Origin of the sequence: Maritalea myrionectae DSM 19524 (genome assembly GCF_000423365.1) — a bacterium.
In the GTDB taxonomy this organism is placed as follows: Bacteria; Pseudomonadota; Alphaproteobacteria; order Rhizobiales; family Devosiaceae; genus Maritalea; species Maritalea myrionectae.
Genome location: NZ_AUHV01000003.1, coordinates 282,789 through 337,252, shown reverse-complemented (window position 1 = coordinate 337,252; position 54,464 = coordinate 282,789). Strand labels below are relative to the sequence as shown.

The 54,464-nt window shown below is 52.7% G+C and carries 61 protein-coding genes, 1 tRNA gene and 1 pseudogene (1 of these 63 only partly in view); 32 read left to right on the top strand and 31 right to left on the bottom strand.

The window, feature by feature from the left end:
- Window positions 1–83 precede the first annotated feature (83 nt).
- Window positions 84–1,352 (top strand): serine hydrolase domain-containing protein, encoded by a 1,269-nt coding sequence (locus G549_RS0107640; protein WP_027834534.1) that lies wholly within the window; start codon window positions 84–86, stop codon window positions 1,350–1,352.
- Here G549_RS0107640 and yddG read toward each other — a convergent pair.
- Genes yddG through G549_RS0107625 form a run of 3 tightly spaced genes read right to left on the bottom strand, consistent with a single transcriptional unit; the run spans window position 1,327 to window position 3,363 of the window.
- The gene (gene yddG / locus G549_RS19470; protein WP_036221701.1) at window positions 1,327–2,238 is read right to left on the bottom strand and encodes an aromatic amino acid exporter YddG; all 912 of its coding nucleotides are present in this window, start codon (window positions 2,236–2,238) and stop codon (window positions 1,327–1,329) included. The two genes, G549_RS0107640 and yddG, sit on opposite strands and share 26 nt — an antisense overlap.
- Window positions 2,238–2,834: a glutathione S-transferase N-terminal domain-containing protein gene (locus G549_RS0107630; RefSeq protein WP_027834533.1), complete on the bottom strand. Its 597-nt coding sequence runs from the start codon at window positions 2,832–2,834 to the stop codon at window positions 2,238–2,240. The genes yddG and G549_RS0107630 overlap by 1 nt, the downstream gene beginning before the upstream one ends.
- Window positions 2,835–2,862: 28 nt before the next feature.
- Complete coding sequence (locus G549_RS0107625; RefSeq protein WP_210162410.1) at window positions 2,863–3,363, bottom strand: GNAT family N-acetyltransferase; 501 nt, start codon at window positions 3,361–3,363, stop codon at window positions 2,863–2,865.
- Between the two features lie 154 nt (window positions 3,364–3,517).
- Between G549_RS0107625 and G549_RS0107620 the strand changes: the two genes are divergently transcribed.
- Entirely contained in the window at window positions 3,518–4,498 is a 981-nt protein-coding gene (locus tag G549_RS0107620; protein WP_027834531.1) for a zinc transporter ZntB, read from the top strand.
- 214 nt (window positions 4,499–4,712) lie between these two features.
- Window positions 4,713–5,066, top strand: a complete 354-nt coding sequence (locus G549_RS0107615; protein WP_156905511.1) for a hypothetical protein — start codon at window positions 4,713–4,715, stop codon at window positions 5,064–5,066.
- A 205-nt stretch (window positions 5,067–5,271) separates the two neighbouring features.
- On the opposite strand, the gene G549_RS0107610 is transcribed toward G549_RS0107615, so the two are convergent.
- Window positions 5,272–5,709, bottom strand: a complete 438-nt coding sequence (locus G549_RS0107610) for a hypothetical protein (RefSeq protein WP_027834529.1) — start codon at window positions 5,707–5,709, stop codon at window positions 5,272–5,274.
- Between the two features lie 210 nt (window positions 5,710–5,919).
- Window positions 5,920–6,879 (bottom strand): GAF domain-containing protein, encoded by a 960-nt coding sequence (locus G549_RS0107605; RefSeq protein WP_027834528.1) that lies wholly within the window; start codon window positions 6,877–6,879, stop codon window positions 5,920–5,922.
- A 219-nt stretch (window positions 6,880–7,098) separates the two neighbouring features.
- Between G549_RS0107605 and adh the strand changes: the two genes are divergently transcribed.
- The 3 genes from adh (at window position 7,099) to G549_RS0107590 (ending at window position 10,237) form a co-directional block, all read left to right on the top strand.
- The gene (adh, locus tag G549_RS0107600) at window positions 7,099–8,616 is read left to right on the top strand and encodes an aldehyde dehydrogenase (RefSeq protein ID WP_027834527.1); all 1,518 of its coding nucleotides are present in this window, start codon (window positions 7,099–7,101) and stop codon (window positions 8,614–8,616) included.
- Between the two features lie 49 nt (window positions 8,617–8,665).
- Complete coding sequence (locus G549_RS0107595) at window positions 8,666–9,001, top strand: DUF779 domain-containing protein (protein WP_027834526.1); 336 nt, start codon at window positions 8,666–8,668, stop codon at window positions 8,999–9,001.
- 147 nt (window positions 9,002–9,148) lie between these two features.
- Window positions 9,149–10,237, top strand: coding sequence for an endonuclease/exonuclease/phosphatase family protein (locus tag G549_RS0107590; protein ID WP_027834525.1), 1,089 nt, complete (start codon window positions 9,149–9,151; stop codon window positions 10,235–10,237).
- A gap of 18 nt (window positions 10,238–10,255) precedes the next feature.
- Here the strand turns inward: G549_RS0107590 and G549_RS0107585 are convergent, their stop codons facing one another.
- The 3 genes from G549_RS0107585 to G549_RS0107570 all read right to left on the bottom strand — a co-directional run bounded on the left by G549_RS0107585 (window position 10,256) and on the right by G549_RS0107570 (window position 13,770).
- On the bottom strand, window positions 10,256–10,648 hold the full coding sequence (locus tag G549_RS0107585) for a GFA family protein (protein WP_027834524.1): 393 nt from the start codon (window positions 10,646–10,648) through the stop codon (window positions 10,256–10,258).
- A gap of 200 nt (window positions 10,649–10,848) precedes the next feature.
- Complete coding sequence (locus G549_RS0107575; protein ID WP_027834523.1) at window positions 10,849–11,619, bottom strand: MBL fold metallo-hydrolase; 771 nt, start codon at window positions 11,617–11,619, stop codon at window positions 10,849–10,851.
- A gap of 171 nt (window positions 11,620–11,790) precedes the next feature.
- A complete protein-coding gene (locus G549_RS0107570; RefSeq protein WP_027834522.1) occupies window positions 11,791–13,770 on the bottom strand; it encodes a bifunctional 2',3'-cyclic-nucleotide 2'-phosphodiesterase/3'-nucleotidase in 1,980 nt (659 codons plus the stop codon).
- 206 nt (window positions 13,771–13,976) lie between these two features.
- On the opposite strand from G549_RS0107570, the gene ypfJ reads away from it, so the two are divergent.
- A complete protein-coding gene (ypfJ, locus tag G549_RS0107565) occupies window positions 13,977–14,888 on the top strand; it encodes a KPN_02809 family neutral zinc metallopeptidase (RefSeq protein WP_027834521.1) in 912 nt (303 codons plus the stop codon).
- A 92-nt stretch (window positions 14,889–14,980) separates the two neighbouring features.
- A complete protein-coding gene (locus tag G549_RS0107560; protein WP_027834520.1) occupies window positions 14,981–16,147 on the top strand; it encodes an acyltransferase family protein in 1,167 nt (388 codons plus the stop codon).
- 41 nt (window positions 16,148–16,188) lie between these two features.
- Here the strand turns inward: G549_RS0107560 and carA are convergent, their stop codons facing one another.
- Window positions 16,189–17,376 carry a glutamine-hydrolyzing carbamoyl-phosphate synthase small subunit gene (carA, locus tag G549_RS0107555; RefSeq protein WP_027834519.1) on the bottom strand — a complete coding sequence of 396 codons (1,188 nt, stop codon included), beginning with the start codon at window positions 17,374–17,376 and terminating at the stop codon, window positions 16,189–16,191.
- A gap of 261 nt (window positions 17,377–17,637) precedes the next feature.
- On the opposite strand from carA, the gene G549_RS0107550 reads away from it, so the two are divergent.
- The 5 genes from G549_RS0107550 to rpoD all read left to right on the top strand — a co-directional run bounded on the left by G549_RS0107550 (window position 17,638) and on the right by rpoD (window position 24,025).
- The gene (locus G549_RS0107550; RefSeq protein ID WP_027834518.1) at window positions 17,638–18,090 is read left to right on the top strand and encodes a GatB/YqeY domain-containing protein; all 453 of its coding nucleotides are present in this window, start codon (window positions 17,638–17,640) and stop codon (window positions 18,088–18,090) included.
- 2 nt (window positions 18,091–18,092) lie between these two features.
- Window positions 18,093–18,614 carry a GNAT family N-acetyltransferase gene (locus G549_RS21265; RefSeq protein ID WP_051213536.1) on the top strand — a complete coding sequence of 174 codons (522 nt, stop codon included), beginning with the start codon at window positions 18,093–18,095 and terminating at the stop codon, window positions 18,612–18,614.
- Between the two features lie 106 nt (window positions 18,615–18,720).
- Entirely contained in the window at window positions 18,721–19,917 is a 1,197-nt protein-coding gene (locus G549_RS21260; protein WP_027834517.1) for a hypothetical protein, read from the top strand.
- A gap of 9 nt (window positions 19,918–19,926) precedes the next feature.
- Window positions 19,927–21,855 carry a DNA primase gene (dnaG, locus tag G549_RS0107535; RefSeq protein WP_027834516.1) on the top strand — a complete coding sequence of 643 codons (1,929 nt, stop codon included), beginning with the start codon at window positions 19,927–19,929 and terminating at the stop codon, window positions 21,853–21,855.
- Window positions 21,856–22,039: 184 nt separating this feature from the next.
- Window positions 22,040–24,025 (top strand): RNA polymerase sigma factor RpoD, encoded by a 1,986-nt coding sequence (gene rpoD / locus G549_RS0107530; RefSeq protein ID WP_027834515.1) that lies wholly within the window; start codon window positions 22,040–22,042, stop codon window positions 24,023–24,025.
- Window positions 24,026–24,123: 98 nt separating this feature from the next.
- Here the strand turns inward: rpoD and G549_RS0107525 are convergent, their stop codons facing one another.
- A complete protein-coding gene (locus tag G549_RS0107525; RefSeq protein ID WP_027834514.1) occupies window positions 24,124–24,588 on the bottom strand; it encodes a DUF2269 family protein in 465 nt (154 codons plus the stop codon).
- A 41-nt stretch (window positions 24,589–24,629) separates the two neighbouring features.
- On the opposite strand from G549_RS0107525, the gene G549_RS0107520 reads away from it, so the two are divergent.
- The 3 genes from G549_RS0107520 to G549_RS0107510 are packed head-to-tail and all read left to right on the top strand — an operon-like array spanning window position 24,630 to window position 26,784.
- Window positions 24,630–25,247 (top strand): DUF4166 domain-containing protein, encoded by a 618-nt coding sequence (locus tag G549_RS0107520; protein WP_027834513.1) that lies wholly within the window; start codon window positions 24,630–24,632, stop codon window positions 25,245–25,247.
- Window positions 25,237–26,358, top strand: coding sequence for a saccharopine dehydrogenase family protein (locus G549_RS0107515; protein WP_156905510.1), 1,122 nt, complete (start codon window positions 25,237–25,239; stop codon window positions 26,356–26,358). The genes G549_RS0107520 and G549_RS0107515 overlap by 11 nt, the downstream gene beginning before the upstream one ends.
- 54 nt (window positions 26,359–26,412) lie before the next feature.
- Window positions 26,413–26,784: a GFA family protein gene (locus G549_RS0107510; protein WP_027834511.1), complete on the top strand. Its 372-nt coding sequence runs from the start codon at window positions 26,413–26,415 to the stop codon at window positions 26,782–26,784.
- Between the two features lie 19 nt (window positions 26,785–26,803).
- Here G549_RS0107510 and G549_RS19455 read toward each other — a convergent pair whose 3' ends face one another.
- Window positions 26,804–27,319: a GNAT family N-acetyltransferase gene (locus G549_RS19455; RefSeq protein ID WP_051213534.1), complete on the bottom strand. Its 516-nt coding sequence runs from the start codon at window positions 27,317–27,319 to the stop codon at window positions 26,804–26,806.
- Between the two features lie 87 nt (window positions 27,320–27,406).
- Between G549_RS19455 and G549_RS19450 the strand changes: the two genes are divergently transcribed.
- The gene (locus G549_RS19450; RefSeq protein WP_051213533.1) at window positions 27,407–27,838 is read left to right on the top strand and encodes a MarR family winged helix-turn-helix transcriptional regulator; all 432 of its coding nucleotides are present in this window, start codon (window positions 27,407–27,409) and stop codon (window positions 27,836–27,838) included.
- Window positions 27,839–27,897: 59 nt separating this feature from the next.
- Window positions 27,898–28,320, top strand: coding sequence for a hypothetical protein (locus tag G549_RS0107495; RefSeq protein WP_027834510.1), 423 nt, complete (start codon window positions 27,898–27,900; stop codon window positions 28,318–28,320).
- 37 nt (window positions 28,321–28,357) lie between these two features.
- Here G549_RS0107495 and G549_RS0107490 read toward each other — a convergent pair whose 3' ends face one another.
- Window positions 28,358–28,987 (bottom strand): NAD(P)-dependent oxidoreductase, encoded by a 630-nt coding sequence (locus G549_RS0107490; protein WP_027834509.1) that lies wholly within the window; start codon window positions 28,985–28,987, stop codon window positions 28,358–28,360.
- Window positions 28,988–29,068: 81 nt separating this feature from the next.
- Here G549_RS0107490 and G549_RS0107485 point away from each other — a divergent pair, with 81 nt between their 5' ends.
- Window positions 29,069–29,659 (top strand): TetR/AcrR family transcriptional regulator, encoded by a 591-nt coding sequence (locus G549_RS0107485; protein ID WP_027834508.1) that lies wholly within the window; start codon window positions 29,069–29,071, stop codon window positions 29,657–29,659.
- Here G549_RS0107485 and G549_RS0107480 read toward each other — a convergent pair.
- A complete protein-coding gene (locus tag G549_RS0107480) occupies window positions 29,656–30,015 on the bottom strand; it encodes a winged helix-turn-helix transcriptional regulator (RefSeq protein WP_027834507.1) in 360 nt (119 codons plus the stop codon). The two genes, G549_RS0107485 and G549_RS0107480, sit on opposite strands and share 4 nt — an antisense overlap.
- A 128-nt stretch (window positions 30,016–30,143) precedes the next feature.
- Here G549_RS0107480 and G549_RS19445 point away from each other — a divergent pair, with 128 nt between their 5' ends.
- From G549_RS19445 to G549_RS0107465, 3 genes are all read left to right on the top strand, one after another.
- The gene (locus G549_RS19445; protein WP_169449625.1) at window positions 30,144–30,857 is read left to right on the top strand and encodes an MBL fold metallo-hydrolase; all 714 of its coding nucleotides are present in this window, start codon (window positions 30,144–30,146) and stop codon (window positions 30,855–30,857) included.
- Between the two features lie 494 nt (window positions 30,858–31,351).
- Window positions 31,352–31,654 carry an HlyU family transcriptional regulator gene (locus G549_RS0107470; RefSeq protein ID WP_027834506.1) on the top strand — a complete coding sequence of 101 codons (303 nt, stop codon included), beginning with the start codon at window positions 31,352–31,354 and terminating at the stop codon, window positions 31,652–31,654.
- Entirely contained in the window at window positions 31,647–31,856 is a 210-nt protein-coding gene (locus G549_RS0107465; protein ID WP_027834505.1) for a hypothetical protein, read from the top strand. The genes G549_RS0107470 and G549_RS0107465 overlap by 8 nt, the downstream gene beginning before the upstream one ends.
- Here the strand turns inward: G549_RS0107465 and G549_RS0107460 are convergent.
- Together G549_RS0107460 and G549_RS0107455 are read right to left on the bottom strand one after the other, a co-directional pair.
- Complete coding sequence (locus tag G549_RS0107460; RefSeq protein ID WP_027834504.1) at window positions 31,839–33,290, bottom strand: MFS transporter; 1,452 nt, start codon at window positions 33,288–33,290, stop codon at window positions 31,839–31,841. The two genes, G549_RS0107465 and G549_RS0107460, sit on opposite strands and share 18 nt — an antisense overlap.
- Window positions 33,291–33,298: 8 nt before the next feature.
- Window positions 33,299–34,738, bottom strand: a complete 1,440-nt coding sequence (locus G549_RS0107455; protein ID WP_027834503.1) for an MFS transporter — start codon at window positions 34,736–34,738, stop codon at window positions 33,299–33,301.
- Window positions 34,739–34,838: 100 nt separating this feature from the next.
- On the opposite strand from G549_RS0107455, the gene G549_RS0107450 reads away from it, so the two are divergent.
- The 4 genes from G549_RS0107450 (at window position 34,839) to G549_RS19440 (ending at window position 38,258) form a co-directional block, all read left to right on the top strand.
- Window positions 34,839–35,474 carry a helix-turn-helix transcriptional regulator gene (locus G549_RS0107450; RefSeq protein WP_036221688.1) on the top strand — a complete coding sequence of 212 codons (636 nt, stop codon included), beginning with the start codon at window positions 34,839–34,841 and terminating at the stop codon, window positions 35,472–35,474.
- Window positions 35,475–35,548: 74 nt separating this feature from the next.
- Complete coding sequence (locus G549_RS0107445; protein ID WP_027834501.1) at window positions 35,549–36,952, top strand: RimK family alpha-L-glutamate ligase; 1,404 nt, start codon at window positions 35,549–35,551, stop codon at window positions 36,950–36,952.
- 4 nt (window positions 36,953–36,956) lie between these two features.
- Window positions 36,957–37,433, top strand: a complete 477-nt coding sequence (locus tag G549_RS21255; RefSeq protein WP_051213532.1) for an ankyrin repeat domain-containing protein — start codon at window positions 36,957–36,959, stop codon at window positions 37,431–37,433.
- A complete protein-coding gene (locus tag G549_RS19440) occupies window positions 37,434–38,258 on the top strand; it encodes a sulfite exporter TauE/SafE family protein (RefSeq protein ID WP_051213531.1) in 825 nt (274 codons plus the stop codon).
- A 38-nt stretch (window positions 38,259–38,296) separates the two neighbouring features.
- Here G549_RS19440 and G549_RS0107425 read toward each other — a convergent pair whose 3' ends face one another.
- From G549_RS0107425 to G549_RS0107415, 3 genes are all read right to left on the bottom strand, one after another.
- Window positions 38,297–39,040 (bottom strand): SIMPL domain-containing protein, encoded by a 744-nt coding sequence (locus G549_RS0107425; RefSeq protein WP_027834500.1) that lies wholly within the window; start codon window positions 39,038–39,040, stop codon window positions 38,297–38,299.
- 74 nt (window positions 39,041–39,114) lie between these two features.
- Window positions 39,115–39,555, bottom strand: a complete 441-nt coding sequence (locus G549_RS19435; protein WP_084634081.1) for a c-type cytochrome — start codon at window positions 39,553–39,555, stop codon at window positions 39,115–39,117.
- A gap of 91 nt (window positions 39,556–39,646) precedes the next feature.
- Window positions 39,647–39,979, bottom strand: coding sequence for an ArsR/SmtB family transcription factor (locus G549_RS0107415; RefSeq protein ID WP_027834499.1), 333 nt, complete (start codon window positions 39,977–39,979; stop codon window positions 39,647–39,649).
- A gap of 274 nt (window positions 39,980–40,253) precedes the next feature.
- On the opposite strand from G549_RS0107415, the gene G549_RS0107410 reads away from it, so the two are divergent.
- Both G549_RS0107410 and G549_RS0107405 read left to right on the top strand, forming a co-directional pair.
- Window positions 40,254–40,330: transfer RNA gene (locus tag G549_RS0107410), tRNA-Ile, on the top strand.
- A 158-nt stretch (window positions 40,331–40,488) separates the two neighbouring features.
- Entirely contained in the window at window positions 40,489–41,112 is a 624-nt protein-coding gene (locus G549_RS0107405; RefSeq protein WP_343251106.1) for a YdeI/OmpD-associated family protein, read from the top strand.
- Here the strand turns inward: G549_RS0107405 and G549_RS0107400 are convergent.
- From G549_RS0107400 to G549_RS0107385, 4 genes are all read right to left on the bottom strand, one after another.
- Complete coding sequence (locus G549_RS0107400) at window positions 41,109–41,939, bottom strand: GNAT family N-acetyltransferase (protein WP_027834497.1); 831 nt, start codon at window positions 41,937–41,939, stop codon at window positions 41,109–41,111. The genes G549_RS0107405 and G549_RS0107400 overlap by 4 nt on opposite strands.
- Window positions 41,939–43,117, bottom strand: coding sequence for an MFS transporter (locus G549_RS0107395; protein WP_027834496.1), 1,179 nt, complete (start codon window positions 43,115–43,117; stop codon window positions 41,939–41,941). The genes G549_RS0107400 and G549_RS0107395 overlap by 1 nt, the downstream gene beginning before the upstream one ends.
- 71 nt (window positions 43,118–43,188) lie before the next feature.
- Complete coding sequence (locus G549_RS0107390) at window positions 43,189–44,145, bottom strand: NAD(P)-dependent alcohol dehydrogenase (protein WP_027834495.1); 957 nt, start codon at window positions 44,143–44,145, stop codon at window positions 43,189–43,191.
- A gap of 196 nt (window positions 44,146–44,341) precedes the next feature.
- Entirely contained in the window at window positions 44,342–44,917 is a 576-nt protein-coding gene (locus G549_RS0107385; RefSeq protein ID WP_169449624.1) for a hypothetical protein, read from the bottom strand.
- 82 nt (window positions 44,918–44,999) lie between these two features.
- Here G549_RS0107385 and G549_RS0107380 point away from each other — a divergent pair, with 82 nt between their 5' ends.
- Entirely contained in the window at window positions 45,000–45,518 is a 519-nt protein-coding gene (locus G549_RS0107380; protein ID WP_169449623.1) for a Crp/Fnr family transcriptional regulator, read from the top strand.
- 274 nt (window positions 45,519–45,792) lie between these two features.
- Here G549_RS0107380 and G549_RS0107370 read toward each other — a convergent pair whose 3' ends face one another.
- Window positions 45,793–47,613 carry a putative bifunctional diguanylate cyclase/phosphodiesterase gene (locus G549_RS0107370; RefSeq protein ID WP_169449622.1) on the bottom strand — a complete coding sequence of 607 codons (1,821 nt, stop codon included), beginning with the start codon at window positions 47,611–47,613 and terminating at the stop codon, window positions 45,793–45,795.
- Between the two features lie 436 nt (window positions 47,614–48,049).
- Window positions 48,050–48,250, bottom strand: coding sequence for a heavy-metal-associated domain-containing protein (locus G549_RS0107365; protein WP_027834490.1), 201 nt, complete (start codon window positions 48,248–48,250; stop codon window positions 48,050–48,052).
- Between the two features lie 236 nt (window positions 48,251–48,486).
- Here G549_RS0107365 and G549_RS21800 point away from each other — a divergent pair, with 236 nt between their 5' ends.
- Window positions 48,487–48,741 (top strand): hypothetical protein, encoded by a 255-nt coding sequence (locus G549_RS21800; protein ID WP_156905509.1) that lies wholly within the window; start codon window positions 48,487–48,489, stop codon window positions 48,739–48,741.
- 17 nt (window positions 48,742–48,758) lie between these two features.
- Here the strand turns inward: G549_RS21800 and G549_RS21250 are convergent, their stop codons facing one another.
- The 7 genes from G549_RS21250 to G549_RS0107325 all read right to left on the bottom strand — a co-directional run bounded on the left by G549_RS21250 (window position 48,759) and on the right by G549_RS0107325 (window position 52,833).
- Window positions 48,759–49,373: a TetR/AcrR family transcriptional regulator gene (locus tag G549_RS21250; protein WP_169449621.1), complete on the bottom strand. Its 615-nt coding sequence runs from the start codon at window positions 49,371–49,373 to the stop codon at window positions 48,759–48,761.
- Between the two features lie 71 nt (window positions 49,374–49,444).
- Window positions 49,445–49,762, bottom strand: a complete 318-nt coding sequence (locus G549_RS0107350; protein WP_036221681.1) for a DUF1801 domain-containing protein — start codon at window positions 49,760–49,762, stop codon at window positions 49,445–49,447.
- Window positions 49,763–49,766: 4 nt separating this feature from the next.
- On the bottom strand, window positions 49,767–50,225 hold the full coding sequence (locus G549_RS0107345; protein ID WP_246778356.1) for a VOC family protein: 459 nt from the start codon (window positions 50,223–50,225) through the stop codon (window positions 49,767–49,769).
- 16 nt (window positions 50,226–50,241) lie between these two features.
- On the bottom strand, window positions 50,242–51,021 hold the full coding sequence (locus G549_RS0107340) for a helix-turn-helix transcriptional regulator (RefSeq protein WP_027834486.1): 780 nt from the start codon (window positions 51,019–51,021) through the stop codon (window positions 50,242–50,244).
- Between the two features lie 8 nt (window positions 51,022–51,029).
- Window positions 51,030–51,485, bottom strand: a complete 456-nt coding sequence (locus tag G549_RS0107335; protein ID WP_027834485.1) for an Lrp/AsnC family transcriptional regulator — start codon at window positions 51,483–51,485, stop codon at window positions 51,030–51,032.
- A 77-nt stretch (window positions 51,486–51,562) separates the two neighbouring features.
- On the bottom strand, window positions 51,563–51,970 hold the full coding sequence (locus G549_RS19425) for a MerR family transcriptional regulator (protein WP_051213528.1): 408 nt from the start codon (window positions 51,968–51,970) through the stop codon (window positions 51,563–51,565).
- Between the two features lie 98 nt (window positions 51,971–52,068).
- Complete coding sequence (locus tag G549_RS0107325; protein WP_027834484.1) at window positions 52,069–52,833, bottom strand: SDR family NAD(P)-dependent oxidoreductase; 765 nt, start codon at window positions 52,831–52,833, stop codon at window positions 52,069–52,071.
- Between the two features lie 304 nt (window positions 52,834–53,137).
- On the opposite strand from G549_RS0107325, the gene G549_RS0107320 reads away from it, so the two are divergent.
- On the top strand, window positions 53,138–54,346 hold the full coding sequence (locus G549_RS0107320; RefSeq protein ID WP_027834483.1) for a methionine gamma-lyase: 1,209 nt from the start codon (window positions 53,138–53,140) through the stop codon (window positions 54,344–54,346).
- Between the two features lie 23 nt (window positions 54,347–54,369).
- Window positions 54,370–54,464: pseudogene (locus G549_RS19420) on the top strand (1-deoxy-D-xylulose-5-phosphate synthase N-terminal domain-containing protein) (it continues 2,293 nt past the right edge of the window).

Below are 54,464 nucleotides of genomic sequence, written 5' to 3'. Positions count from 1 at the left end.
GTGCCTCTATGCGTGCGTAAGTGTGGCACTGAGGGCAATTCACACCTTCAATCCTTGATAAAACAAATTTCGCGCCCATTTCCTTGGAAACAGACCAACCAGAGGCGGGACATAAAATGCGCTGGCAGCATATTGCGATATCAATCCTTGTGATTCTGATTTTGGCCATTGGCGCGTTTGTGCTGCGCTATCCCGTTATGCCGCCGCAATTAGATTTGCCGGAACAGGCATCATCCTACGAGGAGATCGGCGAAAAGCTGCAACAAGCTGTTGAGCAAAATGCGCCGCCGGGCATTGCTGTCTCGGTGATTGATCGTGAGGGCATTCAATATGCCGCCGAATATGGCGTGGCCGATGTGGCGAGTGGCCGCGAGATCACACGACAATCTGTGTTTCAGTGGTGGTCGCTGACCAAGCTTTTTACCATGGTCGCCATTGTGGAACTGGAAGAGCAGGGCAAGCTTTCACTTGATGATCGGGTGCAACAATATGTGCCGTTTTTCGAGCTGGAAGATAAAGCCGCTTCCCAAAGCATCACCATCAAGCAGCTCCTGTCCCATTCGTCTGGCCTAAAAGATGTTGGCCCCGCTATTTTGGGCTGGGTTCATTTTGATGGCGACCCGCATCCTAACCAAACAAAGTTTTTAGCCGAAAAACTGCCAGAGCATAATGGGATGTTGGCGGCGCCGGGGGCGGAAGGGCATTATTCCAATATGGGATATTTGGTGCTTGCCGCCGTGATTGAAAAAGCCGCTGGCGTGCCGTACGAGCAATATGTGACCGAAGCGATATTGGAGCCGTTGGGCATGGACCGGACCGGCTTTGCCTATTCAGATCTTATGGCGGAAGATGAAGCCATCGGCACCCATCCGCGCGATTTTATGAGCCTGTTGGCGGGGCAATTTGTGGATATGGATCGTGCTATTCGATCGCATGATGCCGGCATGATGAGTTTCAATCACGTCTATAGCGACCAAAAGGGGGCGACAGGCTTGATTGGCCCAATCGAAGATTTGGAAAAGTTTTTGCGCCTGTTGTTGAACGGCGGGGTCCATGATGGCCAGCGGTTGATCACGGCACAGAATGTGGATCGGATGGTACAGCCGATTGTGGCGGCAGCGTCTAGCCCTGTGCCCGACAGCGAAGGTGTTGAGTTTGGTTTGAGCTTTTATCTGAAAGACACAGAGCAGGGCAAAGTCGCCATTCACGGCGGTGGGGGCATGGGCCATGTGGCCATGATCCGCCTTTATCCAGATGCGGGCAAAGCGGTTATTGCCCTCGCCAACAGCACCTATTTGGGGCGCACCATGGGGGATGAACTGGCGGCTAAGTTGGGGGCGATTGCACGTTAGGCGGTTGCGGCAATGGCTTTTTGCGTCGGATCATATCCTTGGACGCGATTAACGCGCCCACGGTGATGAGCACACATGCGGCGCCAATGGCCCACGAAAATTCGCCCATGCCGAAGCCGATCAGGATGAGCGTTGACAGGAGCGGGGCAAGATATGCGCCTGCGCCGAGCAATTGGATATCGCCTTTTTTCATGCCCAAGTCCCATGTGTAAAAGGCAATGCCCAAGGGGCCTAGGCCAAGACCGAGCACGGCCAGCCATTGCCCAAAATCGGCGGGCCACACCGTTTGCTCCCAAATCAAATGGCAAAAGAATGACAGGACCGCCGTGGCCGCGCAAAAGCCAGTGACGGCATTTGTGGGCACGTGCGCAACCCGTCGTGACAACACAGAATAGCTTGACCATGTGAGCGCGCCACATATGCCGATCGCATAGCCAAAGGCATATCGCGGGTCGACTTCGATGCCGCGGCCTTTGGTGACGATAAGCACTGCGCCGCCGAGACCCAACAACGCCCCCAAGACGTGATGCGGTTTAAGCTTTTCGCCTGGCAACAGCGCCGAAAACAGGACGATCAGCAAAGGCCATAAATAGTTGATCAAGCCAGCATCCACCGGCGGGGCGTTGCGCAAGGACGTGAAATAGAAGAAATGGTAGCCGAACAGGCCACCAATGCCGAGCAGCCATACCAAGACAGGTTGTTTCATCTGCTTTATGGCGTTTGGGTTTTTGACCCATCTGGTGGCACCAACCAAGGCGCCAATCGCAAAAGCCATGGCACACAGTTGGAAGGGCGGCACACGCCCGCTGGCGGCCGTAAAGAGTGCCAGAAACGACCAATTCAAGATGGATGTTGCGCCAATGAGTGTGGCCTGATTGCGAGTCATTATTTCGGTTGTGTCGCCTGCATGGATGGGCGCTGCGCAAACGCTTCATACCATTCATTCAAATAGGGATAGGGCGCAAGCCAATCATGCTTGCCCAAACGGAAATGCAAATAGCCGATGGCGCAGGCCAGCGCGATTTGCGCTGTCGACAGATCGCCTTCAATCTTGTCCAGCTCGTTTTGGGCCTGCGAGAGCGCGCGATCAATGGCGCAGCCCCAGCGTTGCTGCCATTGCTCGGAGTGCTGCTCTTCGGGCTTTCGCAAATCAATGACAATATTTAACGCGCTATCCAAAAGCCCATCGAACAGTGCTTCATGTCGCCGCATGGCCCAATGGGCATTGCCGTCCTTCGGCATCAGGCGCGGGCCTTCGCCGATTTCATCAAAATAGGCGCAGATCACCGGGCTATCGAACAGGGTTTTGTTTTCGCCATAGATGAGGCAAGGAATTTTGCCCAGCGGATTGAGATGATTTAGCTTTTCGGGCTCGTCCAACGGGCTGACATGCAGCTCTTCAATGCCTTGAATGCCTTTCTCAAGTGCGGTAACGCGGCATTTGCGGGCGTAGGGGGATGCATGTGAGATCAAGAGTTTCATAACAGCAAGCCTTTGGAGAAATTCCGTTTCAGAGCGACAATTTAAAGCCTTCATGGGAGCGGTCAAAGCCCAAACGTTCATAAAAGCGGTGGGCTTCAGGACGATTTTTTGAGGAGGTCAGCTGCACCATGCCCGCGCCTTTCGATTTGGCGAAGGCAATCGCCCACTCGATCATTTCGCCGCCCAGGCCTTGGCCACGCCGGTCCGCGCGAATATGGACGCCTTCCAATTGCGCCCGCAGGCGACCGCGCCCCGCCAAACCTTGCAGCAAATTGATCTGCATGCAGCCGATTTTCTCACCATCCAGTTCGGCGATGAAGAACATGTTGTTCGGGTCTTGCTCGATCAAATCAAAAGCACGCTGATAGTCATCATTATCGGCCTCGTCCGCATCATCAATATTCACCCGCCCCGGCGCGTTGCCGCCGATCGATAGGGCCAAAATGGTCGCGATGTCGTCGCGGGTAGCGGGGCGAATGGTGAGATTGGACATGATGAGACCTGAGGGAATGCGGAGAGTTTGAGTCACGGAAATAGATAAATCACAGCACTGGTGTGCGCAATTAAAACTTGGGCTTAGCGTGATGAACGCGCGCAATATCTGTGGCCCGCCACGAACTGAAATTTGCGCTTTGGGATAAGAATGTCATTTCAAATGACGCATTAGTTGTTATTCTTGCGCCATGACAACTGATCAAAATTTCGCATTTGCGTATGACATATTCAAAGATGGCACATCGAAGAAACTTGATGTAAATGCCACCTCCGCAGCAGATAAGGCATCATCGGCGCAGGGCTTCAAATGGGTTCATGTGCAGGGCAATATCGACCAGCTTCGGTCTGTCTTGAATGAGCAAGATCTGGACCCGCTTGTTGTGAATGCGCTTTCAGCAGAAGAGACGCGGCCGCGGTGCACGCCCAGCGAGAAGGGTGCCATTCTGATTTTGCGGGGTGTAAATCTGAACGAGGGTGCGGAACCTGAAGACATGATTTCCATCCGCATTTGGGTTGAGCAAAACCGCGTGATCAGTTGTGGCATTCGGCGCCTTAAAGCGATTGACGATGTGGTGGATATGATCACCAGCGGGCGGGCGCCGAAAACTTCGGGAGATTTGGTGGCCGTTTTCGCGCTGCGGCTTGCTGATCGGGTGGAGCCGGTCGTGGCTGAGCTCAATGAGCAAGTTGATGGGGTGGAAGAGAACCTCGCGGATGCAGAAATGCCAGCGGTGCGCCGCCATCTAGCCGAAATCAGGCGCTCTTCAATTATATTGCGCCGGTATATGTTTCCTCAGCGTGATGCGTTGACGACATTTGAATTGGAAGGCTTTAGCTGGATTTCCAAATTGACGCTCAGTCATTTGCGGGAAGCGGTGGAGCGGGTAACTCGTGTGTGTGAGGAATTGGATTCAATTCGCGATCGGGCGCAAATCATCCACGATCAAATCTTGGATGAACGGGCCGAATTTATGAACAAGCAAATGCTGGTCCTGACCATTGTGGCGGCGTTCTTTCTGCCTGTCGGTTTTTTGACTGGGCTGTTGGGCATGAATGTTGGTGGCGTGCCACTTATGGACAACCCTTTCGGTTTTGCCGTGGTTTGTGGGTTTATTTTGTTTGTGTTCGGGATCGAATATTTGATCTTTAAAAAGTTGAAGTTATTTTGAGGTCTCAAACTGTCTCAGAGTTGAGACTCGGTGCTGTGGATAAACGGTTTGTTCGATAACGGGTTGTTCCGAACCTGAACCGACACCGCTAGCTCTCGGACAGTTCGCCGATACTATGAACATATTTTGCGCATTACATTGGATTGGCTTCGAATCGCAATTTTTCGGCCTTGAGGTGCGAAACTGGGGTTCGAAAACCAAAAAGGCACTAGATATGAAAAAACATTTGGTTGTTTCTATGCTTTTATTGGCTTCTGTCTTCGGTTTGGCGACTGACACGCAGGCGGGTGAGACGTTTTTGCTGCTCGAAGACACAGAGGATTTACCGCCTCCCTATAAACAATGGTGGTATGCAACGCCTGCCGATTACAGCGCGTATAATGAAACCTATGAGGTATTCATACGCGGCGACGGAAAGCATGGAGATTTTTTTGGCATTCTTCAGGTTGATTGCCTAAATCCAAAGAACTCCGAATGGCTTGCTACTGGCGGGTTTCTGAATGCTGAAAGGGTTCCGGCTCAAGCAATTACCACACTACGCTCACAGTTATGCGATGATGGTGTTTGAAGCTTTTTGCGAGGTGAAATAGCGGCGAAATTTAAGCGCCGCCTAGTTGCTATTCAGCCCCAGCTTTTGCATGCGGCGGTACATGGTGGCGCGGGCTGATGTCTAGGTCTTTGGCGGCGATGGAAACATTGCCAATGGTGCGGGCGAGTGCGCGGCGGAATTTTGACTTTCCGGCACTTTTCAAATTGGGGTGTAGTGAGCACCTTTATTTGGTGTCGGAACCATCGGTGATCACTTCTCTTATGATAAATTTGCTTCCGAAGGGAACATTGCCGACATAGAGCTCACTGCCGTTCGAGAAATTCTTGCCGAACGCATATCGTCCCTTTTTGTCGAAAACTATATAAAGAAAAGTCGTCATAGTTGAGCCGATGGTGAACGCGAAGCAAATAAAAAAACCGAAACCAGACATCATAGCTAGAAAATCTTCTTCCAATTCAAGCAAGACGAGAGTGGCCAGCGCAAATATCAAAAGCAATGCCGTGGAGATGACAACCCTAGCCTTAGTGGCGTAGGTCTCATTTCTGAGTTGTTCTGGCGTTTTGTTCATTTTCGGGTTGGTCGGGGTGACTTCGTATAGCCACTTTATCTGCCAGATAGTTAGAGCGACAAAGCCGAATGCTAGTAGAACTAAGATTTCCATGAGTATAGGTTTCAGAGCAATTTCTGTTGAGTTTAGTGTTTAACTTATCTCTCTTTTGACCAAAAATGGAAGCTGCGAATTTTTAGGCTTCATTCTGTCTCAGAATTGAGACTCGGCGCTGTGGAAAAAAGTTTTCTGGCGCAGAGTTGAGACAAATCAGCAAGCAAAAGGCGCAGAAATGATCTGCGCCATTTTTGTGTGCAGCCCCGCTTAGTTCGACGAGATACCCAGCTTCTGCATGCGGCGGTACATGGTGGCGCGGCTGATGCCTAGGTCTTTGGCGGCGAGGGAGACGTTGCCTTTGGTGCGGGCGAGGGCGCGGCGGAATTCTGACTTTTCGGCGCTTTGCAGATTGGTTCGGGCCTCGCCTGTTTGCACAATATCACTGATGGGCGTTGGGTCGGCCAGCATGGCCTGATCGACGCCGAAGGCGCGGCGGGCGTGGCGGTTGGCACCGATGACGAGATCGTCTTGATCGACAGCGAACAGAGCGGTGGCGTTCAAATCCTCGGTGGGGGCAATGATGACCCGTGCATCGTTATAAGTGGCGCGGAAATAGTCTTGCTCGATGCGCTGGGCGGTGTCGGCCACCACCTTGCCGAACACATGGGCGATGCCGCTGGTCATGTCGTTGCGGCAACTGGAAATGTCGAGTACGGCGATCATTTTGCCTTCATTATCAAAGACTGGCGCGCCCATGCAGCTCATCATGGTGTTTTGACTTTTGAAATGCTGGTCGCGGTGGATGACCACCGGGCGTTGCTCTGCCGCGCAGGTGCCAATGCCATTGGTGCCTTGGTTGGCTTCGCTCCAAATAGCGCCTTTGGTGAGGCCCCATTGGTTGAACATCATATCGTCGCCCGCTTGCGAATGGGCGTTGAGAATAACCCCATCCATATCGGACAGTACGACGCAGCAGCCGGATTGGCTGACGGTTTGGAATAGCTTTTCGAGGGTGGGGCGGGCCACATGCATCAGAAAATCGAGTTGGCCAAGCGCTTCGCCCAGCTCGGTGCTGGATACTTGTTCGGCGCGTAGTTTCTGCTCTGGCGTTAGGCCATAATGCAGCATGGAACGTCGCCAGGATGCGGCCAAACTAGACTGAGTTGCACTGCGATCTTTTTCGACAATTGAACGGACATAATCCGCATGCGAACGCGTGGTTGCCATTATCAAAGTCCTCCCAGCTAAAAGATTAGCAGAAGAGATTGCGCTGCAATAGGGGGGTAAATCCGCTCTGGGGGTGTGGAAGGCGATTTGCGACCCAATCTGTCGCGAAAGTGAGACAGGTTGAGACGGTGCGATGTTGTGGATGGGCTGACCTTGGTTAGTGCCCCATGCATGGTGATCTTCACCCCTTTTGGGAGAAAGGGATTTGAGGAGGATAGAATGAACAAGATTGATATTACCAAATCTGCATCGCGCATCTACAAAGCGAAATATGGCAACTTCATCAATGGTGAATTTGTGGAGCCGAAATCTGGCAAATATTTCGAAAACACCTCGCCGGTGAATGGCCAAGTGCTGTGCGAAGTGGCGCGCTCGAATGAAGCGGATATTGAAGCGGCGCTGGATGCAGCGCATGCGGCGAAAGATGCCTGGGGCCGCACCAGCCAGGCAGAGCGGGCGGTGATGCTCAACAAGATTGCGGACATTATGGAAGCCAATCTGGACCTGTTGGCGGAAGCCGAGACATGGGACAATGGCAAGCCGATCCGCGAAACAACCGCCGCTGATTTGCCGTTGGCGATTGACCATTTCCGCTATTTTGGTGGGGTGATCCGGGCGCAGGAAGGCTCGATTGCCGAAATCGACAATGACACGATTGCCTATCACTTCCATGAGCCATTGGGCGTTGTGGGGCAGATCATTCCGTGGAACTTCCCGATTTTGATGGCGACGTGGAAACTGGCCCCGGCATTGGCTGCGGGCAACTGCGTGGTGCTAAAGCCAGCGGAGCAAACCCCGGCCTCCATCATGGTGTTGCTGGAATTGATCGCGGATGTGTTGCCGAAGGGCGTGCTGAACGTGGTGAACGGGTTCGGCCTTGAAGCGGGCAAGCCTTTGGCGTCCAGCAAGCGGATTGCCAAAATCGCCTTTACTGGCGAGACCACAACAGGCCGCCTGATCATGCAATATGCCAGCCAGAACATCATTCCAGTGACGCTGGAATTGGGCGGCAAGTCTCCGAACATTTTCTTTAAAGATGTCACCCGCGAGGATGATGATTATTTCGACAAGGCGATTGAAGGCTTTGTGATGTTTGCGCTGAACCAGGGCGAAGTGTGCACCTGCCCAAGCCGTGCACTGATCCATGAAGACATTTATGATGAATTTATGGAGCGGGCTTTGAAGCGGGTGAACGCGATTGTGCAGGGTAACCCACTGGATTCAGCCACGATGATTGGCGCGCAGGCGTCATCAGAGCAGCTTGAGAAAATCTTGTCTTATCTCGATATTGGCCGTCAGGAAGGCGCGGAAGTGCTTGCCGGTGGCGGGCAGGCGCATTTGGGCGGTGATCTGGAGAACGGCTATTACGTTCAGCCGACCGTGTTTAAAGGCGATAACAAGATGCGCATTTTCCAAGAAGAGATTTTTGGACCTGTTGTGTCTGTGACCACCTTTAAGGACAATGATGAGGCGCTTTCCATTGCCAATGACACGCTTTATGGCCTGGGTGCTGGCGTGTGGAGCCGCGATGCGAACACTTGCTATCGCTTTGGTCGCGCCATTCAGGCCGGTCGCGTGTGGACCAACTGCTACCATGCTTACCCAGCCCATGCGGCGTTTGGTGGCTATAAGCAATCTGGCATTGGCCGTGAGAACCATTTGAAAATGCTGGATCATTATCAGCAAACCAAAAATATGCTGGTGAGCTATGCGCCACAAAAGCTTGGTTTCTTTTGATCGAACGGTGCGGGGCTGAGCGATCAGCCCCATTCCTTGAGGGGGCAACATGACACAGCAAAAGGTTACCGCGACGGATGCGGCGCTTGAATTGATTGAAGAGATCAAGCGCGATCACGGCCCGATCATGTTTCATCAATCCGGCGGCTGTTGCGACGGTTCTTCGCCCATGTGCTATGCGCAGGGGGATCTGATGATCAGCGATGATGATGTGCTGTTGGGTGAGATTGGCGGTGCGCCCTTCTATATTGGCGGCGATCAATTTGAGGCGTGGAAGCACACCAATTTGATCATCGACGTGGTGCCCGGACGTGGCGGCATGTTTTCCCTCGACAATGGACGCGAGAAACGCTTTCTCACGCGTTCAGAAATTTGCTCGCTTTAGTTTCACTCTCTCCTTCCTAGGGTTTGAGCAGCATGGTCCGGTGCGTACCCCCGCATCGGACCATATTTATCCCCGTCATTTTTCTGGTAAGATGCGCCCCTATTTTAGTGCGCGTTTTTTATTTTTACTTTGGCAGGGAGGGATCTCATGGCGGAGATTAAATTTGCCGTATGGAATATGGAGTGGCTGAATAATCTTTTCACCGGTGGCAGCAATGGCGCACCGAGCGTTTTTAAAGATGATGCTGATTTCGCGGATCGCAACAAGAAGGTGACCATTGCCGAACGCAAGGCCGATATTGCGTTGGCGTTGCAGCATATCAATGCCGATTTGATGGTAATTGTGGAGGGGCCGAACAAAACTGAAGAATTGCAGCTTTTGTTTGATGAGCTGGCCCCCGGCGATTGGCAATGTTTTATCCAGACGTCGAAATCAATCAACGGGCCGGGCCGCACGGATGTGTGGAGTTCGTCGCAATGTGTGGGCATTGCGGTGCGCGTTGATGGCAACAAGTTTGATGCGCCAACGCCGATGCGCATTTTTGACAGCATGGATGAGAATAGCGGCGCAATTTTTGAGGCGAGCGAGCCGTTCTGGATGGATGTGGGCACCGATAAAATCCCCGAATGGTTTCGGTTTGAGCGGCGTCCCGTCTATGCTGAAATCAAGTTGGTGGATGGCAAAATCTTTCGCGTGGTGGGGCTGCACCTCAAAAGCAAGGGCATTTTTTCGGCCCATGAATGGTCGCGCTGGTGGGCGATGGCGGATGCGAACCGGGAACGGTTGCTGGCGCAATGTCGGCAGTTTCGCATGGCGTTTTTGGACGGCTATTTATCGGACGACGAGACCAAAGATATCCCGTTGATCGTGTGCGGTGACATTAATGATGGCCCCGGTTTTGACACCAGCGAAATGAAGCTAAAAGCGAGCGGGGTGGAAAGCCTGATGGGCTCGGTGTGGCACCCGGATTTGGTGCTGGGCAATGCGCTATTTGATCGGTTGAGCGATAAAGACAAGGCGCGGCTGAACTTTGAAGATAATTCCACAACCTCGTTTGCCGATCCGATATTTAACCACACCTATCATCGGGTGTGGATTGACCACATTCTTTACAGCCGCAATGGGCCGGATGATTGGGTGAAGGATGCGGATATTTTACGCCAGATTGGTGATGATGGCCCGAAATATTATCAAATATCGGACCATTATCCGGTGGTGGCGCACATTGCGCTCTAAGCTCTTGGTGCGCCCGGCCTAGGCAGGGTGCTCCATATTTCGCGCGGCCTCATCGCAAATTTCATACCATGAGGGTTTTTCGGCGACGAATTCATGCATCTGGTTTTTCAGATCAAGTTCGCTGTCGATCGCATTGGCAGCGATGGGGAAGCTATCGTCATTTGAAAGAATTTCGCCCAGTGACGTGCCGCAGTTTTTGCAGAAATTGCGCTCATATTTATAGGGCGCTTCTGGCTTGTATGTGGCCACCTGGTCTTTGCCTTGCACCCAAACCAAATCGTCTTTTTTGACAAAGATGATCGCGCTGGCGCCCACCTTTCGGCAGCGAGAACAATGGCATGTGCCCAGCATGGAGGGTTTGTTTTTGAGCTCGAACTTCACCGTGCCGCAACAACAGCTTCCTTTGATCATGTTTTTTCTTTCACTTTGGATGTCGGTTAAACTGATTTGAATTTCAGTTGGAACATAAAGTGAACAAAATAGAGTCGTCAAGCTGGAATGTTTGTTTTGAAGCCAGCGGTTTTGATCGTTGTTGTGTGCCGCATTGCTTCAACAAAAAACCGCACCCAAGTGTCTTTGGGTGCGGCGCGTTTTGAAAATGTGATTTTGAATTAGTACCAATCGCCCATTTTGACTTCAGCAGCGGCGCCAACCATATTGGCGAACTCTGCGGGGTCTTGCGTGCCATTGTCACGACCGCGATAGTGATAGGGGTAAACCACTTTTGGTTTGAACTCTGCCACGGCGGAAGCGGCGGCTTTTGCGTCCATGGTGAAGGGCAGGTTCATGCACACAAATGCCAAATCAATATCTTCAAGCGCGCGCATTTCAGGTATGTCTTCCGTGTCGCCGGAAATATAGAGGCGGAAGCCATCCAGTGTGAGGACATAGCCGTTATCGCGGCCTTTGGGGTGGAAGTTTTTGCGTTCTTCTGTGGTGTTATATGCCGGGATAGCTTCGATATTCACTTCATTGAAGCTGGTTACGCCACCATTGCCGATTTGCATGGCATTTGCTGTGAGGTTCTCTGGCAACATGTCAAACACAGCCGGGTTGGTGAGCAGCTTTGTGTCATCACCAATCAATGCGCTGAGCGTTTCCGCATTATAGTGATCGCCATGTTCGTGGGTGATTAGAATGAGATCAGGTGCGGGCAGATCCGCATATTGCGCTGGATCGCCAACTGTATCCACATAAATCACGCCCTCGGGTGTTTCCAACACCACAGATGCGTGGCTGATCGGGTGAACTTTGATCATGCCATTATCGGTTTTATACTCATGCATATTGTGACCATCTGCCAAAGCGCTAAAAGGTACAAATGTGATGCCGCCAGCGACGATAGCGCCGGTGCGTAAAAAGTCTCTTCTTGAAAATTGCATTTTAGGCCTCCCTTGTAATGATGTCATTGTTACGCGGAATTGTGGCGATTGGATGAGATTAACAAAAGATTGAATTATGAAAAGACTGTTCAATTTTTTGGGGCATAAAAAAGGGCAGCGTGATAAAACGCCGCCCTACAAGCCAGGTTAGGATGCTTGATTTCGTTTGCGTTACAGCGTGATGCGATAGGTTCCGAACCCGCTATCCGCTTGGCCCACATAGTCGATCTTCACCGCTGTGACGTCTTCCACATGAGCCTTTGCATTTGGACCAGTTTCAAACAAAACAGTTGTGTTGTCGAGAGGGGCGAGGGACCAATTGCTATCGGCCTGTGGGTTGATCGTGCCTTTTTCAACGATGTAGCGCACGATCACATCGCGGTTGGTGTCCGGCCCCACAAAGATGATGACATCATCGCCAAGCCCAGGGAAGCTGCCGCCGCCAGATGCGCGGTAATTGTTGGTGGCCACAACGAACTTCTGGTCCATGTCGATCGGTTCGCCATTGTAGCGCAGATCCACGATGCGTGATGCATCCGGGTTGATAGCGTCGCCGCCGCGTGGTGGATATTTCGACGGTTGCGACACGTCGATTTTGTAGGTGACGCCGTCAATCACATCGAAATTGTAAGATGGGAATTCATCATTGATCAGTTTCTGATCAGTTGATCCCGGTTCCACCTGATTAAAGATGCCTGCGGAGCGCTCCAACCATTCTTTTACGCCACGGCCATCGATTAACACCGCGCGCACGGTGTTTGGATAGAGGTAAAGGTCCGCCACGTTTTTAATGGCCACCGGCCCGACGGGTACGTCGGTATAATAATCCGGACCACCACGGCCACCGGCTTTGAACGGTGCAGCTGCGGACAGGATGGGCAAGCCTTCCCACTCGGTGCCGCGCATCATTTGCTCGGTGTACCAAAGCTGGGCTTGAGAGACGATTTGTACCGAAGGATCGTCGGCGACGAGTGCAAAGTAAGAATGCAGCTTGGCTGCGGTTTCGCCCACGGCAGTCCGCACATATTCAAGCGTTTCATCATGGGTTTTCTGCACGGAGGCCAGAACAGCGGGTACAGATTCAACCAAAGGTTTGACTTCGCGTTCTATGCGCTCATAGATCGGGCGCGCTTCTGAGGTGTGGGAGATGATCTTCCACTCATTGCCGCTTTTCTCGATCAACAAATCGATCAGACCCATATGGGAGCCCCAGAAACCGGGCATCACCGATGGCTTGCCCTGCAATGTGCCGTTGGTTGTGTCCACGCCTTCAATGCCGTCATATTGTGAGCTGGGGAACACATTGTGGTGGTGGCCGGTGAACACAACATCAATGTCCTCAACGCCAGCCAAATAAAGTGACGCATTGCCCATCATATCAGTTTGCGGTTCGCCGCTAATGCCAGAGTGGGAGAGGGCGACAATCAAATCGGCGCCTTGTTCTTTCATCAAAGGCACATAGGCCTGTGCTGTTTGCACAATGTCACGGGTGGTGACTTTGCCGTTCAGATGCTGGTAATCCCAAACCATGATTTGTGGCGGCACAAAGCCGATAAAGCCAACTTTAACAGTGTGGGTTTCCCCTGCGCCATCGGTGATTTGCTTTTCCAAAATCTTGAATGGCGGCAGCAGCGTTTTGTCTTTGGTGGGATCATCACCCAATGTGGTGCCCATCACGATGTTGGCGCACACAAATGGGAAGCTTGAGCCCGCAAGTGCTTTTTCGAGGAACGGCAGACCATAATTGAACTCGTGGTTGCCAACGGTGGCGATGTCGTAGCCCAGCGTGTTCATGGCGGCGATCATGGGGTGCAGGTCACCCTCTTTAAAGCCGCGCTCATAGGCAACATAGTCGCCCATCGGGTTGCCCTGGATCAGGTCGCCATTGTCGACAAGCATTGTGTTGGTGGCTTCGGCACGAATATTTTCAATAATTCTCGCGGTACGAGCCAGGCCCATCGTGTCGTTCGGGCGATCGGCATAATAGTCATAGGGGTGGATGGCGACGTGAATATCTGTCGTTTCCATCAAGCGCAAATGTGCTTGTGCGCTATTGGCCATTGCAGAAAAGGGGTGCATGGCAACCAAGGTGCCTGCCCCAGCCGCGCCAGCAAGGAATGCGCGGCGAGAAATAGAGTTAAAGTGAGACATAGTTCCCTCCATTGGAAAAATGCGATGTAAGTAAAAGTCGATCGCTTGGGCCTTCGTTGGCGGGCACATTTGACGCGGTTCGATGACGGAATGATGTATGATTTTTGACAGTTTGGTCAAAATTTAATTTTGGTGCGGTGGATAAGTGGACAGGCCCTCCAGAAAGTGGCAATTAAATTAGATGGTTAAGTGAGGATGATTGAATCATGAAATGGGAAGGTCGGCGGCGTAGTCGCAATGTTGAGGATCGCCGTGGCCGGCGATCGGGGCCCTCTGGGGGCAGATCTGGCCGTCGGGTCCGTATCCCGATGCCACGAGGACGCGCGGCGCGCGGTGGTGGTGGCGGACTTTTAATGCTGCTTGTGGTGCTCGGTGTCGCGTGGCTGCTGGGGATCAATCCCCTGAGCTTAATTGGCGGCGATTTGAGCAATAGCGGCGGGTCTTACACGCAACGACCAAGTGATAATCTACCCATGGCGGATGCGGGTGAGGATCGGTTGCTTGATTTTGTCGCGGTCAATCTGGCCGAGACTGAAGATCTCTGGACATTGGTGTTTGAACAGAATGACATGACTTATGTGCCACCGAAGCTGGTGCTGTTTTCAGGGCAAACCACGTCTCCGTGTGGCGTGGCCAGCGCCCGCACCGGGCCATTTTATTGTCCCGGTGATCAGAAGATCTATCTTGATCCGGCATTTTACGCGCAATTGCGCGATCAATTTGGGGCGAGCGGTGATTTCGCACAAGCCTATGTGTTGGCGCATGAGGTGGGCCATCATGTGCAGCAATTGGTTGGCACATTGCCTGAATTTAATCGATTGCGTGGCGCGTTGCCGCAAGAAGAGGAGAATGCTTATTCGGTGCGCATAGAGCTGCAGGCAGATTGCTATGCGGGGATCTGGGCCAATTATGTTGGTGAGCAAAACTTGTTGGACCGCGGCGATATTCGTGAAGCGCTCAACGCTGCTGAACAGATTGGCGATGACACGCTGCAAAAGCGCACCCAAGGTTTTGCCGTGCCAAAGACGTTCAGCCACGGCACGTCAGCCCAGCGCATGGAATGGTTTTCACGCGGATATAAAACCGGCGATGTGCAGGCGTGCGATACGATTGGTTGATAAAAGTTTAAGGATTAAGCTTAACAAAAGCTAAAGATGGTAGGCGCGTGCGAAGCGAGTGATAATGGTGGCGACTGAACAAGGAACCGCAAATGACTGTTTCGCACACTGACAATGCTATTCGAGCTGGTGCTGAACGCGATGTGACGCTGGATATTTTCCGCGCTGCGGCCATTCTGCTGGTGATCCTTTATCATTATACAGCGCGCTTGCCAGCGACTGTTTTCGGCGCGGCTGAGCCGTTGGCTCTGCCCGTCGTTTTTGGCTGGGTCGGCGTCTATTTCTTTTTCATCCTGTCTGGATATTGCATTTTCTACACGTTGGAGCGGGCGCCCACAATTTGGCGGTTTTTCGCCAAACGGTTTTCACGGATTTATCCGGCCTTTGCGGCCGCGGCGATCTTATTGTTCGCGCTGGATCAGATTGTGCCGTTGCCGCTATTGCCTCAATTCGATTTCAGGCCCACACAGCCCAATTGGACAGATTTGGTGGGTAATCTGCTGTTTTTGGGTGGCATTTTTGAATGGGTCAATGGTTCGTTTTGGTCGATTACGGTCGAGTTGCAGTTTTATGCATTGATCGGTTTTTGCGCCATGGCGTTTAAGAACAGCAACCGATTGGTGGAATTCTTTCACCGATTGAGCGTGGTGTTGGCTATTTTCTGGCTATTGACGTTTTGGGCTGGCCTTGTGTTTGATCCGATATGGAAAGTGGCGACTGGCTTGCGACTGGTCCTGATCGCGCCGTTTTTGCCTTTCTTTGCCCTTGGTGTGCTCGGCGCACAATTGGCCAAAGGCCGCTGGCATTTTTCAAACGCTTTCAAACTACAAATGCTTTTGGCCAGTTTGGTGGTGTTTAGCCAAGCGGCAGGGATTTCGCCCTATTTATTTGGCCCCAGGACTTTGCTGCCCGTGATCATCACATTCTGGCTCATCGTTTTATTTCGGTCTTTTGCCGAAGGATGGCGACTGCCACATATTCCATTGATCACACCAAGTCTGACGCAGGTCGGTTTAGTGAGCTATTCTTGGTATCTGCTGCACGAGAATTTGGGCTATTTGTTGCTTCGCGCAATGACGCCGACGCTGGGTTATGCGATTAGCCTGCCGCTCACAATTGTTTCAACTGGGATTGCGGCGTTCTTATTCTCTTGGGCATTTGAATGGCGGTTCCGCAAAGGTGCCGAGTGGTTTGCTGAAGGCATCTTGATGTTTATCAGCCGGCTATTGCCCAAAAAAATAGGCGAGGGGATGGCTTAAATCCCGCTCGCCTATCAAACTTGTTTCGTTAAAAGAGGTGGTTATGCCGCCTCTTTTTTGTGTGATTTCACATTGTCCATAAAGCGGGCAAACAGATAGTGGCTATCGTGCGGGCCGGGGGATGCTTCAGGGTGGTGTTGCACGGAGAAGATCGGTTTATCGTCAACCATCAAGCCGCAGTTTGATCCATCAAACAAGGATTTGTGGGTTTCGGTGATGCCTGCTGGCAAAGTGTCGCCATCCACAGCGAAGCCATGGTTCATAGACGTGATCTCCACTTTCGTGGTGGTCAAATCCTTCACCGGGTGGTTGGCGCCATGGTGACCCTGGTGCATCTTTTTGGTTTTTGCACCCAGGGCAAGGGCCAGCAATTGGTGGCCAAGGCAAATGCCGAAAATAGGCAAACCGCTTTCAATCAATTCTTTGATGATCGGCACCGCATATTCGCCAGTGGCGGCCGGGTCACCCGGGCCATTGGAGAGGAAGATGCCGTCAGGATTGAGGGCCAAAATGTCTTTTGCCGGTGTTTCAGCGTTCACAACGGTGACCGTTGCATCTTGATCAACCAGGCAGCGCAAAATGTTGGCTTTGGCGCCATAGTCAACAGCCACAATGTGGAATTCAGCTTCCTTCGGATCGATAACCCGTTCTTCCCACTCCCAAGAGCGTTCATTCCATTTGTAGGTTTGGGCGGTCGAAACCGTTTTGGCCAAATCCAGATTTTCGAGGCCTGCAAACTTGGCGGCTTCGGCTTTCAGGATATCAATTTCGAAATTGCCTTCAGGATCGTGCGCGATGATGGCGTTGGCAAAACCTTTGTCGCGGATCATGGCGGTGAGGGCGCGGGTGTCGACGCCGGAAATGCCGATAATATTGTTGGCTTTGAGCCAATCGTTCAAATGTTCGGCTGAGCGATAGTTTGACGGGTTGGTGATGTCGGCTTTGAGCACACAACCGCGTGCGCCGGGAGCGGATGCCATTTTCACTGTTTCCACATCTTCCGCGTTGGCACCGATATTGCCAATGTGGGGGAAGGTGAAGGTGATGATTTGTCCGGCATAGGACAGATCGGTCAGGATTTCCTGATAGCCTGTGATGGCGGTGTTGAAACACACTTCGCCGACCGCATGGCCCGTTGCGCCGAGGCCTTGGCCTTCGACAATTGTTCCATCTTGAAAGATTAGAAGTGCTGTAGCTTTGGTTTCTTGCCAACCCGACATTTCGGCCATTCCTTTTGATCGCTGAATGTAACCGATCCACCATTTGGGTGTGGCTTTAGGGCAGCTCATTGTCTAGCTGCGCGTAGGCTCACCCGATTTGGTCTGGATCGGATGGACACTAAGGGAGCAGGCGCAGAAAATCAACCGATTCCATCAAAGATTTAACTGTTTAATTTCAGTCGCTTAGATGTTTTTATAAAGAGGCATTGGCATAAAGGTTAGCCTTAGGTATAACTCAACCCTTGTTTCAACAGCAAAAGATGATGCTTCATGCGAGACCAAATCAACCAAGCCCTTAAGCAAGCCCTGAAAAGCCGTGACTCAAGTCGATTGGGCACATTGCGCCTGATCAGTGCGGCGATCAAAGATCGTGACATTGAAGCGCGGGGCAAAGGCAAAGAGGCTGTGGACGACGCAGAAATTTTACAGATTTTGCAAAAAATGGTGAAGCAGCGCGAAGAATCTGCCGCTGTTTACGCCGAAAATGGCCGCGAAGAACTGGCTGAGCAGGAACGGGCTGAGATCAAAACCATTCAGGATTTCTTGCCCAAGCCTTTGAGCGAAGACGAAGTGGACGCCGCCATTGACGAGGCCATTGCGCAAACTGAGGCGCAAAGCCTGAAAGATATGGGCAAAGTTGTGGGTATTTTGAAAGCCAAATATCCGGGCCGTATCGATTTTGGCCAAGCCTCCAAAAATGTGAAAGCCAAACTGAACGGCTAAACATGTCAGTATTTGAGCCTCAACTAACCCCAATTTCCGAAGGTCATGTGGCGGCATTGCTGCGCTTTGAGCGGGGTAATGGCGATTATTTCGCCGAGTTTGTGCCCAAGCGACCACTGCGCATGCTCACAGATGAGGGCATGGCGGAAGCGGTGAACATCCTTTGCGAAGAAGCGAAGACGGGGCGAGGCGCCTACTATGTTGTCTTTGACGGCGATGACATCGTGGCGCGGTTGAACCTTGTTTACGATGGGGAGCGGGCAGACCTCGGCTATCGCGTGGCCCAAAGCCATGCGGGGCAGGGGGTGGCCACCGCCATGGTGCGGCAGGCGCTTGAAAAGCTGCGCGACGATGGATTTGATGTGGCCACGGCGCACGCTTTATCGTCCAACCCCGCTTCAATCCGCGTGTTGGAGAAGTGTGGCTTTGGCGTTTCCCGAATTGATCAGGATGGTGGCGCGGCATTTGGCTTTGAGGGCGATATTGTCCACCTTGAGCAGATGCTGATCGTCGAACCTGTTTGACTTGCACCATTGGGTATTTGCTTTTCCGTTCCCGAGCGCATTAGATAGTTCTATTGTCACTTATTGAAACAATGGCACCTCAATGTCGGGGTGCCCGGAGGCGAGCATGCGGCATTTTATTTTAGGTCTTTTTTTGAGCTTGGGTTTGGCGGGCGGTGCCCATGGGCAGGCGGCACAGCCATCGGAACTGAGCGCCATTCTGGCAGAACAGGGCGTTTCTAGCGGTCTCGATTATGCTGCCGAACAGGAAAACAGCGCCCGCAAAAGCTTTATGCTTGGCGCGTTGCACACGTTAGATGCGGTACAATATATGCTGCATTCGCGTTATGAAAATTATTCAGGACGCTTGCCGTTGGTGCCGGGCGGCCAGACTGTCCTGCGGGTAAATCCCAATTCAGAATTTGACCCCGCCTTTATCGAAATCGGCCTGACTGGCGCGCTGGAACGCCTGGCCGAGGCGGAGCGGGCGCTTGCAGACATAGGTGAAGACGAACTTGCGCTGACGATTGATTTGAATGATGTGTGGTTCGATGTGGATAAGGACGGGGTGCGCGCGCCTGACGAATCCATGGGCATGTTTATGGCCGGGTTCTTTGATATGCGGCAGGCCGCAGACGTAGAGTTGCCGATTGTGCAGTTTGATCGTGCCGACGCGCAATGGCTGTTGGCTTACACACGTGTGATGCAGGGCATGGCAGAAATGGTGCTTTCGGTTGATCCGACATCTGCGATCAAGAAGGTGACCGATGGTAGTACCCGGATGCGTGAATTGGGAATCTTGGAACGCGATCCGATATTTGGCGACGAAAACATTATTGATACGATCGCCATTATCGTTACCGCGTTGCATGGTCAGCCGGAAGTGGCACGGACACAAAAGGCGCTCACCCACTTTCAAGGCATGATTGCCGCTAATAAAGAGTTTTGGCGCTTGGTGGCGCTGGAAGAAGATGATCAGGCTGAGTGGTTGCCCAACCCAAACCAAAGTTCTGCGTTTGGTGTGCCTGTGACAAAGGAGGTTGCCGATGGCTGGCAGGATGTCTTGGCCGAACTTGATGCGGTGTTGGCTGGTGAGGCGTTGGTGCCGTTTTGGCGAATCGAGGGGCGTGACGACACCCAAGTGGGGATCAACATCAATAAGCTTTTGACTAACCCAGGGGATTTCGATCTGCTGTTGATGGTACATGGTGCCGCATTCGCGCCTTTTATGGAGAAGGGGCGCGTTGTTGATACAGATGTGATGCAGCGCTTTTCACGGATGACGGGCGGCCAAGCTGGTATGTTCGCCTTGTGGTTTAATTGATAGGACACCATGCGATTTAGTGACCAATTTTTAGATGAGATTCGTGAACGCCTGAATATTTCGCAGGTGGTGGGCGAATTTGTATCTTGGGACAAGCGCAAGTCGCAGCCTGGGCGCGGGGACTTTTGGGCCTGCTGCCCGTTTCATGGGGAAAAGACGCCGAGCTTTCACGCTGACGACCGCAAGGGTATTTATCACTGCTTCGGCTGTGGCGTTACGGGCGACCATTTTCGTTTTCTGGTGGAAAAAGGCGGTTTGAGCTTTCCAGAAGCGGTGGAGCGGCTGGCGGGGCAAGCCGGGGTGCAAATGCCCGCGCGTGACCCGCAGCAAGAAGCGCGGCAGCAAAAGCGCAATAGCCTTTATGATGTGATGGATTTGGCAGCGCAATATTTTGAACAGGCGCTGGCTGCAAATGTGGGCGCGCGGGCGCGGGGCTATCTGAATGAACGCGGTGTGTCACCGAAAATTCAAGAGCAGTTCCGGTTGGGCTTTGCACCAGACAGTCGCAATGGGCTGAAAGAGTTTTTGGCGCAAAACCAAGTGACGGCGCAGCAAATGATTGCCTGTGGCCTGCTGGTGGCGGGTGACGATATTGCCGTGCCGTTTGATCGATTTCGCAACCGCTTGATGTTTCCGATTGAGGATTTTCGCGGCCGCGTGGTGGCGTTTGGTGGGCGAGCAATGTCGCCTGAAGCGCGGGCGAAATATCTCAACTCGCCCGAAACTGAGCTCTTCCATAAGCGCCGCACGCTTTATAATGGCCAAATGGCGCGGCAGGCGGCCCATGATGGCAAGCCGCTGGTGGTGGTTGAAGGCTATATGGATGTGATTGCCTGTGTGCAGGCGGGGTTCCATGGGGCTGTGGCTCCCCTTGGCACCGCCCTCACAGATGAGCATTTGGGTCTGCTGTGGAAAATGACATCAACGCCTGTGCTTTGCTTCGATGGCGACACTGCCGGTCAACGCGCGGCGGGGCGCTCGATGGATGTGATGTTGCCGATGCTCAAGCCGGGCCAAAGCGCTAAAATCGTGACCCTGCCCGAAGGCGTTGACCCTGATGATCTGATCAAGGCAGAGGGGCGTAAAGGCTTTGAAGATCTGCTGGCCAGCGCGGTGCCACTGTCGCAAGCGATTTGGAACCGCGAGACGCAGAACGCCAATGTGGAAACGCCGGAAGCGCGGGCCGAGTTAGAGGCGCGGCTGCGCGGCTTGGCCAATGAAATTGCTGATCCATCGGTGAAAAAGCATTATGGGCAGGCCTTTAATGACATGCTGTATCGCTTTTTCCGGCCGCAAGGGAACAAGCCCTATCGCCGGGGTGCTGGCGGCGGAGGCGGACGCAATTCAAATTTTGGGTCGATTAAGACCAATGGCCGTAAAAGCTATGCGCCGAGCTCGAGCCTGATGCAGCGGCTGAAAAGCACAAGCGTCGGGTCCATGCATCCGCGCGAGGCGGTTATTTTGTTGGGATTGATCAATCACCCGGAATTGGCCGAGCAACATTTGGAAGATCTGGCGAATTTGGAACTAACCAGCCAAGTGGCCACGCAGATGCTCGACATGTTGGTAAACGCCGTGGCGATGGACCCGAACGTGACCGCCGCGCAGCTGAAAGAGGCGGTTGAACAGCGCGGTTTGACCGAGGCGCTGGCCACGATCCATGACCAAGTGCGGCGGCAGGGCATTTGGCAGGTACAGGAAAAAGCGGACAAAAGTGATGCCGAAATCGGCTTAAATCACGCTTTGGCCTTGCATTATAAATCAGTTCGATTAAATAAAGAACTGAAAGCGGCCGAATTGGCACTTGGAAATGACCCAAGTGAAGAATCTTATGAACGGCTACGCGACATACAGAACCAACTATCCAGTGTTGATGGCACGGAAGCTTTGATTGAAGGGTTTGGTTCGTTATCAGGGCGCTCGACGCGGGGTCTCTAAGCTTTTTAAAAAAAGCGGAGGGTCGGTCGGCGGTTTTCGCGTATTTGGCGTTCAAATACTCTCCATGGTAACGAATGTGAAATGAGATTTGGATATGCGCTAGGGTAGAGCAAATATCCCTCCCTTGTTCGGAGCGAGATATAAGCAGGCAATTCTGCCATCCCCGCGTTCAGGAGAACAATGAATGGCGACTAAGGCTAAGGAAAACGAGAAGCAGGAAGGCAGCGCCGAAGCTCAAGACGGTCCGCTCCTCGATCTTTCCGCATCATCTGTAAAGAAAATGATTCGGGCCGCCAAGAAGCGTGGCTATGTCACTTATGAAGTGCTCAATGAGGTTTTGCCCTCCGATCAGGTTTCTTCAGAGCAGATTGAAGATGTGATGGCGATGCTCTCTGAAATGGGCATTTCCGTGATCGAAGAAGATGAAGCCGAAGAGCGCGAAGCTGAAAAAGAATCCAGCAGCACCGAGCTTACAGTTGCAACCGGCACCGCCGTTGCGTCTAAATCCAACGCCCGTGAAGGTTCAGACCGCACGGACGATCCGGTGCGCATGTATTTGCGCGAAATGGGCACAGTGGAGCTGTTGTCTCGCGAAGGCGAGATTGCGATTGCAAAACGGATTGAAGCTGGTCGTGAAACCATGATCGAAGGGCTTTGCGAAAGCCCCTTGACCTTCCAGGCGATTATTATTTGGCGCGAGCAGTTGGCCGAAGGCGAAATTTTGCTGCGCGACATTATCGATCTGGAAGCAACCTATGCGGGCCCAGACGCCAAAGAAGAGCCAACCATTCCCGCAGAAGGCGAGACCAATAAGCCGGCTGAGGAAAAAACGGCTGAAGAAAAGTCTGACGAAGGCGGCGAAAACAGCGACGACGATGATGATGATGACGAGTTTGAAAACAACCTCTCATTGTCAGCCATGGAAGCTGAGCTTAAGCCGCAGGTTGTTGAAACCTTTGATCTGATTGCGAACACTTACGCCAAGTTGCGCAAGTTGCATGATGAGCAGGTTGAGCAAAAGCTGGCCTCCAGCACGCTGACCGACAAACAGTTGAAAAAGCTGAACTCGCTGAAAGCTGAAGTGATTGCGGAAGTGAAGTCACTTTCCTTGCACAATGGCCGGATTGAAGCGCTGGTTGAACAGCTTTATGACATCAACAAAGGTTTGGTGCGCATTGAAGGCCGTTTGCTGCGATTGGCGGAAAGCTATGGCATTCAGCGCGAAGACTTTTTGACCGAATATCACGGCAACGAACTGGCGCCGGATTGGGTGGATACCATTTCCACACTGCCAAAGCCGGGCTGGACCAACTTTGCTGTGGCCGAGCGCGACATGATTGAAGAGTTGCGCGAAGAAATCAAAACCCTTGCCACTGAAACCGGCATGGACATTTCCGAATATCGCAAGATTGTGCACAAGGTGCAAAAGGGTGAGCGCGAAGCCGCCATTGCGAAAAAAGAAATGGTTGAGGCAAACTTGCGCCTCGTGATTTCGATTGCGAAAAAATACACAAACCGTGGTTTGCAGTTCCTGGATCTGATCCAAGAGGGCAATATCGGTTTGATGAAGGCGGTTGATAAGTTTGAATATCGCCGGGGCTATAAGTTCTCGACTTATGCCACATGGTGGATTCGTCAGGCGATTACGCGGTCTATTGCTGACCAGGCGCGTACGATCCGTATTCCGGTGCATATGATCGAGACGATCAACAAAATCGTTCGGACATCGCGCCAGATGTTGCACGAGATTGGCCGCGAGCCGACACCAGAGGAATTGAGCGAAAAGCTGCAAATGCCTTTGGATAAGGTGCGCAAAGTGCTGAAAATCGCGAAAGAGCCGATTTCTTTGGAAACGCCAATTGGCGACGAAGAAGACAGCAATTTGGGCGATTTTATCCCGGATTCAAACGCGGTGCAACCGATCGACTCTGCGATCCAATCCAATTTGCGTGAAACCACAACCCGTGTGTTGGCCTCGCTGACACCACGTGAAGAACGCGTGTTGCGGATGCGCTTTGGTATTGGCATGAACACAGACCATACGCTTGAAGAGGTTGGTCAGCAGTTCAGCGTGACGCGGGAACGTATCCGTCAGATTGAGGCGAAGGCCTTGCGCAAGCTGAAGCACCCAAGCCGCAGCCGCAAACTGCGTAGCTTCTTGGATAGCTAAGGTAATTTGCTTTAGATTTGAGAAATTAAAAGGCGCTCCTGATGGGGCGCCTTTTTTGTGGTTGATGCTGGATTTGGTTGTGCGCAGAGTTGTTCGAATTAGAGGTTCGGCTTGTTCACCATCAGCCAAAACACCAAAATGAGGGCAGGGAAGGCTAATGAACCAAGCATGATCCACATTTTGTTCAAACGCCAATACTGTTCTGGAAGTTGTTGAAGTTGCGAGACATTATTGGCTATGTCTCGCATTCTTATTTGTATCCAGACGACAGGCAGCCAGCATAGGCCCGCAAAAATGAATAGCGCCAATGCATATGACATCCATGGCTCGGTTAGCGGAATCCCCAACTCATTCAAGAGGAGTAAACCACTGATGATCTGGACGATTCCAGACGGTGTGGTGAATATTAGGTCGCCTTTGACGACCATTCTTGTGGTGAATTGGATAGACGCCAGGTTGCCGACGCGATGTGCCGCAAAAAAATAAAATGCCAGCCCAATCCCGGTGCCAAAGAGCACGGTGGAGCTTAAAATGTGAATCCACTTCAAAGTCAGATAATCCATGCTAAACATATGACTGAATTTGTTAGCAGAAGTGAATACTTATGTCGGTTCGAAAGCCGTTTTTTAAGGACATTTTCGGGAAAAACTGGGATTCACTGCCGACCGTCTTCCGAGTACACTATGCCAACTGTCCTTGGCATGATGATATTGTTCGGGTTTCTGGAATCATGTCGGTTTGGCAAAGTCCCCTAATTCGCCCGTTAGAATTTTTGTTTAGATGGACCAAGACGTTAATTCCAGTTTCAGCTGATCAGTTGGTCGCGAGGGTATCATTTAGGACCAAATCGGACCGGCCATATTTTTGGTATGATCGCACAATATTGCTCAACGATAGTACCGAGATGAAGTTTTCTTCTTACGTGGAGACAGTCGAAGGCAACCAAGTTATTGAGTGGACCGGATTGGGTGTCGGGTGGCATTCAAGCTACTCATTTGAAAATGGTCGAATCCATCTGCAGCATCTTGGGTATCGACTTCGTATTGGTCGGGTTGATTTGCCTTTACCTGTGTCATGGTTGATTGGAAAACCCGCTGCGTGGGAAGAGGCTGTGAGTGAAACTTCATTTCGAATGGAGATGGTTATACGCCATCCGATATTTGGCCGGATCTATTCTTACTCGGGCCAATTTGAAATAGAGGAAATTGAGCTTGCCGAATAAAGTTATGATTTTGGGTGGGTATGGCAATTTCGGTAAGCGGATCGCCCATGCCTTGGCGGCCGACGGTGTTGAAGTTTTGATCGCTGGCCGCTCATTGGAAAAGTCAAAAAATCTTGCAGACGAAATTGGGGATTTTGCTACCCCACTTTGTCTCACGATCCCGAATGATTTGGACCAAGCCTTATCGACATATTGCCCTGATGTCATAGTGAACACTGTTGGACCATTCCAACGGCAGGACTATGATGTTGCACGGATAGCTATTACTCGTCATGTTCACTACATTGACCTTGCCGATGGCCGTGATTTTGTTTGTGGCATATCTGAGTTGGATCAAATTTCTAAATCTGCGGATGTTTCTGTCATCGCCGGTGCGAGCACAGTGCCCGCGCTCTCAGATGCTGTTGTTAGCGAATTTCGGAATGAGTTTTCGACTATAGAAAACATGAAATATGGCATTGCGCCGGGCCAACGAGCAGAACGCGGACTCGCAACAACACAGGGGATTTTAGGCTATGTTGGTAGGCCACTTGCGCCATTCTCTGGGATTCGTCCTCAAGTGTTTGGATGGCAGGACCTTTATCGTCAAAGATATCCTGGCTTAGGTAATCGTTGGATGGCGAACTGCGAGATACCTGATTTGGATTTATTGCCAGTGCGGCACAACATTAGGTCAATACAGTTTTCTGCGGGGCTGGAAATTGATTTGTTGCACCTTGGGCTATGGGGGCTAAGTTGGCTTGTTCGTGCGGGTGTTCCGTTGTCGCTCGAGAATCTTGCAGCTCCCATGTTAAGCATGAGCAACTGGTTCAATGGATTGGGAAGTGCCGACGGTGGCATGCATGTTATTCTGACTGGTTTAAGTTCCGACAAAATCCCCAAAAGAGTTGAGCGACGTTGGTTTATTCTCGCTCGCGATGGAGATGGCCCGCATATACCGACAATCCCGGCAATTCTGTTGGCTAAGAAAATCGCGGATGGAGTTCAGCTTCCAGTGGGGGCGTATCCTTGCTGTGGATTAATCACTCTGTCTGAATATCTTCAAGCTTTAGAACGATTTAACATCGAAGTTGTATCTGAATGCAGTGAGGTTGCCTTGAATTTGAGCTGAAGAGTGCAACACTGCATCTAATAGTTGGAGCAGTTTAGAAGCGGGAGAAATCGCGTGACCCAGCATAAAGGCGGATGTGCTTGTGGCAAGGTGCGGGTGATGGCAAGTGGACAACCGGATCGGGTAGGCGTTTGTCATTGCATGGATTGTCGCAAGCATCATGGGGCTTTGTTTTACGCTGCGGCGATATTTCCCTCTGGTGCGGTGGAGGTGACTGGGGAGACCAAAAGCTATCAAGGGCGGCATTTTTGCCCAGAGTGTGGTGGTTCAGTTTTTGCGGTTACTGATGATGAAATTGAATTGCATTTGGGGGCGTTGGATGCGCCCAGCCAGTTTGTGCCTGACTATGAAATATGGGTTGAGCGGCGCGAAGATTGGTTGCCGGATTTTCCAAACACAGTGTGTTTTAAGTGGGATCGCGCATAGGTGAGGGCGTGCTGGCGACTTAAATGACCAGCTTGTACATCTCTGTGCCTTCTGCGGCTTCACCCGCCTCGCGTTGGAACCCGGCCTTTTGCAGCACTTTGGCTGAAGCGGGGTTGGCCGTTTCCACACCGCCCCATAGGTGGGCTGGCAGGTGCTGGGCGCGATACCATGCGACCAGCCCGGCAACCAGCTCTGTTGCGTAGCCCTTGCCCCATGCGTATTCGCTCAACAGGTAGCCCAGATGGATCTGGGGTGGTTGGGGCGGCTCTTGAAATCTGGCCAGGATCAAAAGACCGATCAGAGCGGACGGATTGTTTGTTCTGATCATCAGTAGATCACTTTCCGCCAAACGTGCAGCGATCCAATCGTCAAGGGTTTGGGTGGTGGCATCAAATTGCAGTGGCGCGGGCAGATGTTTCAACACGTTCGGTGTCAGGATTGAGACGAGCGCTTTGCGATCAAGGCGATTCAGGTCGGTACCGGACCATGGCGTGACGCGCAGGCGCTCTGTTTTAAAGTCTGGCAAATGGGACATAGATTGCTCCGGTGGTGCGAATGTTTGCTGACTTGACATTATCATGATTTCTGATAGGTAGGAAGCCTTACTAACTAAGAGGGCGAAATGCTACTTGTTCAGTTTTTGGAGTTGGCGCACAGGAAAGCGCATCGTGAATGGGTGCGGGCGGCAGCAAAATTGTCGTTGAGCCATAGTGAGTTTGAATATCTGAGCGCTATTCGGGATCAAGAATCCTATAAGACAGACAAGGACAATCATGGGCAACATTTGCAAGATGTTGTGGAGGCGATGGGGGTGCGCAAAGCCTCGGCCAGCGCCATGGTGTTGAAGCTGGAAGAGCGTGGATTGGTGGAGCGGGTCGATTGCCAATATGACGCGCGGGCCCAGCATATTTTGCTGACGAAAGACGGGCGCACCCTGCTGAAGCAAGGGGATTCCATTTATGCGACTGTGATGGCGCAATTGTTGTCGGAATTGCCCGCCGATGATCTTCATGCTGTCGCAAATGAAATGAAAGCAGCCGCTAATAGAAGCTAGCTTCTATTTGGTTTTAAAAGTCAGTCAGGCTTCCTGACTGAATGGTGAAAGGAAATGATGTGAACATTGAATTGGTTTTGATGGGCGTGGCCCTATATATTTTGATTTGGGAAAAATTGCCGGAGTGGGGCGATTGGTTTAACCGCTTGATCGCGGAGCTGCCTTCGCCGTTGCGCTCTTTATATGAGCAATGGCACTGCCCTTATTGCGTTGGTTTTTGGATGGCCTTGGTGTTGCATGGTCTCACTGGCATCTGGACCTTGCCAGCGTTGGGTGAGCTCCCCAGCTATTTGGGGCATTCGGCATTGCCGCTTGGGTGGTTTTTGGATGCGCTGGTCACCGCAACATTGATTTACACGGTGGTCATCGGATTGCGGGCGTTGGGCCTGCCTGCCATGAAGGCGCATTTGATGAAGGATGAATTTATGAAATCTGCTTTTGGTGGTGACGAAAGTGCGGCGCAACCAAACGCGCAAGAATGATGAATGGAGGCGCCCTCCAGGCAGGGCGCCTTTTTCCTCAGTTGGAGATCGCGACGGCGCGGCGGCAAAAGTCCGTGCCCAAAATCTGGTCTTTGATAAAGGCAGCGACATCGGCGCGGCTGATTTTGAGGGTGAGCTTGCGTTCCCCCGGGCCAAAGCCGGTTTTGAAACGTCCCGTGGCCTTATCATCTGTAAAGGCACTGGGGCGCACGATAGTCCAATCGAGGCCGCTATCACGCACCATGGCCTCTTGCCATTCATGGTCTTTGAAGACGGGGGCGAGCAGCGCACCAAACATGATGCGTTTCCAAAAGAAATTGAGGTTCTCCCAACTTTCATGGGCGCCGAGGGTGGATTGGCAAATAAGGCGTTTGATGTCGTGCTGCTTCATGGCGGCAATGACATTGGCGGTGCCGACAGAGCGGATGCGGCTTTTGCGTGACATGCCTGCACCAAGCGTAATAATGACCGCATCGTGTCCTTCGACAGCGTCTGCCACTTCGGTGGCGTTGGTGGCGTCGCCCGCCTGAAGGTTGAGGGCAGAATGCTGTACATTTAGCTTTTGCGGGGTGCGGGCGAAGGCGGTGACTTGATGGCCATCGGCCAGGGCCTCTTCTACCACCAAGCGACCAATTGTGCCCGTAGCACCAAAGATTATGACTTTCATTTCTTGTTCCTTTGCGTTACTCAAGGTGAACTTTACACGGTGACAACTTTACACCGTGTCAATTAACGGGAGATTGACGCCATGTCAAGTGACGGTCGCAATACGCGTGCGCGCATTTTGGAGTCTGCGGTGGAATTGTTGGAAAGCGGCACGGGCAGTGCGGTGCGCATTTCAGATATTGCCAAGGCAGCCGGGATCAGCCGGCAGGCCGTTTATTTGCATTTTCCAAAGCGGGCAGATTTGCTAACAGCGGCGACGCGTTATCTAGACGAAAAGAATGATGTGGATGCGCGGCTTGGAGAAAGCCGCTCAGCGCCGACCGGGTTGGTCCGGCTTGATGCCTGGGTGGCCGTGTGGGGCAATTATATTCCCGAAATCTATGGCATCGGCAAAGCGCTGATGGCCATGATGGATAGCGATGAGGAAGCGCGAGTGGCGTGGGAGGATCGCATGCAGGCGGTGCGCCATGGCTGCGCGGCGGTGGTGGGCGACTTGGCGCGGGATGGGCAACTTGTTTCCGACCTCAGCCAAGAGAAGGCGACCGATATTTTGTGGATGCTGCTTTCCGTGCGCAATTGGGAATTGTTGCGCCATGAATGCGGGTGGACGCAGGATCAATATGTGGAGCATTTGAAACAGGTGGCGCGTGCCAGCTTGGTGGCCCGGGTCTAGGCTGCTTCTGTCAGCGCTTCATTTTCGCGTGATTTTTGCCATACATATAGCTGCACCAAAATCGGCGCGAGCTTTTCGCCTGTGGCGGACAGGGCATAAATCACCCGAACGCGGCGTTCATCTGTCGGTGTGCGGGTGATCAACCCGTCAGCTTCCAACTCGCGCAATTGTTCGGTGAGGACTTTTTTGCTGGCTTTGGGCAGGGCGCGGTCAATTTGCGCAAAGTGCATTTGCCGTTCGCAAAGCATATGCAGAAGGATGGGCTTCCACTTGCCGGAAAAGGTTTGCACGGCGGCGGCCACCGGGCAGGTGAGTACTTCGTCAGCATAAAATTCTGCGGGGTCGATTTTAATCATTTTACCGAGCCTATCATTGTCTGCGCTTAGCATAATCCGTGCAGCAACAGATGGCTATAGGGCACAAATTTGTAACGGATTGTCATCGCATTTTCATGGCCCTAAATGGGGGGAAATGGAGATGAATGATGAGCTATAAAATTCAACGTGTGCCGATTTTGCCTTTGGGCATGATCAATGCATTTTTGCTGCAAACCGCCAAGGGCGCCGTGCTGGTGGATACGGGGTTGATGGGCACCGAGGATAATGTGGCGGCGCAGCTTAAAAAGCTGGGATTGGGCTGGCACGACCTCAAATTGATTATCGTTACCCACGGGCATGTGGACCATGCGGGCAATGCGGCAAAGTTGCGTGCGCTGAGTGGCGCGCCTGTGGTGATCCACCAAGCGGAAGCAAAATATTGCGCGGGCGAAGCGGAGATGAAATTGTGTCCCACCGGATGGGTTGGGCGCTTGCTTTATCGCCGGGGCATTCCTTTGCGGCCCTATGACTATTTCTCGCCCGACATTGTGATGCATGATCATGACGAGTTGGACTTGCGCCCTTATGGATTGGAAGGTCGAGTGGTGTTTACGCCGGGACACACGCCGGGGTCCATTTCAGTTTTGATGGATGATGGTCATGCTTTTGTGAGCGATCTGATTGCTTCTGGATTTGCACTGGGCGGTTTGCTGCCCGTGGATCGGCCACGGCGTCCGCCATTTGAAGAAGAGCCGCTTGAGGTTGCCTTAGCGTTGGAACAATTGTTGGCCAAGGGCAGCACAGATTTTCATTTGGGGCACGGCTTTAGGCTGAGCACAAAGGCAGTCGAGCGGCATATCCATGCGCTGCGGAATCTTTAGTTTTGGCCGGTTTTGGCAGCAATGTGGCCGTTAAAACATGCGGGCAACGACCACAGTGAATGGTAGAATTGGCCGAATTCGGGATAAGATTCTGTAATGACTCACAGATTTTCTGTGATTGGGTTTGTTCGGAATCGGCCAACTTGCGGATGGGGTCAATTAACCTCAATCGCAATAAATGATTCAAGCATAATGGGTTAGGCCAGTTTCTTGAATCAGATTGTCAGGATGGCGAAGTCTGCTGGATTTGCGTCAATGCTCAAATACGCGAATCGAATGTCTGTTTGCGCCATATGATGGGCGAATCCAGAAAATGAATCTGGTTTCAAATGTTTAGCGCAGTTTGTTGAATCAGTTTATCAGGCGCAACCAACCGATGGAGGCCTTTGAATATCGTTTAAAACTTAGCGCGGGGTTAAGGTTACAACCGAGACGGTTTGGCCATATGAAAAGCCGTGTTATAAGCGGGACCAAATCAAATCCCGGAGTGCACTATGTCCTTTTTTAAAAAACTATTCGGTGGCGGTGATAAGGCTGAATCTGGCCCAAAGATTTTGGGTGAAACCACTGTTGAAGGACTGCGCATTGTGGCCATTGAGATGAGAGCTGGGCAAGAATATCAGCTTTGCGGCCGCATTGAACGCACCCATGAAAATGGCGATATGGATGCCGTGCAGTTTATTCGTGCGGATAAATTGACCAGCGCAGACATGGCGGAAAAAGCGACCTTGGCCAAGGGTGAACAGATCATCCGGGAGCGTGGCAAAACGCTTTTTGATGGGGGAGAGAATGTCTGATCCGTCCAGTCGGGGACCGGAAAAACGCAGCCTTAAACATCATCTATTGAATCGACTTTTATATGCGGTAATTGCTGCCGTGATTTTCGGTGGGTTGGTGTTTTTTATTGATGGCCGTTTCAATCCCATTACGATTTTGACCTTTATGGCGATCTTCTTCGTGGCGACCGTTGTTGCAGATTTTCTAGGCAAGCGCCTCTGATTCCTGTTCGACCTCTTCATGGTCGGGAGTGGTTGTGAGGCCAAGGCTGATCAAGACGCCTAAGGCGGGGAATGCCGTGAACACCATTAGGAGTGCCGCCCCTGCATTGCGCGCGGCCTCTACGGTGAAAATCTCCCCTGCCACAGCTCCGTCAAACAAGCCAAACGCAATGGCGCAAAAGCCTGCGATGGCGGCGCCAAATACAGCGCCTGTAAATTGAATGGGTGTCATGGCGCCTGACGCGATGGATTTGTGCTGACGTGGCGATTGGGTGATGATGATTTGTCGGATCAACGGGCTGGACGAGCCATATCCCAAACCAGTGGTGATCAGTCCAGCAAGGACCAGCCAGAAATAGCCTTGCCACACCGCGAACGCGCTCAGTAAACCACCTGTCATGATCAAGGTTGCCCCCATGCGAATAAAGGCGATGCGCAGCGACATGCGTTCAATGCGATTGGATGTCCATGCGGCCAATGTCCACGAAAAGGCGAGCGAAGCTGCGGTGTAACCTGCGGCCAGCGGTGACATGAACCAAATCGATTGCAGCAGCGCAACGATATAAACCGTGCGGCCGGATGCGCCGATGGAAAAGAGGCCGAGCATGGTGAAGCTGCGGCCCATATTGGTGCGCAGGGAAAACAGGTTGGGCGGCATAAAGCGTTCTGCCGCTTTTTGGTCCAATGCTGCGAACACAACCATCAGGGTGCTGGAGGCGGCGATGATCAGTGCCAGTAAGCCCGTATTGGTCATCTGCCCGGCAAAGCCAGTGATCAAAAGGGCGGCGACCAGCAACAACAGTCGGCGCACTGGAAATGGTTTTGGCTCGTCTGCCGATTGGGTGGCTTTTGGCAAAAATTTGTAGGCCAATAGGATGAGAATCAAAACCAGCGGCAGGTTGAACAAGAATGCCACACGCCAGGACACATATTGTGTGAGAAGCCCAGCAAAAAGAGGTGTTGCGGCGGCGGCGACAGACCATAAGGTTGAACTAAGGGCAAAGATGCGCGGCAGCAGCCGGGCGGGTAAATGATCGGCGATGACCACATAGACCAAAGAGATCAACATGCCTTCGGCCAGCCCTTGCAAACCGCGGGCCAAGATGACCAAGGCGAGACTGTTGGCAAGACCGCCCATGATCGAGCCGACGGCCAGAAGGGTGGCTGCGGCCACAAAAATGGGTCGTGCGCCAAACCGCACTTTAAAATTGCCCGCCATCACGCCAGCGCTGATGGAGCCGACTTGGAAGAGGGCAAACAGCCAGAACATCAGTTCACGTCCACCCAAATCCACCACAATGGAGGGGGCGATCACGGTGGTGATGAAGCCATTTACCGCGTGGGAGGTGACCACCAGAATGTTCATCAGGGTGATGGGCAGAAAAGCGGTGGAGAAAATACCGGCTTTTGGATCTGTGTCAGCAGTGGTGAGCATGGGCGAACCTAGGTGATTTTGCGCGGTGGCGTTTTGGGCAGGATATGCGGCAGAACCAGCATTGGCGTGTGCAGCACAAAGAACAGCACTGACATCAATGGTGCGGAAGATTGTACCCCATCTGCGGTGAATAGGCCATTGGGTGCATCGGGGTTGATCAGGGCAATATTGAGGGCGACCAAGCCAGCCAATGCGGCGCCAAAGGCAGACGCAGCATTATCCATAGGGGGCAGCATGGCGGCGGCCCGGTCGCGCTCTCGACCGCGCACAAACTGCACGGCGATTTTTTCAATAAAGATGTTTTGCCAACCCAACCCCAAACCCAAAAGGGTCAGGGAAAGCAGGAACAGGGGCAGGCTGGCAAGCTTGAGGGCAATAGCGCTGAGGGCAACGCTGAGCCAAATGGCATAAATGCCGATGATGATCCAACGGCGCTGGGCCTGATAGGTGGACACGCCAGAGACCGACCAGGAGCCAACAGTCCAGAACGCGGCGGGCAGGGCGGTCATGTACCCGGCCAGAGTCAAATCTATGTTCCAAAGCGTTTGCACATAGGCCACGTTGTAAAGCGCGTTCGCTGTGTTCAGGACGTTGACCAGCAGGGTCACCATATAGGCAATGGCCACCGGGCTACGCGGATCAAACAGGCGAAGAGGCAGCATACGGCGCTTGCTGTGGCGCTCGGCGCGCAAGCCAATGAAAACCAGGCCCGCGGCCGCGATCAGCAAAGCGGCGATGGGCAAGGGGTCGGTGAACTGGCCAATAAAGCACAGGATGGTGATGGCCAGAATTAGCGGCAGCAAAACGCGCATGTCGGGCTTGGTTGCGGCGCCCAATCGTTTGGTGTCGGGCACTGCAAAAAAGGCCTGTATGGCAATCACCAGGCCGATGACAAAATTGACCAAAAAGGTGCCGCGCCAAGTGAAAAAATGCTCCAATATGCCGGCAGCCATGGGCCCGATGGCAGCTGCGAGTGCCCACACAATGGCCAATATGCCGATCATCCGGGTCATCAAATTGCCCTTATAGCTCTCGGCCAAAACCATATAGGCAAGGGAAACCAATATGCCTTCGGCAAAACCCTGGATGCCACGCCCAATGATGATCACTTCAAAGATCGGCGCAAACCCGCCGATGGCGGAGCCAATCACCAGCAGAATAGCGGCGAGATAAAAACTCTGGCGGGCGCCAATGCTGGATTTAAGATTGATGGTGAGCATGCCGCCCAAAATGGCCATCAGTGAAAAAAGCGCGGTTGACCAAAACAAGATTTTCGCGCCGCCAATGTCTGCGACGATCGTGGGCAACACTGTGCGCACCGCGAAAATGTTTATCGCGTGGGAGCCAATGGCGATGATCAACGTTAGTGTCAGCAACGCACGCCCCTCTTTAAGCAGATCTGCAAATGAGGTCTTTTCAGCGTTGGCATCGTTGGACTGATCGGTCATGGCGCTTCTATTTAATAAGAAAAAACTTGCCTTATATTAGAAAGGTGATTTGACAAGTCAAATCTTTTTTTATTAAATCCCTTCAACAATGGAAAAGCGCATGAAGCATAGCGAAGATAAAACGATTGAGCGATTGCTCTATCTCCTCAAATCACGAGGTGGACAAACAGCGGTGAGCTTGGCGGAAGCCGTGAGCACAACGCCTGTAGCGGTGCGTCAGCACATGGAAAAGCTGTTGGACCAAGGCTTGGTGATGGGGGAAGACCGCCGCGAATCAGTGGGGCGACCCAAGAAATATTGGAAGCTGACAGAAAAGGGCCATTCGCGGTTCCCTGATCGCCATTCTGATCTGACCATGGAGCTTTTGGGCTCTATTCAGGATATTTATGGTCAAGAGGGCATCGACAAGCTGATTTCCGTGCGTGAACGCAAAGCATTTGACCTTTATCGCGACAAGGTGGCGGCGCAACCCACCCTGCAGGGCAAGGTGGAAGCGTTGGCTGACTTGCGCGAGCGCGAGGGCTATATGACCGAGGTTGAGCCTTGCGATGATGGCTATTTTTTGCATGAAAATCACTGCCCCATTTGCGTGGCAGCGACCACGTGCCAGGGATTTTGTCGCTCAGAACTGAACCTATTTCGTGATGTTCTTGGCGATGATGTGCGCGTGGCCCGCGAGAGCCACATTGTGAGTGGCGCGCGGCGCTGCACATATCGGATTGTAGAAGCGCACTAAGTTTGATCTAGTGGGACAAATTTCGCGAAGGAACAGATTCCTTTGCATAAAACTGACCCATTTGAGAGGCGTTTATGGCGGAAACCGCTAAGCCAAAAATTGCAGTTGGCTGGGAAGAGTGGATTGGCATGCCAGATATTGGCCTGCCGGCGATTTTGGCGAAAGTCGATACAGGTGCACGTACATCAGCGCTACATAGTTTTGCCTATGAAGAGATTGAAATTGATGGGCAAACACATATTCATTTCGGTGTGCAGCCGCTGGCTGATGATCCTAAACTTCACGTGTGGTGCAATGCGCCCTTGGTAGCGTATCGGGAAGTGATTTCCTCCAACGGCATGGCCGAAATGCGTCCCTTTGTTCAGGTGGAGCTGCATTTGGCGGGCCAAAGCTGGCCAATTGAATTGAGTTTGACCAATCGTGAAACCATGAATTATCGCATGTTGCTGGGCCGCACCGCCATGGAAGGGCGGATTATGGTCGACCCGTTTGGCGCCTGCATCAATGGTGTGCCTGAGGGTGATTTTTATGGTCATCATTTGGCGGAAAGCACCACCAAAAATCTTTCCATCGGTATTTTAACCTGCGCGCCGAATGCTTATTCCACGCAGCGTTTGGTGGAAGCGATTGAGCAAAAGGGGCACCAAGTCGATCTGGTTGATATTGCGCGCTGCACGTTGCAAGTGGATGCGCAAAACCCAACCTTGTTTCTGCGAAACGAACTTTTGCCACGTTATGACGCGGTGATCCCGCGCGTTGGCACACCGATCACGCAGCATGGGTTGGCCGTTGTGCGGCAATTCGAGTTGATGGGCAGCTATGTGTTGAATGGGGCCTCGTCCATTGCGGCCGCGCGCGATAAATTGTGGAGCTACCAATATTTGGCCAAAGCCGGGTTGGATGTGCCCTCAACCTTTAGCGCGTTTCATGGGCGCGATGGCCGTGCCATGGTGCGCAAAGCGGGCAAGGGACCGTATGTGCTCAAATCGCGTAAAAGCGAACGTGGTCGTGGGGTATTGTTTGCCCCGGACAAGACAATGGCCAAGAGTTTGTTGGATGCGTTTGATGACCTTGATGAAAAGCTGCTGGTTCAGCCGTTTTTGCAGGCAGAAGACAATGCAGATTTGCGCATCATGGTTTTGGGCAAAAAGGTGATTGCTGCGGTGCGCCGGGTGGCCAAAACGGGCGAATTTCGGGCCAACTTCCATCAAGGGGGCGTGACCCAAAAGGTCAAAATCAACAAGCAAGAGCGACAAATGGCGTTGCGGGCAGCCAAGGCGCTGGGATTGCGTTTTGCCGGGGTCGATTTAATGCGTACTGACGCGGGCCCTGTGGTGATGGAGGTCAATGCCTCTCCCGGGCTGGAAGGCATTGAAAGCGCGACGGGTCTTGACCTGAGCGGCAGAGTTATCGACTATGTGGTTGAATATGCGCGTCCATCGCCGCCGGCGCTTCAGGACGTGCCACAAGCTGAGTAGAGCGATGCTGTTTCGGTTAAGCCGTTTGATGCTGTTGTTGACGTTTCCGCTGTTGTTGGCGGGGCTTTCTGCATGTGTGGAGCGGCCCGGCAAGCCCACCGAGTTGGAGCAGGCCGTGCGCGACAATGCCGCCCTGAAGGTGAAAAAGATGTTGGAGGAGGGGGCAGACCCCAACCATGTTTCGGAAAGCGCTGGCCCACTTATTTATATCGCGGCGGGCCCGAAAGGTGGCGCCGAAGTAACATTGGTGTTGCTGCAAGCGGGTGCCAATCCAAACGCAGCCAATAGCGACGGACGTTTGCCGCTGCAAAATGCGGCAAGCTGGTGCAGCATCAACACGGTATCATTGTTGCTGGAAGCGGGTGCAAATCCTCATAAAAAGGGCAAAGACGACAAAACTGCGCTTGACGATACGTGTCGGCAACCGCAAAGAGAGCGGGAAATCATTTTGGAAATGCTGCGCACGGCAATGAGTGAATAGATGGATTTATTGACATCGTTGTTTTTTGAATATGGCGCGCTGGCGCTGGCTGGCGTGGCGGCTGGGATCATTGCTGGGCTGCTGGGCGTGGGCGGAGGCATTGTGATGGTGCCGGTGATGACCACCATTTTTGCAGCGAGCGGCATGGATGAAGCGGTGATTTTGCATGTCGCGGTGGCCACTTCGTTGGCAGTGATCGTGCCTACGGGCACGTCGAGCGCGCTTGCCCATCACCGTAAAGGTGCCGTATCCGGTGAATTGCTGAAATTGTGGGCCCCCTTTATGGTTGTGGCTTCGTTCCTGGCGGGCATTAGCGCAGGTTTTTACTCCTCTTTGGTGATGCGCTTGATATTCGGCATTATGGCGATTTTGATCGCGGTGAACTCGGTGGTGCCGATTCAGAAAAAGCTGATGGAGCACCTGTCCGATTCTGCTCGAACGCACCGCACCAGTGCGGCGATCATTGGCTATATCTCATCTTTGATGGGTATTGGTGGCGGCTCATTGAGCGTGCCGACAATGACAGCGCTTGGGCGCACCGTGCACCAGGCGGTGGGCACAAGTTCGGCACTTGGTGTGTTTATCGCGGTGCCTGGTGCGCTTGGCTTTGTGCTGTCAGGATGGGGCGTGGCGGGTGTGCCTGATTATGCCCTTGGCTATGTGTATTTCCCCGCGTTTCTGGCGCTTGCGGTTGGGGCCATTTTGTTTGCCCCCGTGGGGGCAGCCATTGCCCATCGTTTGTCAGGCGTTTGGCTGAAGCGGGTACTCACGATCTATTTGCTGATTGTTGGCACGCGGATGATCTTGAAAGCGATCAGCGGATAAAGCGCGCCGCCCAGTGAGCCACGCGCTTTTGGTCCAGCCTATTCGGCCTGGTCAATTTCCCACTGTACATTCACAGTGACAGAATAAGTCATTTCGCCAGCTTCAACCGGCACAGCCATTGCTGCGTCAGCCATTTCCATGCGCGCACCCATTTTCATCATCGGCGCGGGGCTATAGCTCTGATTTTCTGAAATGTTCATGATGTTGCCCAAGTCAACACCGGCCGCAGATGTATAAAGCTCGGCTTTCTCAATCGCGTCCTTCATGGCGTTTTGACGCGCTTGTTTCATCAATTCATCGGTGTCGGACACGCCAAAATTCACACCATTGATGGTGTTGGCCCCCACGGTAACGGCTGCATCGAGCACGCCGCCCAAGCTATCCAAATCGCGAATGGCAACGGTGACATTGTTTGAAACGCGGTAGCCGATAATTTTTGGCGGCATGCGATAGCCGTTTGCGTCGCGCTTGTCGGTATGCACATAGTTTGGGTGCACAGAAAAGCCAGAGGTCTGGATGTCCTTATCTTCAACGCCGGAGCTTTTGAGGACGTCGATCAGAGCGGCCATTGCTTCGGAATTGGCGGTAAGTGCGTCGCGCGCGGTCTCGCCGTCTGTGGCGACGCCTGAGGTGACCGTTGCCATATCCGGCACGGCCGAAACATCGCCCACGCCTTGGATGCTGATGGTCGAGATATAGTCTTTTTCCTCTGCAAATGCAGCAGGGGTGGCAAGGGCGGCAAGGCTGATTGCCGCTGTAATTGGCAGGATCGCTTTATACATTTTCCATCTCCGATTGGATCGATGGCGCTGATCCTGCCAAGGATTTGCGACGCTTTTGCGGCATCAATAGGGTGCTATTGTGACTCGGCTTCTTCAGCTTCCTCGTCAGCACCTTCCTGCATCGCCTCAGGGTCATAGTCCGGTGAAAACTGCATCAGATATGCAATTACATCTTCGCGGTCTTCTTCTTTTTTAAGCCCGGCAAACGACATTTTTGTGCCTTTAATATAGGCGCGTGGCTTTTCCAAATATTCGCCAACGGTCTCTTCAGTCCAGACCAAGCCTTCTTCGCCTTTAGCGACCAAGGCTTTAGAATATTTAAAATCCTGTGTGCCCGCGACCATGCCAAAAATATCGTTCAGCGCGGGGCCGACGCGGCTCTTAGCGCCTTCGCCCACCATGTGACAGGCTTTGCATTTCTTGAAGACTTTTTCGCCTGATTCAACATCGCCCTCGGCAAATGCTGGCGCGCTGAACGCCATGAGAGCAGCGAGGGCAAGGGTAAGTTTTTTCATCTCATAATCCTCCGCGATTTAAGATATGTAGACTGTAGGTCACTACAATCACTGAAAGCAACCGGGTAGGTTGTCACATGGAGGATAACGTCTAATCGACGCAAAAGGTCCGAAACAGTCCTTCGATATTTGATCGCACCGAACTCTTGTCCAGCGAGTAATAGATCGCTTTTCCCTGCCGTCGTGTGTTGACGAGCCCCTCTTGCCGAAGTCGCGCCAATTGCTGCGACACTGCGGCTTGGCGCGCGTTGAGCAGCGCTTCCAGGTCTGAGACAGAGGCCTCGCCCTCCGCCAAACGACACAATATAGAAAGACGCCCCTCATGGGCGATGGCCTTAAGAAAGATGGAAGTTTGATCGGTGTCCAAACTGGATTCAGATTTTTGGGAGGCGTTTCCCTCCAAATTGACCGCTTGTAACGTCATTGTTCCCTCAATTGAGCTTATTGCTCTTATTTTTTTAAGTACGTGCTTGATTGTTGCGCAGGATAAGCTATGACAGCAACCGCTATCCCGAATATTCCCCAAATATGGAATCGTGCATCAATCTAAGATTAACGATATGCGTACTTACCTATATGATCAACTCGTAATCGGCTAATTATAGGGAATTCCCTAAAACGCATTCTTAGAAATACTGTGATCGTTGCAGAAAAGTCTTCCAATTGTTTATGGCGCTTGCTATGAGCGTTTTCGGGTTGGGCCTGTAGCTCAGTTGGTTAGAGCCGACCGCTCATAACGGTCTGGTCGTAGGTTCGAGTCCTACCGGGCCCACCATTTTTCTTTCTCCTTTGATGTCACGCCAGTTTGCTGCGCTCAGGCTCCGGTGGGGCGGCGCGCACAATCGCCATTCCAAAAGTTTGGCGACGCTGGTCAATGCAATTTGGCTATTATATGTTTGGATCTTCGATGGGTTTTGCGTGCGGGAGGTTGCCATGATGATCACGGATGTCGAGGACTATTTCACCAAGGGCTGCGGTCGGTGCGACAAGTTTGGCACGCCGGATTGTGTGACGCGCACCTGGATCGATGGCCTGAATCAGTTGCGGCGCATTTGCAATGAAATGGGGCTGGAGGAAGAGGTGAAGTGGGCGCACCCGTGCTACACACATGCGGGGCGCAATATTGCCCTGATTGGTGCCTTGCGCAATGAAATCCGTTTCTCCTTTTTCAACGCCGCGCTGCTCAAGGACCCCGAAGGCATTTTGGAGTTGAACGGGCCCAACACCCAACATGCCAGTATCATTAAGATCAGCGACAATGCGGATGTGGAGCGGTTGGAGCCAATCATTCGCGCCTATATCAAGGAATTGATGGACGCCGCCGAAAAGGGCATTAAGCCGCCCAAGGTGGAGCGCGAGATTGACTTGCCCGAAGAGATGATTGACGCATTGGATAGCGATCCGGAGCTCGCCGAAGCCTTTCACAACCTGACGCCGGGGCGCCAGCGCAGCTATGCGATCAATTTACATGGGGCGAAAAAGTCAGAAACCCGGATCAACCGGATCACGAAATTCCGTGATCATATTATTGCAGGCAAGGGCGCCATGGAGCGCTAAAAACGCTTGATCAACTCATATTGGCTGACGGTTTTTTGCGCGCCCAAATGGGTGAGAAAGCCGATGGTTTCGTGGTCAGTCTTGTCGATATTAATAAAGGCGAGTTTAGGCTTTTCTATTGCTTGCGCGGCATGGCGCAACAATGATTGCCCGATATGGTTGTGGCGATGGTTTTGGGCAACTGCCAATTGATAAATCGCACCGCTTGGCGCCACGGCCAGATAGGCGACCAGTTTCTCATTGCCATATGCCGCGAGGCACACCGCTTCCGGCGCGGCTTCAACGGCAAAATCCTCATTTTGCCAAGAGGGCATCACATCACGAAGCGTAGTTGTGTGCGGGGCGATGGTCGCCCAATCCACCTTTTTGACTTCACAATCTGAGTCCGCCCAATCGCCTATCTCTAGGGAAAAGCAATCAAATTCGCGATTTATCTCGTGCCCCTGTTTTTGATAAAGGCTGAGGGCGCGCTGGTTGCTGGTGAGGCATTCAAACTGGATGAGCTTGAAGCCGGCCTTGATGATTTCAGCTTCTGAGCGGGCTGCGAGTTGCTTGGCCAAACCCTTGCCGCGATGGGCAATGCGGGTGCCGCTGGCAATCAGATGAGCGCGGTGATCGTGGGTGCCGATAAACCAAACGGCCAGCACCTCATCCCCCTCCACAGCAATGGAGGACAGCTCGGGTTCAAACTGGCGCTGGGCCAGCATGGCGTTGAATTGATCCAGCGTGGGTTGCAGCGGAATGTCATAATCAGAAAAGGCGTCAAGCATGGCCGCGTGCAGGGCTTGCCGATCGATATTTTGCGCATTTCTGATTTCAATGGACATTAAAGTTCCTCCAATTTCCACCAAATGAGGCCCGAGAGCAGGATAAGAAATAGTGGCACAAAATATGTCATTTCAATGGACAAAAACAATCCGCCAATCGTGGCGATAGAGCCGCCGAGTAGGATTGCTGCGGATTGACCCGAAAACACCACTGACGTGGCGAACCCCATGCGATCGGGCGCGCATCTTTGCGCGTAGCTGATGCCGACGCCCAGCGCTGAGGCCGGGATGAGAGCGTAGAGGGCTTGCAGGGCAATCACCTGCTCCAATGTTTGCACAAAAGGGAACAGGCCGAAGTGCAACATGGCGGCGACGAAACCGATGCCAAGGACAAATTTTCTGGTGCGCCGTTTGGCCAAGTAGATGCAAAAAGCTGTCGCGGGCACTTCAACAATGGGAGTGGCTGCGAAGGCGATGGTGAGATCCACCGGATCGCTTGAAATATTTGCATCAATGAACAGGGCGAGATTGGCCAGCCGCACAATGTCGCCCGATAAAACAAGCGCAACAAACAGGGCGATGAACAACAAGTTGCGTGGTACGGCGCGCCAGCGCAACCAGCTAAAGCTTTCGCTTTTTTCTTTCGGCTTGTTGGTGACAACGCGGGCAAACATCCAGATGGCGGCGCCCATGATCAAATAGCCCACCGCTTGCAACTGAAAGATGTTCCGATAGGTGAGGCCATAGGTCAGCAGCACGCCAGCGATAGCGGGCCCCACAACCCAGCCGGCGATGAAACCAATGCGCAGCTCGCCGCTTTCAGTTGCCTTATCGCCAAAGCGTTGATGCTCCCGCTCTTGCGCCCACGCAAAGAATTGGGCATTTGCCGCTGACATAAAGGGCATGGCGATGCACACCAAAATCAGCACGAACCAAGCGGTGGTGGCCAGCGAGGTGAGCGCATAGCTGATGCTGAGCACAACTGCGCCAAGCGTGATGATGATGCGCCGTTCGTTCATGCGATCTGAAAAGTCACCGATGAGCGGCAGCACAAATAGGGCAATGATGGAGGGCAGGGCAAATGAGAGGCCATTTTCAAAGGTTGAACCGCCCAGCACTTGCGTCACAAAAAGCGCGCGAATGGGGAAGGACAACACGCCGATTGTGGCCATCAAAAACAGATAGAGAAAAAGCGGCGCAGCAGATCTGCGCGCTGGCGAAAGCGAAATAAAAGACATGGATATACTGGTGCTAGAGGGATAGGCCCTTTCCTTCTAGCAGGATAATCATTGGTCTGTAAATGGTATCTTTATGGCGTGGCTGTGAAGTCAAGGACGAGTTTGCCGCTGACTTTTCCGGTTTTGCAATGGCGAATGGCTTTAGCAATTTCGCTGAACGGATAGGCCTTTTCGATGTGCGGGTGGATGTTGTGCTGCGCCAGGAGAGTACTGATGTGGGCCAGTGCGGCGGGATCGGGCCGCACCCAAAGGGCATGTTCTTTTTGCTTGCGAAATCTGTTTAGCAAAGGGGCCATAAGAAGGTTTTGCGGCGAGGGCAGCGCCGTGGAGAAGACACCGTCGGGGCGAAGTGCCTTGCGGGCATTGGCGAAGGTCATGGTGGAGGCCGTGTCCAATATGCCGTCATATTGAATATCGCCCTTGATCGGATCTGCTTGGGTATAATCAATCACAAAATCGCAACCCAATTGCTTTGCGAGGGCGATGTTGCGGGTGCTGCACACGCCGGTGACGCTTGCGCCGCAGGCTTTGGCCAGCAAGACCGCCATATGCCCCAATCCACCACAACAGCCATTGATCAGCACATGATGTTGGGGGTGGATTTTAGTCTTTTGAAATAGAAATTGATGGGCAGTGAGGGCGACCAGCGGCACGCTCGACGCTTCAACAAAGCTCAGATTTTGCGGCATGGAGGCGATATTGTCCGGCGACACTGCCATCAACTCGGCAAACGCACCGCCCTTGAAGGCGGGCACCATGCCAAACACTTTGTCGCCGGGCTGATAATCGGACACGTTGGCGCCCACCTGCTGCACCGTGCCTGCAAAATCTGCCCCCAATATGTGCGGCGGTCGCCACCAACCGCTGAACGCGCGGGCATCTCCACGCAAGGTCTTCCAATCTACTGGATTGAGACCCGCTGCACTGACCTTCACCAATAGCTGGTCAGGCCCGATATTTGGCGCATCAATTTGGCCGATTTGAAGCGATGTTTCATTGCCATAGTGCGTGGAGAGGATAGCGTGCATGATTTACCTAAACAAAACTGATCATTGTTCAGGTTATATATGAGCAATGATCAGTTTTTGCAAGGTATGAGGTTTGATGGTTAGGGAGGGGCGTGGAAATGGCGGCTTTGTGGGCTCTTCCGACATTCAAGCTTCTGGTTTGAGCGTCGGCTTTGAACATTGCTTATTTCTGGTCGGTGACCTCCTCTGGTGCCACTCAGTGGCCGTGCGCTTCCTCACCAAGCGCCATTGCTAAATGATGTTCACGGTGATGGTCTTGGCTCGCCATCAATCCGAAAAATCCAAGTCCCTTGATACGTGCGATAACCGAAGGGTTGTCGCCGGTCACACGCAATTCGACACCATCTTCAGTTTCTGATGCCGCAACCGTCCAGCGATCATCGCTAGCGAGTTGCACAGCATGGGCGGGCACCATGCGCCGAAGCGAAGCGATGGTTTCCGCGTCGCCAGTGACGAAGGCGCTTATGCCATTCGGTAGATTGGTTTCCTCAACCACCCCGTCCGAGATCAACCGGTCCATATCCACCAAATGCATGCGGAGGCCAGTCAGATCAACTTTGGACCAGTCCGTTTCAGGATCGGCTTCTAACACGCGCACGACTTCTGACAGGGCTGCAAAAGCGCCTTGGCCGGGTTCTCGGAGGATGGCCTCGTTCATCGCCGAACTCTGCCCATGGGTTGAATGATCTACATCGTCACTATGACCGGAATGGTTGGTTTGCGCGTTTGCGAATACGGCACTGCCAACCCAAACCATTGTTATCAGAAACATCTTGGTGCGCATTTTTGCTCGTCCTTTCAAAGCTATATTCAAAGACTATTCGACGCGCATCATTGGGTGTATGATTTCTATCATGTCTAAGTGGCTCGAATTATTTAATGGCGCGTTTTCTCGCAAATTGGCAAAAGGTGCAGCGGTGTTCCGTCAGGGGGACCGCGTTCAATCCATGTATCTGGTCCGATCTGGAGCTGTCGCGCTAGAACGTCCCATGGCTGATGGTGTGCCGCTCACGCTGCATACGGCGACCGCCAACATGGCACTGGCCGAGGCGTCTTTGTTTGCTGAGACCTATCATTGTGATGCTGTTGTGCGCTCTGACGCCGAAGTTGCCAGCCTACCCCGACCAGCTTTTCTGGATGGTATTCAGCGCCGCCCCGATGCCGCCCTGAGCTTGATAGAGACCTACGCAAAAGAAGTTCAGGCACAGCGGGCGCGGATTGAAATCCTGCGCCGACGTCGGGTTGCCGACCGATTGGATGCATGGCTGGAACTTCATGATGAACCGCCCAAGGGTGAATGGATAAGCGTAGCGGAACAGATCGGTGTGTCGCCACCAGCGTTGTACCGCGAGCTTGCACGGAGGCGAGGCTAAAGCCGACCTTCGCTGCATTGCATCGTTTTACGTAAAATGGGCTCACAGGGGCCGTCAGAAATGCGGACGAAGCGACCAGATAAAAGCTTCCCGCAAACTACCGAAAGGGGCGGCGGGACGTGGGCATTCACAACGATGATCAATAATGCTGCCGAGCAGCATGAAGTGGATCTTCACTATTGTCGGATCCGAAACGCAATTGCGCTGAAGCGCTCACGCACCGAGGCATTTCCTTTAGCCGCGAGGGATTGGGAATATTGGCCGGGAAAATCCTTCAGCTGACAGAAGAACTGATATAGTTTGATGCGGTCAGCACGGTGTTCATGTTGGTATTCCTCAACCACCGGACTGCGTTTTCCAGCGACATGGGCCGGGCAACGCCGTAGCCCTGGATTACCGAACCACCTATCTGTCGCAGGAATTCCGCCTGTTCAAGATACTCAACGCCTTCAGCGATGACATTTAAGTCAAGATCCTTGCATAGATTGACAACGGCTTTCAAAATTACTTGTGCGGTCTGATCTTGGGGGCAGTCCTGCACCAGCGCGCGGTCAATCTTGACACCGTGGATTTTCAGTCGTGCGAGGTTGGCAAGCCCTGAATAGCCGGTGCCAAAGTCGTCTAGCTCCACGGCAAATCCGGCCTCAGACAGCGCGCTTATTGACCGTGTCGTTGCATTATCGTTGTTTTCAATCAGGATCGTTTCGAGTACCTCGATGGCGAGGTTTTTAGGGTTCAGGCCGCGCTGCTCAACCTCCCACTTCAGTTCGTCAACATAATCCGGCCGATTTAGCATTTGTGCAGAGACGTTCATCGACATGCGTAAATGCGGGAAACCGGCGTCACGCAAGGTACACAACGCATCGAGTGCGCCTTTTCTGGCGATTGCATCGACGTCTACCAGGCGGCCGTTTTTCCCCGCCACATCAATGAATTCAGCTGCTGCAAGCAAACCCCTTTGCGGGTGATGCCACCGTATGAGCGCTTCAAAACCGGTTACTGTTCTGGTGGAAAGGTCGAATTGCGGCTGCAACACAATCCCAAGCTGATTGTTAGCAATAGCCTCAGACAATGAAGCGGAAAGTTCGGTGCGGCGCGACACGATTTCCCCAATTTCATTTGTATATGAGAGCAAGTCGTTTCGTCCGTTGTTTTTCACTTCATAAAGCGCGGCATCGGACTGCTTAATCAGTTCTTCCTTTTCGCGTGAGCTTTCGTTGGACAAAGCAATGCCGATACTCGAACCGAGGACAATATTTTTGTCGTCCCAGGGGATTGGCTGCCTCAAATCGGTGATAATCCGCTTGGCCACTCTTTCAAGAACGGGAAAACCCGAAACGCCCGGACAAACTATAATAAACTCATCGCCACCAAACCGAGAAACCAGATCGTTGCTGCGGGTGTGGGTTTTCATTACATTGGCGGCGTGCACGAGAACGGCGTCACCAGCAGCGTGCCCGAGCATGTCGTTCACTTCTTTAAAGTGATCTAGGTCGACATGCAGAATACCGACCTCACCGCTTTCGGCGCTTGCCTCACGCAAGGCATCAGACAGGAAACTATTGAGTTTCATTCTGTTTGGAAGTCCAGTGAGCACATCGTGTTCAGCCCTGAACTGAGATTCCTCCTTGGCGCGCTTGAGACTTTCCTCACGTTCGATCTGCTCCGTGACATCGCGTGAAATGACAATAATTTTCGGATCGCGGGAGCCGTCATATTCGACGACGGCAAAGCTCAATTGGTTCCAGAAATATTCGCCGTTTTTGCGCACATTGCGTACGATTTCCACAGAGTCGAGAATGCCAGAAGCGATGTCGTATTTGAACGCCGCAATGCTTTCCGCAGACATCGCGTTTTCGGGCGGAAGGAGAAGCTCTTGGGGCTTGCGTCCCCGCAGTTCTTCGGCACTGTATCCCGTGACGCGCGAATAGGCCGGGTTCGACCATTCGATGCGGGCGTAGATATCCTGAATGAGGAGTCCATCGCTCGCATGGCGCGCGATCATTTCCATCACTGCATTTTCGTCTTTCGCCAGCTCCAGCTCTTGCGTCAGGCGCTCGATCTGAGACGTATGTCGGTCCGCGAGCGTTAACATGCGCAAGGCAAGAAAATCATATCTGGCTGCTGCCAGAACGATTGCCAACTAACCACTGACGATAAGAATACAGACATATCCATGCTCATGTACCTCCCTCGATTGCTTATAAAGCAGAGTGAGGTGATCATCTGAAATTTGGGTAAAAGATTGTGCAAATCAATCGGCGTAGTTACCGGTACGTTAAATAGCTCCGTCCAGAAAGACAGGTTGCCAAATATTTTCCCTCGGTTTGTCGAGGTGATGGCAGACGCCGACCGACCAGCCGCTGTCATGGGCCAGAAACCATGCGAACAGATTGGATCGTGTCCACCATTTCTCAGCCGCCGAGTGAAGCTCTTGTCTTCCCCTGCTTGCGCATTGGTAACTCGCCGCGCGCGATTAGCTGCCTTTGGCGGTGGGCGATTGGGCGCAGGTGGTGCGCCCAGCCAATTGGTTATGATGCAACAGTTGAGGGGTAGCCTGCGGCGTCCAGTGCGGCGAGGATTGCTGCATTGTCGGCGGTTGAGGTGACGTCGATTTTGTTGGCGCTCAAATCTGCCTTCACGTCAGCCGAACCATCAATTTCCTTGATGGCTTTTGACACTGTGGCTTCGCAATGTCCGCAGGTCATGTCGGGTACATTAAATTTTGCCATTTGTTCGTCCTTTCATGGTTGTTACTGCTCAATAACTCTTCCATTTGCTGGAAGGTCAAGGGTTCATTTTTGATTTTTGGCTCTTGACCTTACAGCAACTGCAAGCCGCATCAGTGCGATCCCGCATTGATAAAAAAGGCATGGATATGAGCAGTTCGGACAAGCAGAAACAATTGATTCAGGAACAGATTCTGGTTTGTAAGGCGGAATTGATTGAGTTGCAAAAGACATGTTGCATGAGCAAACGAAGCGAAAAGATGGTTGGCTTGATTGAAGAGGTTGAGCAATTGGGCGCGACGCAGCTGGCGCAAGCGACAATGGCACCTGACGATGCTGCCGATTTTATCGCGCAAATTGAAAAGGTTGGCTCAAAGCTGGGCATACTTTACGCCACCTGCTGCACGCCAACGCGCGAGCCGATTTATGCGGCGATGTTCAAATCCTTGTCCAAAATCCATTTGAGATTGCTGAGGTTGCAGCACGGCCGATAGTCGCCCATGCGCAGCCGCTAGGTCAGCAATGCCTGAACGCGCAGGCGCAAAGTGAATTTAAGCTCTTCGGCGAGCAGGCGGCGTTGATCCTTGGGCATGTGCAGCGCCAATTGGGCGCTGGTGCTGGCATTGTGCAGCAATTGCCAAAGGGCAATTTTCGTGGTGGCTTTATCTGTTTGCGGCGCCAATTTGTGTAAAATGTCGGTTAAATACACAGCGTTGGATTGGCTGGTTTCGGCGTCCAACGTGCATAATTTGGGGTCTGCCTGCATGGCGGCCCACAGCACGCTGAGGGCAGGCTCTTGGCCAAATAAGGTGAAAAAATCATCCACCGCGGTGCCGATCTGCTCCAAAAACTGTTCGATTGTGCCAACATCGTCAAAATGCTGGCGTAGCTGATCCCGCGTCAGGTCCAAATATTGTTGCATGATGTGCTGCAGCAGTGCGCTTTTGTCGGGAAAATACTGATAGATGGTGCTGATCGGCAATTCGGCCTTGGCGGCAATCTCGCGCATGCTGACCGCGTCATTGCCGTGTTCGCCAATCAATTGCCGTGCGGTTGCCAAGATCCGCTCCACCTTCTTGCGGCTGCGTTCTTGCTGGGGAATTCGGCGATCAGTATTTGAGGGCATCGTGGATAAAAGCCGTGACATATTGAGGCCAAAACATAGCTTGCCGGGCGCTCATGGTCCAGATGTTTGTTTCAGCAGAGCGCTTGCCGCAAATAGAACTCAAGCTGTTTTTCGTCGATGTCTTTTGCCGTGACTAATTTGAGATGACGGCGATATTTACCTTTCCCTTCCAGGTGATGGTTGGGATCATCAAACGTCGCGCCGTTGGAGAACTCAAAAGAGGCATGCTTTTCATAACAGAAGAGGCCGCCTATCGCGCTTTTGGGATCGCCCGCAATCGTTTCGATAAGTGTGCCGCCATATTTGCTGGTGAAGCCCGCATCGGGACAAAGCGCCAAAATCAACTCGTTCACCTTGTTGGTGATTTCATTTTCGATTTCTGGGGTCATGATCTTACTTTCTGACAGGTGATGCGATTTCGACAAGGCAGCCATTCAGATCCTTCACGTAGGATACAGTCTGGTTCCAAGGCTTTTCCTCCGGCGGGGAGAGCGGCAAAGCGCCATTTTCAACCGCGTGGGCATAGGCTTTGTGCACATCTTCGCAAACCAGGCAGATTTCCCAACCGGCGCTGAGTTTGTCTTTCCGGTTTGGCGTGATGGCGAGGTTCGACATCTCCGCCGCTTCCTCGCCCGCAAAGGTGAGGGCTGTGTCGCCGGTTTCCATTTCTGCATAAAGATTGCTTTCGTGAATGAAACGCCGCGGCAGGCCAAAGGCTTTTTCATAGAAAGCGACGGTTTCGAGCACATTTTCGACATAGATGATGGTGTAGCCAAACTTCATGATTTCGTCCTTGTTCGATAGGTCGAAATTAGCGCACAGCACCTCGTTCGGATTGAACAAATCGGACATGAACTGGCCCATGTCATCAAATGACGGGCAGGCCGGGCAAGGATAGATTTGACGGGATGCGGCTGGGCGAAAACCCGCCGAATTTTTTGAAGGCGCGGATCATGTGGGCTTGGTCGGCATAGCCGCATTCAAATGCCACATCCGCGTTTGACAGGTTAGCGTTTTGCAACAGGTTAAGCGCCCGGTGAAATTGGATGATCCGGGCATATAGCTTGACGGAAAGGCCAACCATGTTGCGAAAGGTGCGCAGAATATGTCGGGTGGAGTGGCTGGTGCTTGTTGCCAGCTGATTGATGCTGATTTGGCCGCCACTTATATGAATGAGGTCAATGAGCTGGTGCACCAAATGCCGATCATTGTCGATATTTTGCAGCGGCGGCAGCGCCAATAGCGCGTCATGAATGTTGGTTTGCGGCGTGATTGTGTTGATCAACGCGGCAAGGTTGGGCAACTGGCTGACGGCATCATCGCCGGTCAAGATCTGATCTTGCGCGTTGGACAATTGATCGCCCCATAAGGTGCGCGCATTTGCCGGATAGATCCGCAAGCCTGCCCACCCATCCCCCGGTGCATAGTCAATGCTGAAGGGCGATGTGGCGGGCCCGGTAATAATAGGGGAGATGCTGGCGGGGGCGTGATGTTCATCTACCGTGAACCGCAGAATAACATCGCAACACCCGTCGGGCAGAACAATGGACGTGCCCACATGATCAGCAATGAACGACCAATGGGCGGCGGTGTGTCGTCGCGATTTGGGCGTGACCAATTGTTCCGTATAACCAAGCGGCAAATGCATGGGGGCGCCTAGATCGCCGGAAACAGATTGGTGCGTTTTACTTCGCCGTAGGCAAAGCTGGTTTCAATGCCGGCCACGCCGGGAATGCGGTGGATGGATTGGCGGGTGAAGCGTTCGTAGTCTTCGAGGCTGGCGACGATCACGCGTAAGAGATAATCCCAATCGCCGGTCATCAAATGGGCTTCCAAAATCTCATCGATATTTTTGATGGCGTTTTCGAATTCGCCAACGCCTTGCTCAGTGTGGTGCTGCAATTTGATGCGGACGAATACGGTGACGGGCAGGCCATAGCGTTTTTGATCGACGATGGCGCTATAGCCGCGGATGATGCCTTGCTGCTCCAAATTGCGCAGACGGCGCAGGCAGGGCGAAGGGGAAAGATTGACCCGATCGGCCAGTTCCTGATTGGTCAGTCGACCGTCGCGTTGTAGCTCGCGGATGATTTTTTGATCAGTTTTGTCCATCAAGGTGCGCCAGTTAGCAGATAATTGCTTGATGTTAGCATTTGATGGCAGTTTTGACTATTGCCTATCTTGAGGACTTACGCGCTTTCTGTTTCGAGGTTTAGCTGCGCAATTTTGCGTTTTGCTTCCTTAGAAGGAAGCGCAGCTTGCAGCACGGCCAACCGATCTAGGATGGCGTCTCGGCGCATATTGAGATCTGCTTGCATGCGGTCAATATGTTCGAGCTTGGTTGCCAGTTGTGCGATACTGCCTTCGCAGGGGCCTGACCCTTCGTCAGACAGGCATGCGCTCATGGCGCGAATTTCACGGGTGGAAAAGCCCGTTGCGATGAAATCTCGAATACGACCCGCGCGGCGCAAGTCGGCTTCGTTATATTGGCGATATCCTTTTTCGGAACGTTGTACCTGCATCAAGCCGACATTCTCATAGTGGCGCAGCATGCGCTGGGTGATGCCGAGCCGTTCGGCCGCTTCTTTTGCTTGCATTTTGGGGGCTCCCTGTTGGCCATAAATGTTGGTTGCGCTTGGTCAAAAGTCAAGGGATCGGGCGGCGTTGGGGGGAGCCGCCCGATATGGCTGGGTGTCTAGCTTCTAGATGCCCATCCGCCATCTACGGTTAGGGTCTGTCCGGTTAGCCATTCATTGTCGGAGGACCCCAGCTTTAAAATCCACGGCGCAATATCGTCTGGCGTGCCGCGTCGTCCAAGTGGCACTTGCGCTGCTTCCTGCCTTTCAATTTTTTCTGCCATGTTTTCGGGTAGGCCCATCATGCCTGTCAGTGCGCCAGACTTCACAGGGCCGGGCGCCACCATGTTTACGCGAATGCCATCGCCCGCCATTTCAATGGCCCAAGATTTGGTGAGGCTTTCCAATGCAGTTTTGGTGGCTGCATAATGAGCTAGGCCCGGCGCCGCGTTTTGCGACACGGCAGTGCCGATATTCACCACAGCGCCTTTGGTTTCGCGCAGGGCAGCGCGGCCTTCTTTGATCATCAAGGATGGTGACGTGATATTCGTGATGCACATATTGGTGATTGTTTCCGCATCATAGGCTTCGACCGGCATGGGCTGACCCGCGCCCGCATTGTTGACGATCAAGTCAAGTCGGCCCCATTTGCCCAAGGCCTCTTTAATGATGCTTGCACAGTTGGCCGGATCTGCGCTGTCTGCTTGCAGATGGTGCACTTTAGGATGGGCGGCTGTGACGGTCGCCAATTTTTCTGCACTGCGCCCGGTGATCAAAACGTTGGCACCTTGTGTGACCAATGCCAAGGCGGTGGCACGCCCAATGCCGGAGCTGCCGCCCGTAACGATGGCGACTTTATTTTCCCAAATATTTTTCTGTGTCATGCGCGATTTTCCTATCTTCAATTGTGGTGCCTTGCGGCGACTGAAGACGGGTTTAGCGGATTGACACTAGTGTCAGGGTCAAGGGCTTTTTGCCTTTGGTTCGGGAATCTTATGTCCGACAGCTTGTGGCTTGTTCGAGAGGGTTTAAGGGTTTAGTCCTTCATATGTAGGATAATATTGGCAGAATATTGCTGAAATATGCCATTTAAGGGTCAAGTTTGCCAGAACATTGCGCGCCATTTCTTTTATTCTTGTGGGTAAGAGAGGACCGTTTGGTCCGCCACAGAAATTGGAGGTGCGCGACATGACCCACAATAATAAAAACCAAGGTTTTGCAACCAAAGCCATTCACCATGCCTATGACCCGCAAGACGAGGGCGGTGCGCTGACACCTCCTCTGCACTTGACCTCGACCTTCGCTTTTCCAACAGCGGAGCATGGCGGGGAGATTTTTGCTGGTGATCGTGAGGGGCATGTTTATTCGCGCATCTCCAACCCCACCAATGATTTGCTGGAAAAGCGCATGGCGGCGCTGGAAGGTGCGGAAGCGGCTTTGGCCAATGCGTCGGGCATGGGGTCGATCACCTCAGCGCTTTGGACCTTTGTGGCGCCGGGCGATGAGATCATTGTCGACACGACGCTTTATGGCTGCACCTTTGCCTATATGCGCCACGGGCTGCAAAAGTTTGGCGTGGACATCACCCATGTGGATATGACTGACCCGCAAAATGTGGCCAAAGCGATCAGCGGTAAAACCAAAGTGGTTTACTTTGAAACCCCGGCCAACCCGAATATGCGTCTGGTGGATATTGAAGCGGTGAGCGCCATTGCCCATGAATTTGATGCCATGGTGATCGTCGACAACACTTATTCAACGCCTTATTTGACCCGCCCGATTGAACATGGTGCGGATTTGGTGCTGCATTCGGCCACCAAATATTTGGGCGGCCATGGTGATGTGATCGCCGGGCTGATTGCGGGCCGCAAAGAAGATATTGATCAGGTTCGTCTGGTGGGCATGAAAGATATGACCGGCGCGGTGATGGCGCCGTTCAACGCCATGCTTATTATGCGCGGGTTGAAAACCTTGCAATTGCGCATGGACCGCCATTGTGCGAGCGCGATGGAAATCGCCCAGCGGTTGGAACAGCACCCGATGATTTCCAAAGTCTATTTCCCCGGGCTGCCGAGCTTTGAGCAGCATGAGCTGGCGAAAAAACAAATGGCTGATTTTGGTGGTATGATTGCGTTTGAACTGATTGGCGGCTTGCACGCAGGCATTTCCACCATGAACCGTTTAGACATGATCCAACGGGCGGTGAGCCTTGGGGATGCGGAAACCTTGATCCAGCACCCCGCGTCCATGACCCATTCGACCTACACGCCGGATGAGCGGGCCGAACATGGCATTTCCGAAGGCTTGGTGCGGTTGTCTGTTGGGCTTGAAGAGGTTGAGGACATTTGGGCCGATTTGGAGCAGGCCTTGCCGGCAGTAAAAGCGCAGGTTGCGTAGGCCAGATCAAAGGGAGTGGGGCGATGAGCAAGAAAATAGAGCAGCTGAAAGAGCTGGAAGGGCAGATTTTGTGGCTGGCGTGCTGGATGGTGCATCATGCCAACCAATTCCGCCCGAA

What these genes read in the sequence shown, in the direction of transcription:
- yddG (WP_036221701.1), bottom strand. Translation starts at nt 2,238, where the DNA reads ATGACTCGCAATCAGGCCACACTCATTGGCGCAACATCCATCTTGAAT.
- G549_RS0107630 (WP_027834533.1), bottom strand. Translation starts at nt 2,834, where the DNA reads ATGAAACTCTTGATCTCACATGCATCCCCCTACGCCCGCAAATGCCGC.
- G549_RS0107620 (WP_027834531.1), top strand. Translation starts at nt 3,518, where the DNA reads ATGACAACTGATCAAAATTTCGCATTTGCGTATGACATATTCAAAGAT.
- G549_RS0107615 (WP_156905511.1), top strand. Translation starts at nt 4,713, where the DNA reads ATGAAAAAACATTTGGTTGTTTCTATGCTTTTATTGGCTTCTGTCTTC.
- G549_RS0107610 (WP_027834529.1), bottom strand. Translation starts at nt 5,709, where the DNA reads ATGGAAATCTTAGTTCTACTAGCATTCGGCTTTGTCGCTCTAACTATC.
- G549_RS0107605 (WP_027834528.1), bottom strand. Translation starts at nt 6,879, where the DNA reads ATGGCAACCACGCGTTCGCATGCGGATTATGTCCGTTCAATTGTCGAA.
- adh (WP_027834527.1), top strand. Translation starts at nt 7,099, where the DNA reads ATGAACAAGATTGATATTACCAAATCTGCATCGCGCATCTACAAAGCG.
- G549_RS0107595 (WP_027834526.1), top strand. Translation starts at nt 8,666, where the DNA reads ATGACACAGCAAAAGGTTACCGCGACGGATGCGGCGCTTGAATTGATT.
- G549_RS0107590 (WP_027834525.1), top strand. Translation starts at nt 9,149, where the DNA reads ATGGCGGAGATTAAATTTGCCGTATGGAATATGGAGTGGCTGAATAAT.
- G549_RS0107585 (WP_027834524.1), bottom strand. Translation starts at nt 10,648, where the DNA reads ATGATCAAAGGAAGCTGTTGTTGCGGCACGGTGAAGTTCGAGCTCAAA.
- G549_RS0107575 (WP_027834523.1), bottom strand. Translation starts at nt 11,619, where the DNA reads ATGCAATTTTCAAGAAGAGACTTTTTACGCACCGGCGCTATCGTCGCT.
- G549_RS0107570 (WP_027834522.1), bottom strand. Translation starts at nt 13,770, where the DNA reads ATGTCTCACTTTAACTCTATTTCTCGCCGCGCATTCCTTGCTGGCGCG.
- ypfJ (WP_027834521.1), top strand. Translation starts at nt 13,977, where the DNA reads ATGAAATGGGAAGGTCGGCGGCGTAGTCGCAATGTTGAGGATCGCCGT.
- G549_RS0107560 (WP_027834520.1), top strand. Translation starts at nt 14,981, where the DNA reads ATGACTGTTTCGCACACTGACAATGCTATTCGAGCTGGTGCTGAACGC.
- carA (WP_027834519.1), bottom strand. Translation starts at nt 17,376, where the DNA reads ATGGCCGAAATGTCGGGTTGGCAAGAAACCAAAGCTACAGCACTTCTA.
- G549_RS0107550 (WP_027834518.1), top strand. Translation starts at nt 17,638, where the DNA reads ATGCGAGACCAAATCAACCAAGCCCTTAAGCAAGCCCTGAAAAGCCGT.
- G549_RS21265 (WP_051213536.1), top strand. Translation starts at nt 18,093, where the DNA reads ATGTCAGTATTTGAGCCTCAACTAACCCCAATTTCCGAAGGTCATGTG.
- G549_RS21260 (WP_027834517.1), top strand. Translation starts at nt 18,721, where the DNA reads ATGCGGCATTTTATTTTAGGTCTTTTTTTGAGCTTGGGTTTGGCGGGC.
- dnaG (WP_027834516.1), top strand. Translation starts at nt 19,927, where the DNA reads ATGCGATTTAGTGACCAATTTTTAGATGAGATTCGTGAACGCCTGAAT.
- rpoD (WP_027834515.1), top strand. Translation starts at nt 22,040, where the DNA reads ATGGCGACTAAGGCTAAGGAAAACGAGAAGCAGGAAGGCAGCGCCGAA.
- G549_RS0107525 (WP_027834514.1), bottom strand. Translation starts at nt 24,588, where the DNA reads ATGGATTATCTGACTTTGAAGTGGATTCACATTTTAAGCTCCACCGTG.
- G549_RS0107520 (WP_027834513.1), top strand. Translation starts at nt 24,630, where the DNA reads ATGTCGGTTCGAAAGCCGTTTTTTAAGGACATTTTCGGGAAAAACTGG.
- G549_RS19455 (WP_051213534.1), bottom strand. Translation starts at nt 27,319, where the DNA reads ATGTCCCATTTGCCAGACTTTAAAACAGAGCGCCTGCGCGTCACGCCA.
- G549_RS19450 (WP_051213533.1), top strand. Translation starts at nt 27,407, where the DNA reads ATGCTACTTGTTCAGTTTTTGGAGTTGGCGCACAGGAAAGCGCATCGT.
- G549_RS0107490 (WP_027834509.1), bottom strand. Translation starts at nt 28,987, where the DNA reads ATGAAAGTCATAATCTTTGGTGCTACGGGCACAATTGGTCGCTTGGTG.
- G549_RS0107485 (WP_027834508.1), top strand. Translation starts at nt 29,069, where the DNA reads ATGTCAAGTGACGGTCGCAATACGCGTGCGCGCATTTTGGAGTCTGCG.
- G549_RS0107480 (WP_027834507.1), bottom strand. Translation starts at nt 30,015, where the DNA reads ATGATTAAAATCGACCCCGCAGAATTTTATGCTGACGAAGTACTCACC.
- G549_RS19445 (WP_169449625.1), top strand. Translation starts at nt 30,144, where the DNA reads ATGAGCTATAAAATTCAACGTGTGCCGATTTTGCCTTTGGGCATGATC.
- G549_RS0107470 (WP_027834506.1), top strand. Translation starts at nt 31,352, where the DNA reads ATGTCCTTTTTTAAAAAACTATTCGGTGGCGGTGATAAGGCTGAATCT.
- G549_RS0107465 (WP_027834505.1), top strand. Translation starts at nt 31,647, where the DNA reads ATGTCTGATCCGTCCAGTCGGGGACCGGAAAAACGCAGCCTTAAACAT.
- G549_RS0107460 (WP_027834504.1), bottom strand. Translation starts at nt 33,290, where the DNA reads ATGCTCACCACTGCTGACACAGATCCAAAAGCCGGTATTTTCTCCACC.
- G549_RS0107455 (WP_027834503.1), bottom strand. Translation starts at nt 34,738, where the DNA reads ATGACCGATCAGTCCAACGATGCCAACGCTGAAAAGACCTCATTTGCA.
- G549_RS0107450 (WP_036221688.1), top strand. Translation starts at nt 34,839, where the DNA reads ATGAAGCATAGCGAAGATAAAACGATTGAGCGATTGCTCTATCTCCTC.
- G549_RS0107445 (WP_027834501.1), top strand. Translation starts at nt 35,549, where the DNA reads ATGGCGGAAACCGCTAAGCCAAAAATTGCAGTTGGCTGGGAAGAGTGG.
- G549_RS21255 (WP_051213532.1), top strand. Translation starts at nt 36,957, where the DNA reads ATGCTGTTTCGGTTAAGCCGTTTGATGCTGTTGTTGACGTTTCCGCTG.
- G549_RS19440 (WP_051213531.1), top strand. Translation starts at nt 37,434, where the DNA reads ATGGATTTATTGACATCGTTGTTTTTTGAATATGGCGCGCTGGCGCTG.
- G549_RS0107425 (WP_027834500.1), bottom strand. Translation starts at nt 39,040, where the DNA reads ATGTATAAAGCGATCCTGCCAATTACAGCGGCAATCAGCCTTGCCGCC.
- G549_RS19435 (WP_084634081.1), bottom strand. Translation starts at nt 39,555, where the DNA reads ATGAAAAAACTTACCCTTGCCCTCGCTGCTCTCATGGCGTTCAGCGCG.
- G549_RS0107415 (WP_027834499.1), bottom strand. Translation starts at nt 39,979, where the DNA reads ATGACGTTACAAGCGGTCAATTTGGAGGGAAACGCCTCCCAAAAATCT.
- G549_RS0107405 (WP_343251106.1), top strand. Translation starts at nt 40,489, where the DNA reads ATGATGATCACGGATGTCGAGGACTATTTCACCAAGGGCTGCGGTCGG.
- G549_RS0107400 (WP_027834497.1), bottom strand. Translation starts at nt 41,939, where the DNA reads ATGTCCATTGAAATCAGAAATGCGCAAAATATCGATCGGCAAGCCCTG.
- G549_RS0107395 (WP_027834496.1), bottom strand. Translation starts at nt 43,117, where the DNA reads ATGTCTTTTATTTCGCTTTCGCCAGCGCGCAGATCTGCTGCGCCGCTT.
- G549_RS0107390 (WP_027834495.1), bottom strand. Translation starts at nt 44,145, where the DNA reads ATGCACGCTATCCTCTCCACGCACTATGGCAATGAAACATCGCTTCAA.
- G549_RS0107385 (WP_169449624.1), bottom strand. Translation starts at nt 44,917, where the DNA reads ATGTTTCTGATAACAATGGTTTGGGTTGGCAGTGCCGTATTCGCAAAC.
- G549_RS0107380 (WP_169449623.1), top strand. Translation starts at nt 45,000, where the DNA reads ATGTCTAAGTGGCTCGAATTATTTAATGGCGCGTTTTCTCGCAAATTG.
- G549_RS0107370 (WP_169449622.1), bottom strand. Translation starts at nt 47,613, where the DNA reads ATGTTAACGCTCGCGGACCGACATACGTCTCAGATCGAGCGCCTGACG.
- G549_RS0107365 (WP_027834490.1), bottom strand. Translation starts at nt 48,250, where the DNA reads ATGGCAAAATTTAATGTACCCGACATGACCTGCGGACATTGCGAAGCC.
- G549_RS21800 (WP_156905509.1), top strand. Translation starts at nt 48,487, where the DNA reads ATGAGCAAACGAAGCGAAAAGATGGTTGGCTTGATTGAAGAGGTTGAG.
- G549_RS21250 (WP_169449621.1), bottom strand. Translation starts at nt 49,373, where the DNA reads ATGCCCTCAAATACTGATCGCCGAATTCCCCAGCAAGAACGCAGCCGC.
- G549_RS0107350 (WP_036221681.1), bottom strand. Translation starts at nt 49,762, where the DNA reads ATGACCCCAGAAATCGAAAATGAAATCACCAACAAGGTGAACGAGTTG.
- G549_RS0107345 (WP_246778356.1), bottom strand. Translation starts at nt 50,225, where the DNA reads ATGTCCGATTTGTTCAATCCGAACGAGGTGCTGTGCGCTAATTTCGAC.
- G549_RS0107340 (WP_027834486.1), bottom strand. Translation starts at nt 51,021, where the DNA reads ATGCATTTGCCGCTTGGTTATACGGAACAATTGGTCACGCCCAAATCG.
- G549_RS0107335 (WP_027834485.1), bottom strand. Translation starts at nt 51,485, where the DNA reads ATGGACAAAACTGATCAAAAAATCATCCGCGAGCTACAACGCGACGGT.
- G549_RS19425 (WP_051213528.1), bottom strand. Translation starts at nt 51,970, where the DNA reads ATGCAAGCAAAAGAAGCGGCCGAACGGCTCGGCATCACCCAGCGCATG.
- G549_RS0107325 (WP_027834484.1), bottom strand. Translation starts at nt 52,833, where the DNA reads ATGACACAGAAAAATATTTGGGAAAATAAAGTCGCCATCGTTACGGGC.
- G549_RS0107320 (WP_027834483.1), top strand. Translation starts at nt 53,138, where the DNA reads ATGACCCACAATAATAAAAACCAAGGTTTTGCAACCAAAGCCATTCAC.